Raw genomic sequence first — 44631 nt, forward strand, 5'->3', positions numbered from 1 at the left:
TTAGCAACAGGAGGTGTTGCTGAATATATATCCATGTTCATGGATTAAGTCCCCACTTGTTTTTAGGTGGGAACTAAATTAAGGCTTATAGGATCGCTTGGTAAGGCTGTGTTAGCCGGATGCTTACCGTCCTATTAAAATGGGTGAAAGCAAACAAAGCCCTATTTTTTTCGATTATGCCGAGCTTATGCAATGGCATGAAGCACAAAAAATGAAAGTAATGGAACAGGAGGTTTTAGGATGAAACCAACTATTTCAAGCCTTAAATTCGCTCAAGATTTTGGGATTTGTCATTCTGACTTAATGAAAAAAATCAGAAACTTTAATTGTTCGGAGGATTTCACTAAACGAAATTTTTTGCTCAGTACTTATAAAGACTCGACAGGTCGAACGCTTGATTATTTTGAGATTACTCAACAAGGATTTACTTTCCTGATCTCTCATACAGAATGGCGAATTAATGATCAATGTATTGAAATATACACTCGTGTGTTTGAAGAAATGGCACAGAAAATTTCCTATGAAGAACAATCGCTCTATACGTTGCTAAATAAAGCGACTTTGGAATATATGTTGGTAGATCAAGGGGCAAGTAATGCCGGAAGAAATCTGCAATATTTAGGAAAAGTTGCCAAGCCATTACTAAGGAAAAGCATCTTAAAAATTATGGACCAGCTTCAATTGAAGTTGCCATTCAATGATGAAGGTGAATAAGGGGGACAAAATAACAGTACATCGTGAAGCCCCGAGCCTAGAACAGCCTAAAGAAATTTTAGAAAATTGTATAAGACTTAATCCACAAGACGGCGCATTTATGCGCCTCTCTGTCATTGAATCAAATGAAAGCCCTAAACAGCATATTCATATTGATGAAACAGCTGTTGAGATAGGTGATTTTAAATACGAAAACATAAATAGCCACTAATATTTAGACAATATTTGCTGAATATAAATATTTGTTTAAACCTAAATATTGATCCTTTGCACATGCTATTGAACAAACTTTGCTAAGTCACGAATACAACCTGATAGGGTATAAATCCTTCTAATACAGCTTTGAAAATTAATTGAATAAAAGCTTTAGTTTTGCCATAAGCCATACATTCCTCACTAAAATTCAAAGAAACCTAAATTTTTAGTAATTTAAGGCTTTTATATTGTTCATTTATTGTTGGAGATAGATGTTTATAAGGCTGAGCTTTATGGGAATCACGAGAACTGATTAATTTCAGGCAATAAAAACAAATGTATGTCGTCAATCAATATTGACATTTTATGATGTTCTTAATCATGATAGGGCGATATCAATTTATATAAAATTTATTGATTCGTACTGAGTTGAAATCCTATGACCATATCCCGCCACGAAAAGATCTTTTTGCTCAAACAGAAGATTTTAGAAGTGACCGAACAGCTACTGCTCGAAAATAATCAGGATATTGTAGTTGGGGAATTAGCAGAAGAATTAGACATTGCGAAGGGCACCATTTATAAATATTTTAAATGTAAAAACCAGCTCTATCTCGAATTGCTCATTTTGAATGAAACGCGACTCTTGGAGATCGCTCAAAAATTTAAAACGGATGTGCAAGAGGGAATTAGACAGTTCATGCTCTATCATCTGATGAATTCAAATCGAACTGTATTACTGCATAGTATTGAAGAGCGAATTACCAGTCAGGAAAGAGGAATAAAAAATAAGTTTGAGCAACTGTACGAAGTTCGAGAAAAAAGAATAGTCGAGGTTAAAGATATTACGGTCGAATATCTAATTTCTCGCAATTGTGCGATTAGCCTGCGTGATTATCTTTCTTATGTTTGGACCATCACACATGGTGCCTGCCTGTTGTTAAGTTCAACTTATTATCAAAAATCTATTGGCGAACGTCAGAATTTAATAAATTTTTATATAAAACAAGCTATTAATTTATAGCTTGTACTTTCAGTATTAACTCTCTGGCCAATCTAATTCCAATATACGTCTGAGCTGTTTAACGTTGTCCTCACCCAAATGTTTTGCGAGTTCTTGCTCGGCTTGATGAATTTCTGCCAATGCAACATCCGACATTTCTTTACCGTTCGTCGAAAACTTAACCATTTTGATGCGTTTGTCATTTGGACTATCAATAACTTCTAAGAACTTAGAATTAAGACCTTCAGCGACTAACTGATGCACCGCTTGGCGGGAAATTTTTAAGCGACGAGCCAATTCAGACATTGGCACAGGTGTTTCGCCAAGATAACTATAAAGCCTCGCCATCGATGGTGTTACGTAGCCATAACCATTTTTTTCTGCATTTTTCATTAAATGGTCTTCGATCCATTCAAGGCGAGATCGAAGCAAAGTTCTTAGAGATTTCACGGCTTATACATGGCTAAAAATGAGCTCTCAATATAAGCAATATGATTTTTTTTTTCCATTTTTATCTACGACTTTTTTCTAATTCTTAAAACGTCAAGTATGCTTGACAATATAGCCATATCAAATTAGTTTGTTTTTGCTAGGAACGCAAAACAAGAAGGGTACGTTGTATGGAACAACAACAAAATACACAGCGTAATGCTGTGATGACGATTTTAATCTGCTTTCTGATCGCCTTGATTGAGGGGATTGATTTGCAGTCTGCAGGTGTTGCTGCTGCAGGTGTTAGCGCACATTTTGGTTTAGATAAATCAAGTCTGGGCTTATTTTTTAGTGCTGCAATTTTAGGCTTATTGCCTGGTGGTTTAATTGGTGGTCGATTAGGGGACCGCATTGGCCGTAAAAAAGTGCTGATCATTGCTGTTGCATTATTTGGTTTATTTTCAATTCTCACCGCTTGGGTAACGTCATACTCAGGGCTGTTATTTGCACGCTTTATGACAGGCTTAGGGTTGGGCGCTGCATTGCCAAATTTAGTGGCATTGGCTTCTGAATCAGTGAGTGATAAAGCACGTGGACGTGCAATTTCATTGATGTATTGCGGTATGCCAATTGGTGGTATTGCAGTATCACTACTTGCGAGTACGCAATTGGCTGCAGACTGGAAAGTCATTTTTTATGTGGGTGGTGTTTTACCTTTGATGGTCATTCCGCTCATGATGGCATTCTTGCCTGAATCACGTGCATTTCTTGCAACGCAGCAAAGTGCTGATACCGCTCAGAAAAGCAAATTCAGCGATTTGTTTAACCAGTATTTCCGCATGCCAACAATCCTACTTTGGGTGGGTTATTTCTTCACCATGATGGTGGTGTACATGCTACTCAACTGGTTGCCGTCATTACTTATGGAGCTCGGGTTCCAGAAAAAAGATGCAACCATGGTGCAAATGTTCTTCTCGGTGGGCGCTTTTGTCGGAACGATCGTACTGGGCTTGCTGGTTGACCATTGGAAAATGAAAAACGTCATTTTGCTGATGTATAGCGGCATCATTTTAGGTTTGATCGCGCTGAACAGTTTTAGCACCGTAAATGCGATGTATTTTGCTGGTGCATTGGTGGGTTGTTTCACGATTGGTGGACAGATGGTGCTGTATGCATTAGGCAGTCAGGTTTATCCAACTCAAATGCGTGGTACAGGTGTAGGGACAGCAATGACTGTTGGTCGTTTTGGCGCGATGGCAGGTCCTGCAGTTGCGGGTCAATTCCTTGCAATGGGGAATGGCGCAACGGGTCTGATTGCGACCTGTATTCCGGGCATTATTATCGCAGCTGTTCTGATTCTGATCTTACTGGGCACAATGCAAAAACGTGCTCAAGTACAAGCATAAAACAATTTTGTAGTGCAAATTTTAACTGATTTGCACTGCATTTATTCAACTGAAAAAATGGAAGATGAGCATGGGTTCTGTAAATCACATTCTGATTGAAACACACGGCAATGTGGCTGTAGTGAATTTTCAAACTGAAAAATTAAATGTACTTTCACATACATTACGCTCAGATCTCTATCAGGCAATTGAGCAATTGTTAGCAGATGATCACGTTAAATCTATCGTCCTAGCAGGTTCAGCGAAAGTATTTAGCGCAGGTGCAGATATTGCAGAGTTCTCAGCAGGAACTCATCTTAACTTTCCATCATTACATGATTTAATTCATCAGATTTCAGATGCCCAAAAGCCGATTGTGGCTGCAGTTTCTGGTACTGCGTTGGGCGGTGGTTTAGAGTTAGCTTTGGCTTGTCAGCACCGTGTGGTACATGCAAAAGCACAACTGGCTTTGCCTGAAGTGCACTTGGGTTTATTACCAGGTGCGGCAGGTACACAACTGTTACCACGTTATATTGGTGCAGCATTGGCTTTAGACGCTATTTTAACAGCGAAACCTTTAAAACTCGCGACACTAACTGACTCAGCACTCATTGATGTATTGACGGAAACTGATGCTAAACAAGCAGCAGTTGAATTTGCTCAGACATTAACAAATTCGACACATATCAAGCATCAAAACTTAGAACTCACAGAAGAACTACAGGCCTTATTGCAAGCAAAACGTGATGCTTTAGGGAATAAGCCACAACATGTGGTGCAGCACGCTATTCTCTCAGCGGTTGAAGCTGCATTAACTTTAGACTTTTTCGCAGGTTTTGACAAAGAACAGGCTTTGTTCCAAGAACTGACATCCTCGGATGTTTCTAAAAGCTTGCGTCATGCATTTTTTGCAGAGCGTGAAGCAAAACATATTCCAGATTTAGATGTGGCTGTACAAGCCAAAGCCATTGAACGTGTAGCTGTGATTGGTGCAGGGACTATGGGCAGTGGTATTGCCATTTGCTTCTTGCAAGCAGGTTTTCCTGTGACCCTCATTGAAAATCAGCAAGCGGGATTAGACCGAGGTTTAGCATTGATTGCTAAACACTTTGCAGGACAAGTGGCTAAAGGTCGTTTGACTGAAGAAAAAGCCACAGCGATTCAAGCGAATCTTGCAACCAGCCTAGAATATTCTGCACTTGCAACGGTGGATTTAGCCGTGGAAGCGGTGTTTGAAGATTGGGATGTAAAAACTTCTGTGCTCAAGCACATGGATACCCATTTACCAGCACATGCGGTTTTGGCAAGTAATACCTCTACTTTGGATTTGAATCAACTTGCGGCGCAAACCTCTCGTCCTGAATCTGTGGTGGGCTTACATTTCTTTAGTCCTGCGCAAATTATGCCACTTCTCGAAATTGTCCGCACAGACAGCACAGACCAAGCCACTTTAAAAACCGCTTTAGAAATTGGCAAACGTCTGAAAAAAACTGCAGTGGTTGCAGGAGTGTGTGACGGCTTTATTGGCAACCGTATGTTAAATGCCTATTTGCGCATTGCAGGACTACTCATTGATGCAGGTGCATCGCCGTATCAAATTGACCGCGCTTTGGAAAATTGGGGTATGGCAATGGGGCCATTCCGCATGTGTGACATGGCAGGTAATGACATTGATTACATGATTCGTAAGCATCAGTTGAAGCTTAATCCAACGAAGAAATTCTCAGGCTTTGCCGACCAGTTATTTGAGCTGAAACGTTTTGGTCAAAAAACACAAAAAGGTTGGTATGACTATAGCCAAGGCAACCGCCGTGGGGATGTCGATGCTGAAGTCATTGCATTGATTGATGCCTACCGTGCAGAAAAAGGCATTCAAGCACAACAGTTTAGCGATGAAGAAATTGTCGCGCGTTGCATCTACGCCTTAGCCAATGAAGGCTTCCGTTTACTCGAAGAAGGAATTGCACTCCGCCAGTCAGATATTGATGTGGTGTATTTGGCAGGGTATGGCTTCCCGCGCTGGCGTGGTGGTCCAATGTTCTACGCGACAGAACAGGGTCTCGACACAATGAGTTTGAACATGCAGCAATTTGCTCAAGACCCAACAACAGATGCGTCTTTTTGGCAAGTACCCGCATTGTTAGCACAATCAGTAGCTTAATTCGCGACGTTATAAAAATATAAATTTGGTGACCCAGTTGGGCACATGACTGGGCACTCAGAGGGTTAAATCATGAGTACATTACATTTTGAACATTGGCCACGCCATCTTTCTAAAAACTTGTCGTATCCACAGACAGGTTTATATGAACATTTGGCAACCAATGCACAGCGCTATCCAGATAAAGTGGCAGTGAATTATTACGGTAGCCAAGTGAACTATGCAGAACTGAATGCACGCGTGGAACGTTTTGCGGATTATCTGCAAGCCCAAGCCAATGTTCAGGCGGGTGACCGTGTTGTGATCAGCATGCAAAACAGCGTGTCATTTATTATTGCCTATTATGCAATTTTGCGTTGTGACGCGGTGGTGGTGCCTGTCAATCCAATGAACAAAGCTTTGGAACTGGAATGGTATGTATCCGATACAGAGTCAAAAGTTGCTGTGGTCGGTTCTGAACTTGTGGCCGAGTTTGAAACTTTATTGGGTAAAACCTGTTTAGGAAAAATTATTGCAGCACGTTATGGTGATGATATTTTCACGCCGACCAGCTTTGTAATACCTGAAACAGTGATTCAAGCACCTGCAGTTGCTGAAACTGAATATGTAACCGACATGCGAACTGCTTTACAGCATTCAGCAATTGAAACGCAAGCTGTTCGAGCAGGTGAGGATTTAGCCGTTATTTTATATACATCGGGTACAACAGCACATCCAAAGGGGTGCATGCTGAGTCATCGTGCTTTGGTTGCGCAAATTTTGACGCAAATCAATTGGAGCCCGTGGAACAACACAGCAAAAGTATTGTCTGTCACGCCATTCTTCCATGTTACAGGCATGGTGAATGCCATGTGCTTGCCGATTTGGCTCGGTGCAACATCCTTCCTGATGACTCGTTGGGATCGCCTTTGTGCTGCACAAGTGGTCGATTTACATGGCCTAACACATTGGTGCTGTATTCCAACCATGGTGGTGGATCTGCTGGCAATGCCAGATGTGAATAAATTCAATTTTAAATCCTTTACCCACGTTTATGGTGGCGGTACAGGTATGCCACATGCGATTGCCCAAGACTTTGAAACACTTACAGGTATTGAGTTTATTGAAGGCTGGGGCATGACTGAAATGGCAGCTGGTGTGCATCTCAATCCTTATGGCCGTGGTAAGCGCCAATGTTTAGGTGTGCCACTGTTTGATGTAGACACCCGTGTGATTGACCCAGAAACAGGTACAGAACTAGGCATTCGCCAAAACGGTGAAATTATTTCGACTAGCCCATGTTTATTCAGCGGTTATTGGAAAAATCCCGAAGCGACCGAAGCTTCTTTTATTGAACATGATGGCAAACGCTTCTTTAAAACAGGTGATGTTGGTTATTTCGATGAAGAAGGCTACTTCTTTATGGCTGACCGCTTAAAACGCATGATCAATGTGTCGGGCTACAAAGTTTGGCCATCTGAAGTCGAAAGCATTTTGTATCAAAACACTAAAGTTTTAGAAAACTGCATTATCCCATGCAATAAAAATGACCGTGGCGAAAGTGTAAAAGCCATTGTGGTGTTAAAAGCCAATCAAATGATGACTGAAGACGAATTAAGACAGTGGTGCCGAGACAATATGTCGGCCTACAAAGTGCCGAAAGTGGTGGAGTTCGCATCAGAACTGCCAAAAACGGCAAGCGGAAAAATTAACTGGCGTTTACTGCAAGACAAGGAAATGAGCGCATGAATAGCTACAAAGCCCCTCTCAATGATCTAAGCTTTATCTTTAATCATTTATTAGATCAAGAGCAATTGGCTCAGCTTCCGGGTTTAGAGGACTTAGGCGTAGATCTATATGAATCTATTTTGGATGAAGCAGGTAAATTTGCCACCAATGTACTGGATCCGATCAATGCCAGCGGTGACCGTGAAGGTTTAAAAATAGCTGATGGCGTGGTGACAACACCAAAAGGCTTTAAAGAAGCGTATGCGCAGTACACGCAAGCAGGCTGGAACAATATTTCCTTAGAGCCTGAATTTGGCGGACAAGGCTTACCTTATATTTTGTCGACTGCAGTCAATGAAATCATGATGTCTGCGAACAAATCATTTGTGATGTGTTCTGGTTTAACCATTGGCGCGATTGAAGCAATTAGCCATGCAGGTTCTGATGAGTTAAAGCAAAAGTACTTGCCTAAGCTGGTTTCTGGCGAATGGGGCGGCACCATGAACCTGACTGAGCCAGGTGCAGGTTCAGATGTGGGTGCTTTAAAAACGAAGGCAATTGATCAAGGTGATGGGACATACCGTATTAGCGGTCAAAAAATCTTTATCACGTTTGGTGAGCATGACTTTACTGACAACATCATTCATTTAGTGTTGGCACGTTTGCCAGATGCACCTGAAGGCGTGCGCGGTATTTCATTGTTCCTTGTACCGAAGTTTTTAGTCAATGATGACGGTTCATTGGGCGAGCGTAACGATGTACGCTGCGTGTCGATTGAACATAAGTTGGGTATTCATGCCAGCCCAACCTGTGTGATGGCTTATGGCGATAACGAAGGCGCTTTGGGTTACCTCGTGGGCGAGAAAAACAAAGGCTTAATGGCGATGTTCGTGATGATGAACATGGCGCGTTTAACTGTAGGCATGGAAGGTGTTGCTTTAACAGAGCGTTCTTACCAAGCTGCTTTAGATTATGCCCGTGAACGTGTGCAAGGTGCAGATGTCGAAACAGGCAAACAAGTTGCCATTATTGAACATGCAGACGTGCGCCGTCAGTTGCTTAGCATGAAATCCAATGTTGAAGCGATGCGTGCATTGTCATTGTTTATTGCTCAAGCTCAAGATATCAGCTTCCGCCATAGCGATGCAGACGTGCGTAAGCATAATCAAGGCTTGGTTGATTTACTGATTCCTGTATTTAAAGCATGGGCAACAGAAACAGCATTAAAAACGACGACTACAGGTATTCAAGTACATGGCGGTATCGGCTTTATTGAAGAAACTGGCGTGGCGCAATATTTACGTGATGCTGTGATCAGTGTGATTTATGAAGGCACAACTGCGATTCAAGCAGCAGACTTAGTCGGTCGTAAAGTGGTGAAAGACCAAGGCGAAAACTTAAGTGTGCTGATTGGCCTGATGAAAGAGACATTGGCACAAGTTCAAGCCAATGCTGAGCTTGCAGATGTGGCCAAAGCGTTTGCAGATGCTATCGAAATTCTGTCTGAAAATAGCCAGCAAATAGCCGCTCAGTTCTTGCAATCGACTAAGCAAGCACTGTCTGTTTCTGTACCGTATCTAATGCTCGTGGGTAATGTCGTGGGTGCATGGCAATTGGCACAAAGTGCAGCCAAAGCTTCTGAATTGCTCGCAGCAGGCGACAGCAATGTGAACTTCTTAAAAGGCAAAATTCAAACCGCGCGTTTCTATCACAGCATGGTATTACCAGAAATTCATGGTTTGGCGTACAGCGTAAAACATGCGGGGACTGCTGTGACCGCATTTGATAATGCTTACTTTGGTGAATAAGTCATGAGTTTTGATGTACAAGCTTTTTTAGATCAAATGCAAGCGCCACCGATCCACATCTTTTTGGGTGGAAAGGTGGAGCAGGTTGAGCATGAAAATGGCTGGAAAGCCCGTATCAGCTACCAACCACGTGCTGAATTTGCCAACCCGATGGGGCATGTGCAAGGCGGCATGCTGTGTTCCATGCTGGACGATGCCATGGGGCTGTTTGCGATTATTGCGCAAGAAGGCCAGCCATCGGCAACAGTCACCATGAATGTTTCATTCTTACGTCCATGCAATATTGCACCTGTTGAGGTGGAAGTGTACTTCGTGCGCCAAGGCCGCCGTATTTCAAATATTGAAAGTGTGGCTTATCAAAACGGTAAAGAAGTGGGTAAAGCCAGCGCTGCATTTACCCTCGTGTAATGGAGTTTTGGAGTATTCATTTTAGATGGGTACTCCATTTTTTGCGCATCAGGATGATGTTTTATAGGGGTTCTATGGAGAGTTTAATGAAAAATTATAGCGCACGTTAATGCATTGCCGTGAGGCAGTTCTAACTTTATATCACTCATTTTTATCACTGTTTCTATTGATTATTCATCAATGGAATAGAGGTTTTTTGTCTTAGGGAAATGACAATGAAAACATTCGTACTATCTACTTTATGTATAGCAACAACATTACCAAGCTTGTGTTTTGCGGACTTTGTAAAAGACCGGTCTGTCACGTTGACGGCACGTAATTTTTATTTGGATCGTAATTTTACTGAGCCTAATGCAGCCGCACCTGCAGCCAAACAATGGGTACAAGGTTTTATTTTAAATGCCAAATCAGGTTTTACCGAAGGCACGGTGGGTTTTGGTGTTGATCTCTATGCAGGGGTGGGCATTAACTTGTGGGGCGATAAAGACTATGCACCAGGTGTAGTGGGGCTTTCACCGCTCAAAGACAATGGCGATCCTGTAGATACATGGGCAGAAGCGAGCTTAACAGCCAAGGCAAAAATTTCTGAAACTGAAGTAAAAGTGGGCACATTACAGCCACTGAATCCAGTCATTGTTGGTTCGCCAGCCCGCTTATTACCTCAGCAGTACCGAGGTGTCGCGGTTGAATCAAAAGATGTAGACAACATTAAAGTGGAAGCGGGTTATGTGAACCGCGTGAATCATCGAAACTCGACTGATTGGGAAAAGATTCGCTTATCAGGCGCTAATATGAAATACAAGTCCGTCGAAACAGATGGCTTATATTATGTGGGTGGTTATTATTATTTAAGACCTGAAACAACCTTTGCTTTATACACTGCAAATTTAGTGGATGTGTATGATCAATATACATTTTGGGTACGCAATACACATCATTTTAATGAACGGGTAAATCTGTTTACCGACTTCCGTTATTTCCGTACGGTGGAATCAGGTGCGGAGCTGGCAGGCGAGGTCGATAGTCATCATGGCAATATCGTATTGGCACTCGGCGTGGATAACCATAAATTTACCACGGGCTATATTCATAACTCGGGCGATACAGGTTTTCCATATTTAAGTGGTGGTGAGGCCAATACCTATATTGATGCGTGGGCAACGGACTTTTTAAACCCGAATGAAAAAGCATGGTCTGTGCGTTATGACTATGATTTTAAAAATCAGGTTCCTGGTTTAAAACTTATGACGCGCTATACCAAAGGCACAGACATTAAGCTTGAAAACCTAAAACCGGGCGAAACATTGGAAGAGCGAAAGTTTGGTATCGAGTTGAGCTATCAATTGCAAAGTACCAAATTAAAAGGCTTATTTATTCGTTTACGTCATGAAGATTATAAAAATGACTTTGGCCCTAAAGCGACATTCCAGCCAGCGAAAGAGCAACGTGTAAATATTGATTATACGTGGAAGTTTTAATTAATTTGAATTATCGAGAAGAATTGACGGGTACTTTAGAGTCTCCTCAATTCTTCGCTTTTGATCGAGCGATTATAATTAGTAATAATTTTTCTGCTGTTATAACTCCTTATGTTTTTTATTTAATTAAGTTTAAATAAATTAAATACTTATTATATTTTCTTAGCATATTAAGTAGCACTTAAGCACTGATTAAGTCGCGTTAAAACCTTAAAAATAAATTGATGTTGTTGCTTCAAACTCGCTTGCCATAAAGCTATATAAATAAAACTAAAATAAAATATTAAATAATAATGTAAATGAGAATTGTTATTATTATGATATAGTCACCTCTTGCAATTATTAAAATTTAAATTGTTGAATGAGGGGTTTGACTGTGGAACGTAAGATATTAATTTTAGCTTTGCTTGCTTGTCCGTGTTTTGTTGTGGCTGCAGAAGCTGAAAGCTTCTCCATGCCAACTATTGTGGTGAAAGCAGATTCACAAGAAACAGATGTCACGGGCAAATTAAAAAGAAAAGCGACACTTAATATTTTGGGTGAAAAAGATATTTTAGATACGCCCTTTACGATTCGTAACTACAGCCAACAAGCCATAGAAGACGCACATGCACATACCATTATGGATGTGCTGAAAATTGATCCAAGTATTCGTACCACAACCAACAGTGGACATTTAAACGAAAACTTTAATATTCGAGGTTTTAATGTCAATTGGGATGACCTGAATTTAAACGGCGCTTATGGTATGGCACCATCTGGTCGAGTATCTACCGATATTTTAGGTTCAGTCACTGTTTTAAAAGGCCCTAATGCCTTAGTCGCTGGTATGGCGCCGGGTGGTAGTGTGGGCGGTGTCGTTATTGCCAATACCAAGCGTGCAGATAAAGAATTGACTCGTGTTACAGCAAATTTTGAAGAAGAAGGATTTTATAAATCAGGCTTTGATGTTGCACGCCGATTTGGACAAGATCAAGAATTTGGTGCACGTTTAAGTGCGAACTATGGTCAAGGTGAACATATTGTTAATGGCCTTGAAGATGAAACTATTTCAGCTGTTATGGGCCTAGATTGGACTACAGATCGAGCAAAAATCAATTTAGATGCATATACCACGAATGATGATCGAAAGGGTGGTTCACCAGCAATGGTGCAATTTACAACGACTTCAACAGTACTCGATGCACCTGATGGACGTACAAATTACTTTCCAAATATCTGGGGTAAACAATCGGCCAATTATGTCGGCTTATCTGGGGAATATAAGTTACTGGATAATCTAAAAGTGATTGCAGGTGTGGGTACGGCAGAACAAAAATACCAAGGGCATTTATTTGGCACACGTCTACAAAAACTCAATAATAAGGGTGATGCTGAAGCCTATTATTTCCATGTGAAAATGAACCAACGTAATACTGCAGCCAACTTAGGCTTGGAAGGTGCATTTAACACAGGGTCTGTGAAACATGTTGTGGGTTTAAGAGCAGATTATTTGCATAGAGATACCAATATGCATAGTACAGCAGGTCAAAATACCTTCTTGACCAATTTATATAACCCTAGCAAAGACGGTGTAATGCCAGCTGAGCCAGCAATTTCTCAAACAGCCGATAATGATTACATTAGCTATTCATTGACCGATCAAATTTCGATGTTGGATGACAAACTACAATTTATTTTGGGCGCACGTTATCAAGACATCGATATTAAAAATCCAACAAAACCAGCAAATAATTATAGTTCAGACAAAGTTTCTCCAAGCTTAGGGGTTGTGGTTAAACCTTGGGGTGAAGATATTTCTTTATATGCAAGTTATGTTGAAGGTCTTTCTCAAGGCAATACTGTTAACAGCACTATTGATGCCAATAATGGTAAAACTTTTGCACCTTTCGAGACAAAACAATATGAAGTGGGTGCAAAATATCAGCATGGTTCATGGCTACACACTTTAGCCGCTTATCAAATTGAGAAGCCAAGTACACTAACATCTCCATATTCTGATCCAAGTAATTCAACCATCACTCAGATTACAACGGATGGTGCTGAAACTACTTCTAAAGGCGTGGAATATGGCTTCTCAGGTAATGTGACGGATGATGTGATTATTTGGGGTAACCTTGCATATATTGATGTGAAATACACCAAAAATACCACGGCAAATATTGTAGGCAAAACAGTTGAAGGTCAGCCTGAGTTTACAGCAGGTCTGGGTGTGGAATACAAACTCCCTGTGGATGGTTTAAGTATCAATGCACGTGGCAACTATGTAGATAATCAATATCTAAATAATACCAATACCCTAGAGTTACCAGACTATGCCTTGCTTGATGTAGGTGCAAAATATAAAACCAATATTGGTGGTGTAGACACGACTTTCCGTGCCAATGTCGATAATGTGACGAATGAAAAATATTGGGCGGGTGTATTTAACAGCGGATACACAACTATTGGTTCAGGCCGTACCTATAAGCTTGGTGTAAGTTTCGACTTCTAATTTAAGCCTTTAGGGTTTATTAAAATTGGCATGAGACAGTCCCCTCAAGTGGCTGTCTCATGTCTATATCAACCCTTACTGTTTTGACATCACTCGTTCTCTCCATAGGGTTTAGATCCATGAAAATCCTTGCTGTCATTCTCTGTATGATGGGGTGCTTGTTATTGTATTTCAGCCATCGCCATCAAAACCTACTTCAGCAGACGCTGGGCAAACGTTATGTATATGTAGGTTTCTGCTTCATCATCATTTCGCTCATCTTTCTGTTGATGTCTGTGCCTAAGCTGGTTGCCGTGTATATGTGGCTCATGACGCTACTGGTGGCTTGGTCATTAATTCCTTTTGTGGCTTTATTTAAGAAAAATACTTCAAATGAAATTTCTCATTCAACAAAAAATCCAAGCTGATTGGTGGTCGAAAAGCTTTGCAGGCTGGGTTTTAGGTTTAAGCCTATCGATTGCAGGGGCATCTTTTATTACGATTTGGGGACTTCAGCATTTAGACAAAGCCTTAGCGCCACAACTGGGCATGTGGTCTGTACCTTGGCTGTATTTGCCTTTGGTATTTATTGCTTATTTCATTCCCAAAGGTTGGCAAGCTGTTCTAATTTTTAGCGTATTGAATTGTATAGCCTATGGCATTTTATTGGCGCTTCGAGGATAAATCATTGTGAAAGTTCGTACCGATATTATTCGCCATGCCAAAGAATTACATACATGGGTGGGGATTACATCTGGCGTTTTATTATTCATCTGCTTTTTTGCGGGTGGGCTGAGCATGTTTCAACATGAAATCAGTCGATGGGCGACACCACCAGCGCAAAGCTTAAATACTATTGAAACGCATCAATACAATGAATTGGTTGAAAAAGTACAAGCACAGCATCCTGAAACTCTGAAAAGTTTTCAGTTGAATCTCGACTCTAAAGAGTTTCACTATGCGCCAATGCAATGGAAAGCCACAACTGAAGTCAAAAATGATGAGCATAGTATTGATCTGCATCAAAATGCGATGTTGGCAACTTTAGAACAAGATGGAACTTTGCATGTTGAGCGGGAAAACTTATCCAAGTTGGGTTGGCTCATAGAACAACTACATGAAACAGCAGGTATTCCAGGTACTTTGGGCGATCATACCGTTGGTATGTATGTCATGGGCTTTGTTTCGGTTTTGTACTTTTTAGCTTTAATGACAGGTTTAATTGTACTGCTACCTACTTTGGTGAAAGATTATTTTGCCATTCGGGCAGGGAAAAATAAAAAGCGCTTTTGGCTTGATGCCCATAATGTTATTGGTATTACCAGTTTACCTTTTCATATTTTAATCTGCGCGACAGTTATTGCTTTTGCTTATCACGATGTTATTTATGGCGCGATTGGTGGCTTAGTCTCAAAAGATAAGCCTTTATATGCACGTCCACCCGCAATGAAAGTGGTTGAACCTGTCGAGCCCTTAAATGTAGAAAAAATCTTTGCCAATATTCAGCGCCAAGCACCTGAATATCAAATTAGCTCCATCAGCTTTAACAATTTGGATAAACCAGAGAAAGCTTCGGCACGTGTCAATTTATACAGTTCAGAGCAAATGCTGCGTGGCGATCGCTTTGATGTGATGATGTTTAATCCTTATCAAACGCAGCCGTATAGAACCAATAATTTAAATACGCATGCCACCGCGATGGATCAAGTGATACGCTCTATGTTTAGTTTGCATTTTGGTAATTATGGTGGCGACTTGACCCGTTGGCTGTATTTTATCTTTGGGATCGGCGGGGCATTTTTATTTTATTCTGGTAATATTTTATGGATTGAGTCGCGGATTAAACGTCAAAAAAATCCACAACTTGCTCCAGTACAACAACGTAAAGATGTGCGCTTTATTGCAAATTTAAGCATTGGTGCATGTTTGGGCTGTGTGTTTGCGGTTGTGGTTAGTATGGCGATTGGACGCTGGGGCAGTTTGGCGAATTTAGGCTTAGAAAGTATGAACCATCTTCTGGTCTATAGTTATTACCTGATCTTTATTTTCAGCCTGGTCTATAGTTTTATGGTGGGCGCGGCCAAAGCATTACCTGAGTTGTTATTGGCTATTGCTATAGTTTTAAGCTTAGTTGCACCTGTAAGTTTTATAATTAGTTTGATCGCTTCAACCCCTATGACTTTATGGTGGATTGATTTAATCACTATCGTGTTTGCATTGGCATTTTTACGCTTCTATCAACAAGCCAAGATACGACAATACAACGCGGAGGCAGGTGCGATTTGGTCTAAAACGTCGCTGTAATTAGATCAAGCGTTTGCGGATGAGCCGTGAGCGCCCACACAATTGTGAGCATTAAAGAATCGTTACACACCTGTATTTTTATCATCATCCCTTTCTAAATTGTTTGAATGTATATGCTCATACATGCAGTTGAATCAAACCGATTTGAAAGGGAGGGCGGGGTATTTGGCAGTTGATTTTAAGCGCCTGATTTAAACTTTTTTATGCTTTGGCACTAAGGCTTATGGCTCAAGTATAGCCACCTGAAATTGCTCAAATATCTGTTTAAATACAGCATGGTAATGTGCATCCACAAATTGACCATCGAAAAATACGCGATCCGTACAATGAATTAATGCTAAAAAATAAGACAGTTCAGCAGGTTGCTGATGACGCTTACACCAGCTTAAATACTGTGAGGCATCTTCAAATAAAATCCACCATTCTTGAGCTAAGTAGGGAACAGTCTGATCAAACATCAAATTTAACAAATATTGATAGTTTTGTGCTCGTGTTGAATAGTGAAAAGCAGGGTAGTCCGTGCTTGGCTTCAAAGCTTGAATACAACCATAAATTTGATCTGCTTCGAGTAATTGAGCTTTCACAATATTGTATTGTGCGAGTCGGGCAAGGTCTTTGGCTTGAATCGTGCCTAAGCGCGATAAGTTCATATTATCTGCCAGATCGGCTAGTTTCACTTTACATGCCAAAGCATTTTGCTTGGTTCTTTGTGCTGCTATAAAACGGTTCTCATGTGGCTGTTTGGTAAGCGCAAGTAGTGCCTGCAAAATTTCTGGTTCAAAGCCCAATTCAATCAGGTCATTGGTACGGACTGAAGTATCTTCTAATAAGTCATGCATGATGGCGACGGTTTTAGCCTCAGTGCCTTCAACTTGATGCATCACTCGCATTGGATGCTCAATATAAGGTTGGCCCGCTTTATCTACTTGAGTCGCATGGTGTTGTTTTGCCAGTGTAATGGCCAGTTCTAAACTAGAAATATCATCACTCCTGCGTGTGATTCACAAAATAAGTTGTTGCTTGATATGGCTGTTATTCTGTGGTTTTTTAAAAAAAATTAAGCAGATGAAACTTTATGGTTTGAATAAGAGAAAAGCAGAATTTTGTGCTTTCTATTACTAGCAACAGCTTGCTTTATATGCATATTTTAACAGATGGGTTTTATTTTTAAAGCGTGAAGCGACATAGCTTGACGTTTTTATTATTCCCTTGGCCATGGATCAAAGCATATCCATGAAAATGATCTGCTACAGATCATTTGGTGTAATGATGTCAGATAGCGTTTTAGATTTTAAAGAAAATAATAATGATAGAAATAAGAATGTGTCGATGTGAAAGTTTAGACCAATACAAAAAATATAGGCCTGCCAAAATATGGTAATAAGTCATCTGCTTTAATCTTATTTCGCAGTATATAAGAAATATAGATGTATTTTGAGTGACTGATTAATTCTCTAAATCACGCAAAATAACTTGATGTATAACTGGAATGGATTACTAGACCGTAGGGAGAGCTGATAAATCTGTTTAACTCAATCACAAGTTAAATCCTTTTTAGAATGTGGATAAAACGCTGAATGCTGTACCTGAGTGTGTGGAGCTTTGGGGGAAGCTCATGAAAGATACAGCAATACAGTTTTAATTTAAATTTCGCGCCAAATCGTGTTTTGGTCTTTCATTGAAATGGTGAAGTTAAAGTTCGAATCATCAGATACCAATAGGCCTTCAGGTGTATGCATGATCACTTTAAGTACTGTACCTGATTCAAAAATCATTGGGTTACAGTTTTCTTTTTTAAGTGTCACAGGTTTAAGCAATTCAATGACAAGGTTTTCCATATATACCTCCCCGAGTGGTGTTGTATTTTTAATAAGCATAACATAATTTTTATTATTTAACCATTTTTGTAAATATTGAGCGATAGTTCAATAAAATAAAAACAGCTTAATAATTTGGTCATACTTTAATACATAATTGTGATCATTCTTGAGTTATATTTTAAACAATGATTTTATAAAAATATTTTTAGAATTTAATATTTATTGCTATTTTATAGGGGGTTATAAAAATAATCGTTGTAGGCGTATAAATATAATCAAAGAGGCTGGTTTTTAGGTTGCCCATAGCGAAACGAGCTGAGCAAAAACAGATTGTTAGACTATGAAAAGTAAAAAAGGCTTGAATTGAACTGTAGGAAAATAGTTTACTTTGTACTGCTTGCAATGGATGTCTGTTTTTACTTGTAAGGATTGGCTAGATTTATTGGGATATGTAGTCACAAGCAAATACGATGGAACTGAAAATAGACTTAATTTTTACAAACGAATCATCAAAATACTGAAATTATCATAATAAAAATTTGATTTAAGCTTTATGATCAGCCCCTATGCTAAGAGCAATAATAAAAGGAACTTTATTCGCTTATGTTCAAGTCTTTTTTTCCAAATCCAAAATGGTTTTTTGGATCGCTTATTCTGTGGTTTGTCATCAATTTAGCCCTTTGGTATAGCGGTGGCGAAAGCTGGGGAAGTTATCTTGGTTTTGCAGAAGGTTATGCCACCGCAGAGCTTCCAATTGGAATTAGTCGTTTTTGGACAGCCTCATTTTTATGGTTTTATTTATGGTTTTTTATCTCCACTGCGCTATTTGCGCTGTTTTGGAAATGGAAATCAAATAATCCATGGCAGGCTTGGTCTGTTTGGGGATCGGCTTTTATCTTGTTTAACATCTGGTTTGGTGTGCAAATGAGTGTTGTGGTCAATGCATGGTATAACCCATTTTATGACCTGATTCAAAAAATGCTCAGTAGTGGTGGCGGTGATGTTAACCAGCTCTATAGTGGCGTATTGACTTTTTTGTATGTGGCGATGGTGTATGTGACCACAGCTGTATTTAATCTGTTCTTTGTGAGCCATTATGTATTTCGCTGGCGTACTGCAATGAATGATTATTACACAGCACATTGGGAACAGTTACGCCATATTGAAGGGGCATCACAGCGTATTCAAGAAGACACCATGCGTTTTGCCAAAACTGTTGAAAGTTTAGGGGTAAGCTTGGTTGAAGCACTCATGACCCTGTTGGCTTTTTTACCCGTATTGCTGAGTTTATCTTCACATGTGAAAGCATTACCTATTGTAGGTGAAATACCCTACGCCTTGGTGTGGGCTGCGATTTCGTGGGCGGTTTTGGGTACAGTCATTTTAATGTTAGTAGGTTATAAACTGCCTGGCCTTGAGTTTAATAATCAGAAAGTAGAAGCGGCTTACCGTAAAGAATTGGTCTATGGAGAAGACTATGAAAACCGTGCCGATCCACAAACGCTGAAAGAGCTTTTTAGTAAAGTACGCTTTAACTATTTCAGATTATATTTCCATTATGCTTATTTTAATTTAGTGCGTATTTGGTATATGCAGTTAGATAATCTCTATGGTTTATTCGTGTTGTTTCCAAGTATTGCTGCGGGTGCGATTACTTTGGGTTTAATGATGCAGATTAGTAATGTATTTGGCAAAGTACGCGAATCGTTTCAATATTTAATTTCATCGTGGCCCACGATTATTGAATTATTGTCTATTTATAAGCGTTTAAAAGCATTTGAATCGACACTCGATAAATAAGCTTAATTGATTGCATGATAAATTTAGCCTGCTTTACGCGGGATTTTTTTTGAAACGATCTGTTCTAGCTTAAGGTTGGTCGTAAAACGTATACGCAGTAAATGTAGGTCGGCATGTAGAGGATTGAATGTTAATTGAAAAGTTTGAACAGAAGCGTTAGCCAAGTCTATTTTTGTGCTAAAAAGCGTAGGTTATGTCGCTTTTTGGGAATAAAAACAGTACGCCGTTCATATAAAAATAACTTTTAAAACAAATACTTATGATTGAATTTTTAGGCTACTTCGTTTAAATTTAGCGTTCCATCATAAGTGAGTAGATGGCTGTGAAAGCTAAAGCTTTGGTAGTGATTGGTAGTGCAAGTATGCTACTGCATGGTTGCGCCACGATGAATTCTTTGGGAGCAGACCCAATGACGCGTTATACATCTGCAGAGCAGTTTATTACGCAAAATCGTTTAAGCGATCAAGACTACGTATATGCATGGGGACGTGCCAATAAGCAGGCCGAGCCACAATCACTCATACCCCGTGCACAGCTGGCAAAGTATTGCCATGCCAATGGTGGGCATTTTACGCTATTGCACAAAAGTAATTTGGCCAATATCAAAAATACTAAAACTAAAACCAGCTTGAACAATGAGCCTAATGTAAAACAGGCAATTGGTGCGTATCAATGCCAGCAGAGTAATAGCTGGATTGTGTCGATTGAACCTACGGCGGATGTACGTTCAACGCAATATCCCGATGCACGCGCTATTCGCTTAAATGTACAGCTCATGAGTGCCAGCGAAGCCAGACAATTTTATAAAAATACCGGGCTCAGCATAGCCAATACTAAAAAAACACCAGTAGCAACACCCAAAGCCATCGCTACAAAAGCGAGCTTGGTAAAAGAAACGAAGGAAGTTAAAGAGCCAGCAGAGAAAAAAGAAACCTCTGTAGTAGAACCTATCAGAGCGAGTGTTATTGACAGTTCACAGCAACAGCAGATGAAGCTATATGTGGCTGCACGCCGTGATATTAACAGCGGTAAAAATTTAAATAACGCATGTAACAATGCACAGTTGGCTTATAACTACGGCAAACAACAAGGCACCGACGGTACTCGTATTTATACTGAATCTGGCATGCTGGTGGCGCGTTGCTTAACCAGTATTTCAAGCTATAACTCGCGCTTTCCAAATGCTAAAGGACAAGCCAAACGTGTACTACAAAACCTTGCTACAAATTATAATCATCCAGGGGCAAAGCACATGCTGAGTCAAATGTAAGTGACTTGCTTTAAATATTTACAAGAGTAATAACAGCCTAGTTCTGCCAATGTGGTACAACTAGGCTGTTTTCGTTTTGGAGTAAGCACATGGCATTGGTGGTAAATCAAAAAATTAATAAACGCTCTGGTTTAATTTGCTCGGCTATTATGGCCTTTACTATGCTGACGGGCATGCAAGTGGCGAATGCAGGGCAAACTGTAGACCAGTTGAGTCAGTGCTTAGTGAAGTCCACCACAGCTGCAGATAAAACTGCGGTATTGCAATGGACTTTTGTGGCGTTATCGGCGCATCCAGAATTAAAAAAATTTAGTAATGTGAATGAAGAACAGCGTACACAGTTAGATAAAAACTTAGCGCAAACTTTGCAACGAATTTTGACTGAGCAATGCTCTGCGCAAACACAAGCGGTGATTAAAGCTGAAGGCCTTCAGGCGGTAGGTGAAAGTTTTCAAGAGTTAGGCAGTATTACGGGTGAAGAAATTTTAAAAACCCCTGAAGTGAAAGATCAGCTAAAAGGTGTTGTGCGTTATATCGATTTAAATAAATTGGTGACGACATTTTTAACGCCTGAATTGTTTAATAAGTTGGGCGTGATCCGTTAAGTTTACTGCTAAAGCTTAATCTGATTGATTATCTAGTGAGCCACAGTATTTTGAAGTGAGTTTGAAATGCTGTGGTGCCTAAGTTTATATAAAGGCTTTAAGGCTATAAATATTTCAAAATAAAATGAAAAGAATAGAGAGCGCTATGTTCAAGAAAATCATGTTTTCGTTGCTATGTGTTTTTGGTTTTATGCAAATGGGGCAGGCAGGTGAGCGTAATCTAAGTAAGCAATTTAATGGCTGTATGGACAAAGCTGGCGGTGTGACTGCAAGCATGGTGGAGTGCATAGCAGCAGAAACAAAACGGCAAGATGTGCGCTTGAATAAGGCTTATAAAAATTTGATGAATACCTTAAGCGCAACACGTAAAAAAGAGCTACAAGATACACAGCGTTTATGGATGAAGTATCGGGATGCGAACTGTAAGTTTTATTATGATCCTGATGGCGGTTCGATCGTGCGTGTAACGAGTGCTGGCTGTTTTATGGATATGACAGCGCAAAGGGCAGATGAGTTGGAGAATTTTTTAAAGTATTAATGATTAGCTCTCCTGATCCTCACTTGCGCATCGTTTTAAAAGCAATGCTTTAAAACTTGCTCAGGAGAGGGAACTTCCAATATTAATTTTATAAAAGTATTTAATTAGTAATGATTGTAATGATTGTAATGATTGTAATGATTGTAATGGTTTCTCCCTCATCCCTTTGGGATGAGAAGTACTGCTTCGCAAGTGGGGTGAGGGAAATTTAAAGTGACTTTGAAAGTTGGAGACGACCTAAGTCTTCAGGTTTGGTAATAGAAATCACTTTTGCCCCATACAGATAAGTACGTGGGATTTGTTTTAGATTGGGAATACGAAATAGGGCAAATAGCAGTACTGCACTTAAGCTATACATAAACAGGACGGCTAAGTCTGCGCCGATATTTGCGCTGACTTTTTTCAATAATCCAATAATGGTTGACCAAAGCAAGATGGCGCTAAAGCCGATCAGGTAGTGAGGTTTTTGGTCATGGATTGGGAGATACTGAAAGGTTAGGTTAAGTATACGCTTTTTGAATTCACAGTCTGATGCTTTCTTACGGAGGTGGTATTCAAATGTAAATTATTGTTCTTAAGTAGATATTGCTGTTTTTTTTGAAAAAAAGTAATCTGTAGTGGAATATTTTATTGATGAAAAATATGTTAAAAAAAATAGGAATTGAGAATTTTAAAGCTTTTGCTCATTTACAAGAGTTGAATTTAGCACCAATTACTTTAATTTATGGTGCGAACTCATCTGGAAAAAGTTCAATTATTCATTCACTAATGGTCTTAAAGCAGTCAATACTATTTTCAACTTTAAAAGGTGGTGTTTATTCAGATAAGCGAGTTTTGGATGTAGGTAACTATTCAACGATGGTATATTCACATGAAAGTAATAGAGATATTTCCTTTCATTTGAAATTTGCAGATAGAAACTCTAATAAGTATGAATATGTAGATAAGCTGTCTGCGAATTTTATATATAGTTTATACGATAAAAATATTAATAAAAAATCTAGTGATCAACAAGGCTTCTCATATTTAAAGAAGATTGATTTTGAAGATTATAATAGAAGAAAAAACTTTGGTTATTCATTGATTAATAAATTCATCTTAGATAATACTAGGAATACTAGAAGTTATGACCTGCATGTGTCGCCTAATCATAGAATATCTTTAGATGATGAAGAGTTGACTGATGAAATTATAGATATAATTATGGCAGCTTTTTCATTTAATTCAGAAGATGAAATTGCTATACCAAAGGGAATAACATTTGAAAATCATGCGGATGTTTTTAAAAAATTAAAAGAAAAAAATGCTGAAGATAAATGGTTTGATGTTATGCATTTTTTGGGTGAAAAATTAAGTAGTCATTCGAATTTTGTAAAGAAAGAACTAAAAAAAATAAGCTATCTTGGTCCTTTGAGAAGTAATCCTAAAAGATATTATTCTATTGATACTGAATTTGAGGTTACTGTTGGAAAAGAAGGCGAAAATATTGCTTATTTCTTGAAAAGAGATAAAGAGGTTTTAACAAGAAAAATTAATGATTGGTTTGACTTATTTGATATTCCTTATAAGTTTACTCCAAAGCCAATTGGAGAGCGTAATACTGAACCGTTAATTCAAATCCAGTTAGAAGATAAAAGAAATGATGTGAGTGTTTCACCATTAGATGTAGGTTTTGGTATTGGGCAAATATTACCAATTCTAGTAGAAGGTATAGTGAGGGAAGATTCTGTAATCTGTGTAGAACAACCAGAAATTCATTTACATCCAAAATTACAAGCTGAATTAGCAGAGTTTTTTGTTGAAACTAGTACATCAAATCAGTGGATTATTGAAACGCATAGTGAAGCACTTCTTTTGAGAATTCAAAAATTGATGCGTAACAAAAAGAAAATTAATGGAAAAACATTAAAGCCTGAAGATATTTCAATTCTCTATGTTTTACCGAGTAAAAATAAAGAAGATGGCGCTCAAGTAGTTCAAATACGTTTAGATGAGGATGGTGATTTTATAGATTTTTGGCCTGAGGGTTTTTTTGAAGAACGTATAAAAGAAAGAAGATGAGATAATTTAACATGTTGACAGAGTTTGCCTTAGATGAATCTTTTCTAGAATCAGATGATTTACGAAGTAAAAGTACTAGTCGTAATTTACTTAAAAAATGGAAAGAGCATGGTGTGTTGGTTTTCGGTGATCATCAAGATGAAGTTATTTTGTTGGAAAGTCTAAAAAAGAAAATTCCAGCTCAAGTCTATCAAGAATGGATAGATGCATTTGCAGATTATAAAACTATAAAATCGTCGAATAGATGGAAAATATTTTGTGATTATGATGATTACACAAATATTATGGCCTTAAAAGATCATTTCAAAACAGGTATTACTGAGCCTGTATCCCTAGAGTTAATACATCAATTACCAAATTATATTTGTTATTGCCCATCTTCTAAATTTGAAGTTGTTGAAGTTGATGATTTAGATCATTCTGAAAATTTTCAACAATCTATTTTGGCATCAAATTCAGATATAGATCATCAGGATGACAATGAAAAAATATGGAAAGATAAGTTTGAAGTTTTATCTAAATTTACAAAAAATATTGTGATTATTGATCAGTATTTTTTAAGGAATATTATTGAAGATAAGAGAAAAGGTAGAAAAACTAGCATTGATTATCTTTTTGAAAAATTAAGTTTAAATGGTAAAAAATACAATATAACTATAATTTCATTAGGGTCTACCAGTGGGTCTAATAGTTATGTTGATATTATTGATGAGTTTACGACAATTAATGTAGGGTCTTTGAAAAATAACTATAATAAGCTTCATCTAATTTCTTGTAATGCTAATTATTTTCGAATATTAGCACATGATAGGTTTATCCAATTTGATGATTATGTATGCACTTTAGGAAAGGGTTTAGATGTACTGCGTTCGATGGAAACTCCTCAATGTACATTTTCCATGATTAAAGAAGAAAATTCATCAATTAGAAAGAGAGTTATATTAGCTAATAGTTACAAACATTGGGAAAAGGAATTTTTACCTTAAAAAAACCCGCTCTAAAGCGGGTTTTCTTTTAAAGAAAGGTCAGATTAACCAATCAATTTCTTCATTAATTCATTTACTTGAGCAGGGTTAGCTTTACCTTTTGCAGCTTTCATCACTTGACCAACAAGACCGTTAAAGGCTTTCTCTTTACCAGATTTATACTCTTCAACCATCTTCTCGTTAGCTGCAAGTACGTCTTTAATAATCGCTTCAATCGCGCCTATATCAGTTTCCTGTTTCAAGCCTTTTTCCGCAATCACTTCATCCGCAGTTTTGCCTTCTTCCCACATAAAGCCAAACACTTGCTTCGCAATCTTACCGTTAATTGTGTTGTCCACAATACGTGCAATCATGCCACCAAGTTTTTCTGCTGTAACAGGAGCATCTGCTAGTTCTAAGCTTGCTTTGTTTAAAGCACCAGAGAATTCACCCATCACCCAGTTTGCAGCCACTTTACCTTGCGCAGCGCCGCCTGCAGCTTTTACTACGTCTTCGTAAAACTCTGACATTTCACGAGTAAGCGTAAGCACGTGAGCATCGTACTCAGTCACGCCAAAGTCAGCCACGAAACGCGCACGACGTGCAGCAGGCAACTCAGGTAACGCAGCACGAGCTGCTTCAATTTGTGCATCTGCAATGATCACAGGCAACAAGTCAGGGTCAGGGAAGTAGCGGTAATCGTTCGCTTCTTCTTTCGAACGCATTGAACGTGTTTCCATCTTCACAGGGTCGAATAAACGCGTTTCTTGGTCAATTGTGCCATCCCATTCTAGGATTTCCATTTGACGTTCAATTTCAACGTTAATCGCTTGTTCAATGAAGCGGAAAGAGTTTAAGTTTTTCAACTCACAACGCGTACCAAACGGTTGACCCGGACGGCGTAAAGACACGTTACAGTCAGCACGGAACGAACCTTCAGCCATGTTGCCGTCAGAAATGCCTAACCAACGCACTAAAGTGTGAATTGCTTTAATGTAGGCAACCGCTTCTTCAACCGAACGCATATCTGGTTCAGATACGATTTCAAGTAAAGGTGTGCCTGCACGGTTTAAGTCGATGCCTGACATGCCTTCAAATTGGTCATGGATCGATTTACCTGCATCTTCCTCAAGGTGCGCACGGGTAACGCCAATGCGTTTTACTGTGCCGTCTTCAAGCTGGATGTCGATATGACCCAAGCCCACAATCGGGTTGTCCATTTGGCTGATTTGGTAGCCTTTAGGAGAATCTGGGTAGAAATAGTTTTTACGAGCAAATACAGAAGCTTGGTCGATGTAAGCATCAATACCCAAACCAAAGCGAATTGCAAGATCAACCACTTCTTTGTTCAATACTGGCAATACGCCCGGCATTGCAAGGTCAACAAGGCTCGCTTGTGTATTTGGGTCTTGACCAAATACAGTGGATGAACCTGAGAAAATTTTAGTATTGGTTGCAAGCTGAGTGTGAATCTCAATACCAATAACGACTTCCCAACCATCAATCAGGTTAGATTTTGGTTTAGCAGCGTTCTTAGCCATTATGCATTCTCCTCAGCAATCGCAGCACGTTTAGTATGCCAATCCGTTGCTTGTTGGTACTGATGCACCACAGACAACAATTGAGATTCTGACCAGTAGTTACCAATCAGCTGTAAGCCAACAGGCAAGTTGTCTTTGTCAAAACCAACAGGCGCGTTGATCGCAGGAAGACCTGCCAAGTTCACTGCGATGGTGTAGATGTCGCCCAAGTACATTTCTACAGGAGAAAGGTTTGCACCAATCTTATACGCAGTTGTTGGGGCAGCAGGGGCAGCAATCACATCTACAGATTCAAATGCTTTTAAGAAATCTTGTTGGATTAAACGACGTACTTTTTGTGCTTTCACATAATAAGCATCGTAGTATCCAGCTGATAACGCATAGGTGCCAATCAAGATACGTTGTTGAACTTCTTTACCAAAACCTTCAGAGCGTGAACGCTTGTAAAGATCCATCAAATCAACTGGATTTTCTGCACGGTAGCCATAACGTACACCGTCAAAGCGTTGTAAGTTAGACGATGCTTCAGCAGGCGCAATCAGGTAGTAGGTAGGTACATAAGCATCCGTCATGGTGAGGTCAATCTCAACCAAGATTGCGCCCATTTCTTCAAGCTTTTTCAGAGATTCTTCAACACGTGCTTTTACGTCAGCATCTAAGCCAGCAACATTAAAGTATTGCTTCGGAATACCAATGCGTAAGCCTTTTACCGATGTGCCGTTAAGGTTAGCCACATAGTTGTCTACGTTTTTTTCAACCGAAGTTGAATCTTTCGCGTCATGACCTGCCATCACGTTCATGAGGTATGCACAGTCTTCTGCCGAACGCGCCATTGGGCCGCCTTGGTCTAAAGATGATGCGTATGCAATCATACCGAAGCGTGATACACGACCATACGTTGGTTTAAGACCAGTCAAACCACAGAAAGATGCAGGCTGACGGATTGAACCGCCTGTGTCTGTACCTGTTGCAAAGGGTGCGAGATCAGCAGCTACAGCCGCTGCAGAACCACCAGATGAACCACCTGGTACATGGCTTAAGTTCCATGGGTTAGCAGTTGCGCCGTAGTATGAATTTTCAGAGGTTGAACCCATTGCAAATTCATCCATGTTCACTTTACCTAAAGTGACAAGGCCCGCAGCTTTACCTTTCGCTACAACGGTTGCGTCGTAAGGAGAGATAAAATTATCCAGCATTTTAGAACCAGCTGTGGTTTTAATGCCTTGGGTACAAAAGATGTCTTTGTGCGCAATTGGAACACCAGTCAAAACAGATGCAGTGCCCGCTTTGATGGCAGCATCAGTAGCATCGGCTTGTGCAAGTGCTTGTTCCGCAGTGACGGTCACGTATGATTTGACTTGAGCATCGATTTTTTCAATGCGTTTTAAATAATGTTCGGTCAATTCGCGTGAAGAAAATTTAGCGCCCGCCAAACCTTCAGACAATTCACGAATTGATAAGCGATGTAAATCTGTCATGAGAAATATTTCTTTACGTTTAATTTGAAACAATAGTGCGTTTGATCGGAAATTACTCAATTACGCGAGGTACAAGGTACAAGCCTTCTTGCACGCTTGGCGCAACTGCTTGATATTCATCGCGATGATTGCTTTCTGATACCACGTCTTGACGTAATGGTTGTGGATGATCAAATGGGCTCTTTAATGGTTCAACACCATCTGTATTGATACCTTTTAAGGTGTCCATCATGCCTAAAATTTTATTTAAACTTTGAGCATATTCAGCAGATTGCGTGTCATCTAGCGACAATCGAGCCAGATGGGCAATCGATGAAACTGTTTGTGCATTGAGATCTGCAGAATGCTGTGCATCCGTTGTAGACATAACATTACCTAATCAGTATTAAAAAAATTCAAAATATCGAGGCTTATAATAAGCGATTGACTTGTTCAAATCATCACATTTAGTTAAAGTTGCCACCTTGCGTCCATATAAAAGTTTAACTGAGAACGTCCCCGTGATTCTAAAACGACTAATTGGCTTGTTTTCGCCTGATCTAGCCATTGATTTAGGTACTGCAAATACACTTATTTATGCGCCAGGACGAGGCATTATATTAAATGAACCCACGGTTGTGGCTATTCGTCACAGTGGTTCACAAAAAATCGTTGCCGCAGTAGGTCTTGACGCGAAACAAATGCTAGGTCGTACACCAGCCAACATTTCTGCTATCCGTCCAATGAAAGACGGTGTGATTGCAGACTTTGAAGTGACTGAAACCATGCTGAACCAATTTATTGGCAAAGTGCATGAAAAACGTCTCTTCCCACCAGCGCCACGTGTTGTGGTATGTGTGCCATGCAAATCAACTTTGGTTGAACGTCGTGCTATTCGTGAAGCCGTGTATAACGCTGGCGCACGTGACGTACGTTTAATTGAAGAGCCAATGGCGGCTGCAATTGGTGCGGGCATGCCTGTAGAGCAAGCATGCGGTTCTATGGTGGTTGATGTGGGTGGTGGTACAACTGAAATTGCGATTATTTCGCTACAAGGTTGTGTATATGCAGACTCACTCCGTATCGGTGGTGATGTATTTGATGAGCAAATCATTAACTACGTGCGTAAAGCGCATGGTTGTGTGATTGGTGAAACCACTGCTGAAAATATTAAAAAAGAAGTGGGTATGGCATTGCCTGATGAAGGCCAAAAACCACTTGAGATTGAAGTTCGTGGCCGTAACTTGGCAGAGGGTGTACCTCGTGCGATTACAGTAACATCGGATGAAGTTACTCAAGCGATTTCTGATCCATTACAAAGCATTGTTTCAGCAGTAAAATCTGCTTTGGAACAAACGCCACCAGAGCTGTCTTCAGACATCGCTGAGCGCGGTATTGTGCTTACAGGTGGTGGTGCATTACTACGTAACCTAGACAAACTTCTTGCGAAAGAAACGGGCTTGCCTGTGGTGGTTGCTGAAGATCCTCTAACTTGTGTCACTCGTGGTGGTGGAAAAGTTCTAGATTTCTTTGATAATCCAAATCACGACATGTTATTTGTAGGCTAAGAAAAGGACTGGGCGGGTGCAAACTCAACTGTTTTCTAGACAACCGCCATCTTTTCGCTCATTTATCATTGCGGTAATTACGTGCTTGGTTGTGCTATTCTTTGATTGGCGCATGCCACACGTAATTCAACCGGCCAGAGACGTCTTGTACGCGGCATATAACCCCATTTATGCCATGGCAAGCTATCCAGTGTTATCGCGAGAATGGCTCAACCAGCAAACCAAATCAGAAGCACAACTGCGCCGTGAAAACACTGCTATGCAGGCAGAGCTATTGCAGGCACAAGTGCGCTTACAAAAGCTTTCTGAGCTTTCTGCAGAAAATACACGCTTGCGTGGTTTACTCGATACACCTCTTATTATTGATGGGCGTATGGAGATTGCAGAAGTGATTGGTACAGATGCTGACCCTCTACGTCATATTATTGTGATTAACCGCGGTTCAACCAGTCAACTGCGCGTTGGCCAAACCGTGCTTGATGATAAAGGCGTGATGGGGCAAATTATCAATGTCTATCCGCATAGTAGTCGTGTGATGTTGCTCTCTGATAAAGAACATTCTTTATCGGTACGGCTTGAACATACGGGTATGCGTGCAATTGTTACGGGTACAGGCGATTTAGGCCATTTAAAAATGGAATATGTACCAACCAGTGCCAACATCAAAGTAGGTGAAAAAGTGTATAGCTCAGGCTTAGGCGCACATTTTCCAGCGGGCTATTTGGTGGGGACAGTGGCAAAAGTGAGCCGTCATAATTCAGGCGAGTTTGCTAAAATTGATGTAATACCTGCAGCTCAATTGGCAGGCGGACATCACGTTGTGGTTTTATTTTCAGATTCTTTAGCGATGGAGCAACCGAATGCTGATCGCTAAACAAAGTCCAAAAGTACAACGCGATCCTTTAATGGCCATTATTTTTTCGGTCATTTTAGGGTCGATCCTGATGGTATACCCTTTATCTTATGAGATCACGGGGTGGCGACCATTATTCATGTTGTTAATCATGCTCTTTTGGGTATTGTGTCAACCTACATGGTGTGGCATTTGGTTCGCTTTTGGCACAGGTTTATTTGCAGATTTACTTTTAGATTCCCCATTGGGGATGAATGCATTAAGTTTTGTACTTATTGCCTTTCTTTCACGGTTTTTAACCCGTGAACGCCGTATACTGACGTTTAGCAATTTATGGATTATTAGTGCTTTGGCTGTTTTAGCGCACTTAACCATTGTTTGGCTGACGCAGGTCATGAGTGGTGTTCACTTTTCATTTGCGCGCCATTGGCAACCCTTGCTTACCAGCATTTTGTTTTGGCCTGTCATTTATTATTTTCTACATAAATGGCGCATCTAGTTCTTGCCTCAAGCTCGCCACGGCGCCGTGAATTGCTCACACAGCTCGGGCTTGCGTTTGATATTTTTAGCCCAGACATCGACGAGTCGGTTCGAGCACATGAACATGTTGCAGACTACGTCGAGCGTCTGTCGCTTCAAAAAGCTGAAGCTGTCCAAGCGCATTTTCCTGATTCCGTGATTATTGCTGCCGATACCAGTTTAGGGGTAGATGGTGTAATTTTAGGCAAGCCTATATCTAAGCAACACGCATTTGAAATGTGGCAACAAATTTCTGGTCGCACCCATGATGTGTATTCTGGCGTTTGTGTACGTACAAAAGATAAAATTTACAGTATAGTAGTGCGTACACAGGTTGAATTTCAAACACTTACTGTGCAAGATATGGAAGACTATTGGGCGACGGGTGAACCTGTTGGCAAGGCGGGAGCCTATGCGATACAGGGAATAGCTGCGCGCTATATTCCCCGCATTGAAGGAAGCTATTCCAATGTGGTTGGCTTACCTTTGCACGAGACAGTAGAGTTATTAAAGACAGTTAAGGTACTAAATTAACTGCAATACAGAATTTTTATAATGTTTTGAGTCTTATTATGTCTGACGAATTGTTGATTAACGTCACACCGATGGAATGTCGTGTGGCTTTAATTGAAAATGGCACCGTCAATGAGCTATTTGTTGAGCGCACTGTTAAACGTGGATTGGTGGGCAATATTTATAAGGCAAAAGTGGTGCGTGTGCTTCCGGGTATGCAAGCTGCTTTTGTTGATATTGGTCTCTCACGTACAGCTTTTTTGCATATCAATGATATGGTTTGGCCACGTAATCAACCCACACCCAATGTCTTTGAATTACTCCAACCTGGGCAGATCCTGACGGTTCAAGTCATGAAAGATATGCTCGGTACCAAAGGCGCACGATTAAGCACAGACCTATCTATTCCTTCTCGCTACTTGGTCATGATGCCTTTTGGTAGTCATACAGGTGTATCACAGCGCATTGAGTCTGAAGAGGAGCGTGATCGCTTACGTGGCATTATCGAGCGTATTCAAGCCGAGCATAAGCTTCCTGGTTCAGTTATTGTGAGAACGGCAGCGGATGGTATTGAAGAAGCAGCCATTGCACAAGACATGGCTTATTTGGCCAAGCTGTGGGAATACATACAACGTAAGCAAAAAAGTATTGCAGTTCCATCGCTAATTTTTGAAGAGCTACCTTTACCACAGCGTGTTATACGTGATTTGGCCAACGAAAACACCGCTAAAATTCATGTCGATTCACGAGAAATTCACGGCAAACTCAAAGATTTTGTAGACGTTTTTGTACCGAATATGCGCGATAGCCTCATTCACTATCCAGGTGAGCGTCCAATTTTCGACTTGTATAATGTTGAAGAAGATATTCAAAAAGCCTTACAGACGCGTGTGGCTTTAAAGTCGGGCGGTTATCTGATGATTGACCAGACCGAAGCAATGACCACCATTGATGTAAATACAGGCTCTTATGTCGGTGGTCGTTCACTGGAAGATACTGTTTTTAAAACCAATATGGAAGCAACACAAGTGATCGCCCGTCAATTAAGACTGCGTAACTTAGGTGGCATTATTATTATTGATTTTATTGACATGCAAGAAGCACAGCATCGTGAACAGGTGATGAGCCAGTTTGAAAAAATGCTCGAACGTGATCATGCCAAAACCAAAATTACCCAAGTCTCTGAACTGGGTTTGGTGGAAATGACACGTAAGCGCACACGTGAGTCATTAGAGCACTTGTTGTGTGAGTCCTGCCCAACTTGTCAGGGACGCGGTTATGTGAAAACTGCAGAGACAGTATGTTATGAAATATTTCGAGAAATCTTACGATATGCGCGTGCTTTTGAATCGCAAGGTGGCTTTACCGTGGTTGCACACCCGTCAGTGATTGACCGATTGTTAACAGCCGAAGCACCTGCAGTGGCCGATTTAGAGCACTTTATTAGTCGTGTAATCAAGTTTCAGGTGGAAAATCTGTATACGCAAGAGCAATACGATATCATTCTGAGTTGAAATTGTAACAGAATATCGTTAAACACTTGTTACATCTGAAATTTTACTTTTAATCTCAGATTTACAATACTAGACACATCGAATAGCCAAAGCCATTTCTCAATTGAGAGAGGGGAAATGGTTTAGCAAAGTGAGGTGTGTGATGGGTGTAAGTAAAGCAGTGATTGAAACAGGCTTAAAACATGTACTAGATGCAAAAAATATGCATACGGCTTACATCGTAGATGAGCGTGGTAATGAAGTACAAATTACAGCATCTATGATTCGTTCAGCTTGTCATGAATTATTAAAACAGTGTAGACACATTAAAAAATAAGGGGCATATAGAGCCCCTTATTTTTTTGTCATTTTGAAGTCTCAACCCTCAAGCTGAGGGGGAGTGAGATGATTTAAATTTGATTGCTAAGTTCTTTTAATGCGATCAGATTGGAGAATCTAACTGACCGCTTGCAACTTTGGGTGATTGGCATTCACAATTGCTTCAAAGGTTTGAATCTCATCTTCTAAATGGGTAAGTAAGTTCTGCATTTTAGGTAATGCATTACGACAAGCAGTTAAACCCACTTCCAATTTATCCATATAACTGGTCATTGTAATGTTCAGCGCTTGGCCATCCAAAATAATAGAAGCAGGATACAAGGCTTCTAAACGTGCACCATTCCAATACAAAGGCTCTTGAGGGCCTGGCACATTTGAAATAACAAGGTTAAACGCTTGACGTTTTGGCATAAGGCCAGACGCAATATTTAAGCCAGCAGCACCATAAATAAACGCACTATAATTCAAAATTTGATTCGCATTCATGCGTTTAAAGCGTTGTTTGGCATTCAGCACACTGCGACGCACTATTTTTAAACGTTCTAGTGGATCATCTTTATGCGTACCCAAATTCGCTAAAATCATGGTGATACGGTTTGATGTTTCTGAGTCATCATCACGAATAGAAGCAGGGACCATAGCGATCAATGGTTTTTTCGGAAGTGCATTTTGATGAATTAAATATTCACGCAGTGCGCCTGAACAAATCGCCAGTACGGTATCGTTAATCGTCACACCCAATGCATTGGAAATATGACGCAAACGCGAAAACTCAAATGATTGTGCTGCAAAACGACGTGAAGAGCTGACACGCTGATTTAAAATAGAGCTCGGCGCTTGGAAGCTAGACACGTAGTCAGGATTGCGTCCCATGTCTTTCATGATGGTTTGAGACAGCTCGTAGGCAACACGTGGTGTGGCTTGTAGCTGGCTTTTTAGACCATCTAAAATACTTTTTGCCCGGCTGACTTTGGGCTGTTTTAAGCGTTTTGCACGCGGGCCTTCAACACACCAAGGCGGTACAATACTTTTGGTTGTTGGATCATGCGCAAGAGATTTTTGTACCAGACGCATACCTGCAATACCATCTACCATGGCGTGGTGGATTTTGAAATACATGGCAAAGCGGTTGCCTTCTATTCCTTCAATAATATGGCAGGTCCATAAAGGTTTAGCACGGTCGATGAGTGCGCTATGTTCTTGTGAGATATAAGTAAGTAATTCACGAATTCGACCAGGCTGTGGTAAGGCAATATGGCGAAAATGATGATCTAAATCAAATTCTTCATCTTCATCCCAAAAGAACCCATTCAATTTGTTATTAAAAGGTGGAATGGGAATCGACTTTGAGTTTCGAATATCTGAGACTAAATCTTGAATAAAAGATGCGGCTGCGTTGTCTGGAATTTGAAATAAAAATAGACCGCCCACGTGCATGGGTTGTTGCCGTTTTTCCAAAGATAGAAAAATAAAGTCAATTGGGTGTAATGGACGCATAGGGGTGATTGCCTCATTGCAATATCTATGGGAACTCTTGTCTGAGTTACCTTGTTAGAATTATATGATTTCTTATGCAGTATAACGGGTTTAGCTTAAAAAAAAATGAAATTCTGTGCATTTATAAGGTGAAAAAAACCACTGCATGAGCAGTGGTTTTGATGGGCTTATTTTTTCATATTGCCTGCATGCAAACCGCATTCTTTATGCGTGGCATCTTCCCACCACCAACGACCTTCACGTTCGTGTTGGTTTGGAAGAACGGGGCGAGTGCAAGGCTCACAACCAATGGAGGTGAAGCCACGTTCATGCAATGGATTGTATGGAATTTCCATGAGACGGATATAATTCCAAACATCTGCGCTAGACCAGTTAGCTAATGGGTTATATTTGATGAGTTGCTTGCCAGGACCTGAAAAACCAGGGTCGGCTTGAACCACAGGAATTTCATTACGCGTACCTGGACTTTGGTCTTTACGTTGACCTGTAATCCAACCATCCAAAGTTGCTAGTTTTTTACGTAGTGGCTGTACTTTACGAATACCACAGCATTCTTTGTGGTCATCTTGATAAAAACTGAAAAAGCCTTTTTCGGACACAAGTTTTTGTACAGCTTCAGACTCTGGGAAGCAAATTTCAATATCAATTTTATAGTGTTTGCGCACGGTATCTAAAAATTGATAGGTCTCTGGGTGTAAGCGACCAGTATCTAGGCTAAAGACACGAAAAGGAATACCTAAATTAGATGCAAGATCAATAAGAACAACATCTTCTGCACCAGAAAAAGAAATCGCAATTTCGCCTTGTTGGCTCAGTGCAAGTTTCATAATTTCAGACGGAGATTTGTCTGCATATTCAGATGCAAGTGCATCTACAAGATTAATACTTGGGATTGTAGTCATGTGTGTCCTGGCAATAGGCTTGGAAACGGCAAACCTATATTAATTTATTTCACATCTATTTTAATAGAAATGCTAAAGATGACTTATTAATAAAAATTAGATTGATATGAAAAAAATAGAATTAATAAAGCTGAGCGTTCATATATAAACATCGGCTATGATAGATACAACTTTTAATAACTTTTTACAACACTGACATTTGGGAGAACCCATGGAAATCGTATGTCTAGATCTTGAGGGCGTGTTAGTTCCAGAAATTTGGATTAACTTTGCAAAAAAAACAGGGATTAAGGAGCTTGAGGCGACCACACGTGATATCCCAGACTACGATGTGCTAATGACACAACGTTTAAACATTCTTAAACAACATGGTTTAGGTTTAAACGACATTCAAGCGGTTATTGCAGATATGGGGCCATTTGAAGGTGCGAAAGAGTTTGTAGAATGGGTGCGTACGCATTTTCAACTCATTATTCTTTCTGACACATTCTATGAATTTGCTCATCCATTAATGAAACAATTGGGATGGCCAACGATTTTCTGTCATAAATTAGAAACTGACGAAAATGGCATGATCACTGCGTATAAACTGCGTCAGCCTGATCAAAAACGTAAAGCAGTACAAGCATTACATGGTTTGAACTTCCGTGTGATTGCGGCTGGTGACTCTTATAATGATACGACGATGCTAGGCGAAGCAGACAAAGGTTTCTTGTTTGATGCACCTGCAAACGTTATTGCAGAATTCCCGCAATTCCCACCAATTCATGGTTATGCAGCATTAAAACAAGCGATTCGTGAAGCATCGGTACGTGATATTCCTGAATAATCAAATGTGATTGTGAATTTAGCAATCAATAAGAGAAGGGCGCCAATGGCGCCCTTTCTTGTTTAATCCTAATTTGTAATGTCAATTAGAAGCGGTAACCAATTTTTAGACCGTATGCGATAGCATTGTTATCTGAAAAGCTACCTACATTTGGTGTAGTACCTGTTTTAGCTGTTGCATCACCTAGCCACATATATCGAATGCCAGCGTGAATGAAATAGTTTTCTTCAGGGCTATATTGACCACCTAAACCTACACCCCAATGCCCTTCGGTTGGTCCAAGTGTGGTTACAGGATTGCCAGCGCCTGTGTCATAGCTTACAAGTGCTGAACCTGCCCATTTTTCATTAAACTTACGACCTACACCAACATTCGCAGACCATTGATCTTTCGAGTAATCAAGAAGGTTTGCACCGCCAGAAGCTGTTTGTAAGTGTTTTGGAGTAATAGCAAATTGGCTCCATTCAACCCATCGAATATTAGCAAAGGCAATTGTATTAGCTGCAATACCAGTTTGAAGGTCAAGATTGACAGACTGAGGGGTTGTTGCATTGATTGGATTTGTAACCGTATTTAGACCTGTAAGCAATGATTTTTCTTTTGATGTAGCTTCATGCTCTATTTCTGAACGATAGGTTAATGCTGCTTTTAGTGCAATATCTGGAATTGAGTATGCGAAGCCTGCAACCCATCCCCATGCCTCTTGTGTGTCTATGTCAAGATTATAATTTAAGCCACCATACACTTTACCACGTAAGCGTACATTTGCTTCCACTGTTTGCCATGCTGGACCAGCATAGATATTCCAGTTTTCATTTGGTTGATAACCAATAAGAGCTGTAATATTTTCTGTTTTAACAGTTACAGCAGTACCTTCGTTATTTTGCTCAAAAATTTGATTTTCAATGCTGTATTGTGCATCTGCACCAAAAGGTTGGTCATATAATAAACCGAGCGAAATTTTATCTGTTAGTTGTACTTTTACTGCTGCACTAGGGAAGTAGTAGTCTTCCGCCATATCTGAGACATTACTTTTAAGAAAATTATCTTGCCCTTTAACGGTTGGGTCGATAACTGTAATCCCAGCTTCAGCATAATTTCCATTTTGCAAAAAGGCAGAAATAGATTGACCAGAGCGATCTAAACCAGCAGCAAAGATTGATGATGTTGGTAAAGCCGTGAGTAAAATAGCAAGGCTAAGGCGATTTAGTTTCATACATTTCCCTGTTTGTAACTTTTCATAGAAGTTCAATGAGGGAAAAGTAACACATAAAAAAAATGAGTAAATACTCAGATTTGCTCTAAAAATGAACTTATGCATGCATAGAAAAGGGTTGTCTAGAGTAAAAATACTATTTATGTGAACTTATCTAAATGATTTTGAATAAAAAAATAGAGTAATTATTTTAATTTTTAGCGTATGGAGGGTAGTGAACTGTTTGCTTATAGTTTGCTCAATTAGATGTTAAACGACTGCAGCGTACTGCAGTCGTTTAAATATAGAGGGTAAATTAGAAGCGGTAACCCATTTTTAGGCCGTATGCCCAAGCATTGTTGTCTTCAAATTTCGCAACTTGCGCTTTTTCAGCATTACCAGGGATTGAGTAAGCACCTGAACGAGCAGTTGCATCGCCTAACCAGAAGTATTTTATACCACCCGCAATGAAGTAATTAGGTGCAGGGCTGAATTGAAGGCCTAGACCAATATTCCAATAACCTTCTGTTGGGCCAAGTGTAGACACAGGATTGCCTGCACCCGTGTCATAACCTACAGATACGTTACCCGCCCACTGTTCATTGACTTTACGGCCTACGCCTACAGTTGCACTATATTGGTCGTCTGAGTAGTCAATTAAGTTGAAGCCTTTAGTATAAAGATTATTTGTAGCTTGAGCAGAAGCTAGTTTAGACGCTGTGTCAAATTTATAAGGGCGAATTGAAAAGTCTTTCCAATTTACCCAGCGCAAATTAGCAAATGCGACTGTATTAGCCATGATACCAGTTTGGAAATCTAAGTTTACAGATTGCGGTGTTGTAATGTCAGTGTTGCCATTTGGTGCTACATTTAAACCAGCAAATGCAGAAGTTGCGGCAAAGGTTTCATCACTTGCTACTTTGTGATCAATTTCAGAGCGGTACGTAACAGACGCTTTTAATGCGATATCTGGAATTTGGTAAGCAGCACCAGCTAACCAGCCTACAGCACCATCTTCTTTCATGGTGGCATTATAGGCACCAAATGTAGTAGCTCCACCGTATGCAAGACCACGAAGCTGAAGATTACCTTTTACAGTTTGGTAAACGGGGCCTGCATAGAAGTTAAAGTTTTCAGTTGGCTGATAGCCAAAAATCATTGAAATACTTTGAGTTTTAACATCTACGGTAGTAGATTCGCCATTGCCACCATGGAATAGACCTTCACCTGTTGCTGATAAAGGTGCATCGGTTGTAGCGTAAGTTACTGCTGCACCGAAGGGTTGGTCGTAAAGTAAACCAAAAGAAACATTATCAGTTAACTGTAGTTTAAGTGCGGCATGCGGGAAATAATAATCATCAGCCATGTCCGCAAGGCCTGAACCGTTGGCGTTTGCTTTACCTGAAACAGTTGGGTCAAATACAGAAATACCTGCTTCGAAATAGTTGCCAGGTTGTAAAAAAGCTGAGATTGATTGGCCAGAACGGTCTAATGCTGCTGCAAATGCGCCCGCAGTTGGTAGTGTTGCAAGTAGTACTGCTGTAGATAGCGTTTTCAATTTCATTCTTCATCTTTCCTTGAGGTGAAAATTCGTTCGGTTACTGCATTTTTATAAGTGACGATTGTTATATTTTATGGAGAATTTCCTGCTTTTATGTTGCCTGGCTGTTTACTCCATGTCACAAAAATAGCACAAATTAAATAAGAGTAAATGCTCTAGAAATAAAAAAACGAATAATTTGTAATCTATTAGAGCTAATATTCTAAAAATTTAAAATATGGTTAAATTAAGCTATTGTTCTGTAAAGGATAAAGGTATTATTTGGAAATTTATTTTTTATTCAATTGATTGAAATATTAAGTGTTTTTATTGTGTTGCGTGTCACATAAATTCAGGCTGAGGTTTTTTAAGCGTGTATTTGATGATGTTGAAGCGCAAGTGTGCAATCATGATGCCTGCTGGTTTAATTGAAAATTGAATCCATTAAGCTTTTGCTTATAACTGAATGACATTTGGTTTGAAATGATGTGCTGTAGACTGAAATCAATACAATGGAGTGCTATTTAAGCTTAAATGCAAATTAATTTTTGGCTGTATTTATGCTTCTTAAAAATATCGCATTGATGTCATTTGAGGGAAATAATTTTAAATATTTAAAGAAAAGAGAGAATGGTGCGCTCTGCGGGACTTGAACCCACGCCGGTCGCTTAGGAGGCAACTGCTCTATCCAGTTAAGCTAAGAGCGCAAGTGCGGCTTAATTTACTCTAATTTGAGATAAAAAAAAAGTTATTGCCGAAACAATAACTTTTTATTTTAAAGCAATGCTGTAATTTATGCTTTTGATTTATTAAGTGATTTAAATAAACCAAACATAACCAGAATCCAAACTGGAATCATGTATACAGACTCTTTAAATCCTTGAGTCCACATAATGTAAAGAATGGTCGCAATGAACAACAAAACCACAAAGTTACTTACTGGTGCCCAAAGTGCAGGGAATTTTGTTTTCTCACCAATTTTTTTCATGTGTTGCATGAATTTGAAGTGAGTCAATGAAATCATTGCCCAGTTTAATACTAATGCACCTACCACGATGTAAATTAAGTGACCTAAAGCATCTTCTGGGACGAAGTAGTTTAAAAGTACGCATCCAAAAATGAGCAGTGCAGAGAACAACACGGCTGGAATTGGCACACCTTGACGGTTTACTTTTAAGAATACTTTGGGTGCATTTCCTTGTTGCGCTAAACCAAATAACATTCGGCTATTGGCATACATACCACTGTTATATACAGAAAGTGCCGCAGTTAAAATAATGAAATTAAGTAAATGCGCTGCCCAGTTAATGCCCAATTGACTGAAAATCATTACAAATGGACTTTTATCTAGACCACCTAAATCTAATTGATTCCATGGCACTAAAGACAAGAGAATTGTTAGAGAGCCGACATAGAAAATCAGAATTCGGAAAACCACTTGGTTGATGGCTTTAGGAATGGTTTTTTCTGGATTTTCTGCTTCTGCAGCGGCCATACCAATTAGTTCAATACCACCAAAGGCAAACATTAAGAATGCCAGCATGTAAAAGAGACCATCAAAACCATTCGGGAAGAATCCGCCATGACTCCATAAATTAGAGAATGACGCAGTAGAACCCGCATCTGCTGTCAAGAGCAGATACAAACCGAATAGAATCATCGAAACGACAGCAGTCACTTTGACAATTGATAGCCAAAATTCAGATTCACCATAAAACTTCACATTGCCGAGATTGACTAGAGTAATCACGATAAAAAAGAATAAAACTGAAGACCATGCAGGGATGTGAGGCCACCAATAATTAATATATTTAGCGACAGCAGTAAGTTCAGTCATGGCAACTAGGACATATAAAATCCAATAGTTCCAACCTGCTAAAAAGCCTGGAAATTTACCCCAGTATTTGTTTGCAAAATGACTGAAAGATCCCGCAACAGGTTCATGAACAATCATTTCCCCGAGTTGGCGCATAATTAAAAATGCGATCAGGCCGCCAATGGCATAACCTAAAATAATAGAGGGTCCTGCAGATTGAATGACCTGGGCTGAACCCAAGAATAGGCCTGTACCGATCGCTCCGCCCATCGCGATGAGCTGGATATGACGGTTTTTTAAGCCGCGCTGCAGTTGTGAAGATTCGTTATTCAAAGTACTCACCCGACAATGGAGTAAGTGAAAGATTGTAATAGATTGAGAAGAAATAGCCTAGTAGCTCAAAATCTATAAAAAATATTTATCAATCGAATTAAAATTATTTAATTTGATTTTTCATATTAAAAATATATGAATCAATATATTAATTTTATTTGTTTAGAAGTGGTTATTAGAAATGTATAAGATTTGAAAATACAAATGCTGTTTTTTTATACTTAAGTCATGGGTTAGATAAAAGATTGACAAAAAAAGGTATGATTCTGAGTGCTCAAATAACGCTATTTGACTCAACAAATGATAAATATGAAGGACTGAATAAAAATGAGTTATGCACCCCAAATCCGTATTCCTGCAACTTATATGCGTGGTGGTACCAGTAAAGGTGTATTTTTTAAGCAAGATGACTTGCCAGAAGTTGCACAACAAGCAGGATACGTTCGAGACCAAATTTTATTACGTGTGATTGGGAGTCCAGATCCATACGCTAAGCAAATTGATGGCATGGGGGGGGCAACTTCTAGTACCAGTAAAACGGTAATTTTATCTAAAAGTACACAACCAGATCATGATGTCGACTACTTATTTGGTCAGGTGGCTATTGATAAAGCCTTTGTTGATTGGAGTGGTAACTGTGGCAATTTAACAGCAGCAGTTGGAGCATTTGCCATTTCTAACGGTTTAGTTGACAGCACACGTATTCCAAACGATGGGATCTGTACGGTGCGTATTTGGCAGGCCAATATTCAAAAAACGATTATTGCACATGTCCCGATGCGTGATGGTCAAGTGCAAGAGTCTGGGGACTTTGAACTTGATGGTGTAACTTTTCCAGCAGCTGAAGTGCAAATTGAATTTTTAGACCCTGCAGATGATGGCGAAGACGGTGGTGCTATGTTCCCAACGGGCAATGTCGTTGACGAGTTTGAAGTTCCAGACATTGGCACTTTTGAAGCGACGTTTATTAATGCGGGCATTCCTACGATTTTTATGAAAGCTGAAGCACTGGGTTATGTTGGGACTGAATTACAAGACGATATAAACAGCGATGCAAATGCACTGGCTAAATTTGAGAAAATCCGTGCGTATGGTGCCAAATTTATGGGCTTGATTCAGGACGTATCAGAAGCAGCACAGCGTCAGCATACCCCAAAAATCGCTTTTGTTTCTGAGCCTAAAGCTTATGTATCTTCAAGCGGTAAGCAGCTTGAAACTGGCGATACAGATTTATTGGTTCGTGCACTATCAATGGGTAAATTACACCATGCCATGATGGGAACAGCAGCTGTTGCCATTGGTACGGCAGCTGCTGTACCAGGAACTTTAGTGAATTTGGCAGCAGGCGGTGGTGAACGTGAGGCTGTACGCTTTGGACATCCTTCAGGCACACTCCGTGTGGGTGCTCAGGCCGAATTGGTCGAAGGGCAGTGGGTGGTGAAAAAAGCAGTAATGAGCCGTAGTGCTCGTGTATTAATGGAAGGTTGGGTACGTATTCCTGCGGAAACCATCGCTTAAGTTGAATCATTAATATTTTTAATCTCTAAAAGCCCTTGTATGCTTCAAGTACAGGGGCTTTTTTAATGTAAACAAGCGTGGCAATAGTTTTTATTGTTCAGTTAGGCTTGGAATGAATTTGAAAAGCATAAGCTTATATAAAAATAAAGCGAGCTTTAGCGGTTAGCATATTGAGGTTTAATGATTTGAATCACACGCTTTGATGCGATCATGGACGGTTAAATGCTAATTTAGCTGCAAGAAACATCAAGTTGCATAGAGAATAGCCCCAGAAAGCAGTATGATGCTGGCAACCAGATGCGATGCTTTGGCGCGACGACGTGCTGAACAGCATTTTAAAATAAAAGCTTAATCAGGTAATCGAGGTGAATGTGTCAACCTTAACTGGCATTTCTGTGCATCCACTTAGTGAAGCACAGCAGCGAATTCAGCAGGATTTGTTAACAGCCTTAGATGCTTTTGCAATTCCAGAGCCTTTAAAAAGTGCAGTCCATCATGCGGTGATGTTGGGTGGCAAGCGTGTACGTCCAGCACTATGTTATGCAACAGCAGCGATTCAGCCGAATGCCAATGCTGCAGCAGTACGTCGTGCTGCGGTTGCCATAGAATTTATCCATTGCTATTCCTTGGCACATGATGATTTGCCTTGTATGGACAATGACCTATTACGTCGTGGCCAACCGACATGTCACGTGGCTTATGGTGAAGATACTGCATTGCTCGCTGGTGATATTTTACAATCAATGGCCTTTGAGATTTTGGGAAGTCGTTTGTTTGATCAAGGTCCTGCGGTTGAAGCCAGTATTGTGTTAAAGCAAATGCAAATACTTGCAACAGCTTCATCTAAAATGGTGAATGGGCAGGTGCTTGATTTACAGGCTGAAGGCAAACATGTTGATCAGCAAGCCTTGGAAAATATTCATACCAATAAAACAGGTGCACTTATTTCTGCTGCAGTTTTGATGGCGGCAGTGACGATTTTTGAAGGCACAGATATTGCCATTCCAAAGTTACGCGAGTTTGCCCAAGCCATTGGTTTAGCCTTTCAAGTGCAGGACGATATTTTAGATATTACTTCAGACACAGCAATGTTAGGTAAAACCGCTGGTAAAGATCAGCAAGTGGATAAATCGACTTATCCTGCATTGATGGGGCTTGAAGCGGCACAGGCTTACGCATTGGAGTTGCATCATCAAGCAATGAATGCCTTGGCGCATTTTGATGAATCGCAAGTTACTGAACTGACCAACATTACGCAGTTTTTATTGACACGTAAAGCATAGGTTAGCTGTATTAAAGGCAAGACTGACAGTTGAACAGTAATAAAAAAGAGGACTGAATGTCCTCTTTTTTATTGCACTACTTTAAGACTGTATTTATACGCTGTCTTTATAAAGCTGATCGGCTTGTTCAAAACGATCTGTGACATCTTTAGATGGAGCTTTGCCCATTAAGCTCACCACAAGAGGGTGTAAATAATTCTGTGTAAATACAGTTTTAAAAATACTTGGTTACACGCTCTTCAAACATGATACTAAAGCGGTTCATAGCAGATTTCCAATTTTGGATAGGCATTGTCCATTTTTTGCTT

39 protein-coding genes, 1 tRNA gene and 2 pseudogenes are annotated in these 44631 nt (G+C 39.9%); 28 read left to right on the top strand and 14 right to left on the bottom strand.

The window, feature by feature from the left end; translation table 11 throughout:
• Window positions 1-240 precede the first annotated feature (240 nt).
• Together HYG93_RS16415 and HYG93_RS16420 are read left to right on the top strand one after the other, a co-directional pair.
• Window positions 241-714, top strand: coding sequence for a Rha family transcriptional regulator (locus HYG93_RS16415; RefSeq protein WP_106985519.1), 474 nt, complete (start codon window positions 241-243; stop codon window positions 712-714).
• Window positions 698-925: a hypothetical protein gene (locus HYG93_RS16420; protein WP_106985520.1), complete on the top strand. Its 228-nt coding sequence runs from the start codon at window positions 698-700 to the stop codon at window positions 923-925. Before HYG93_RS16415 ends, HYG93_RS16420 begins: the two co-directional genes overlap by 17 nt.
• 82 nt (window positions 926-1007) lie before the next feature.
• Here the strand turns inward: HYG93_RS16420 and HYG93_RS19535 are convergent.
• Window positions 1008-1109: pseudogene (locus HYG93_RS19535) on the bottom strand (Fic family protein); the annotation flags it as partial.
• Between the two features lie 239 nt (window positions 1110-1348).
• On the opposite strand from HYG93_RS19535, the gene HYG93_RS16425 reads away from it, so the two are divergent.
• Window positions 1349-1933 (top strand): TetR/AcrR family transcriptional regulator, encoded by a 585-nt coding sequence (locus HYG93_RS16425; RefSeq protein ID WP_106986719.1) that lies wholly within the window; start codon window positions 1349-1351, stop codon window positions 1931-1933.
• A gap of 15 nt (window positions 1934-1948) precedes the next feature.
• On the opposite strand, the gene HYG93_RS16430 is transcribed toward HYG93_RS16425, so the two are convergent.
• Complete coding sequence (locus HYG93_RS16430) at window positions 1949-2305, bottom strand: MarR family winged helix-turn-helix transcriptional regulator (RefSeq protein ID WP_218646850.1); 357 nt, start codon at window positions 2303-2305, stop codon at window positions 1949-1951.
• Window positions 2306-2532: 227 nt separating this feature from the next.
• Here HYG93_RS16430 and mhpT point away from each other — a divergent pair, with 227 nt between their 5' ends.
• From mhpT to HYG93_RS16480, 10 genes are all read left to right on the top strand, one after another.
• Window positions 2533-3750, top strand: coding sequence for a 3-(3-hydroxy-phenyl)propionate transporter MhpT (mhpT, locus tag HYG93_RS16435; RefSeq protein ID WP_106986717.1), 1218 nt, complete (start codon window positions 2533-2535; stop codon window positions 3748-3750).
• Between the two features lie 70 nt (window positions 3751-3820).
• Window positions 3821-5890: a 3-hydroxyacyl-CoA dehydrogenase NAD-binding domain-containing protein gene (locus tag HYG93_RS16440; protein WP_162368826.1), complete on the top strand. Its 2070-nt coding sequence runs from the start codon at window positions 3821-3823 to the stop codon at window positions 5888-5890.
• A 72-nt stretch (window positions 5891-5962) separates the two neighbouring features.
• Window positions 5963-7618 carry a long-chain-fatty-acid--CoA ligase gene (locus tag HYG93_RS16445; RefSeq protein ID WP_178962690.1) on the top strand — a complete coding sequence of 552 codons (1656 nt, stop codon included), beginning with the start codon at window positions 5963-5965 and terminating at the stop codon, window positions 7616-7618.
• On the top strand, window positions 7615-9405 hold the full coding sequence (locus HYG93_RS16450; RefSeq protein WP_106986714.1) for an acyl-CoA dehydrogenase: 1791 nt from the start codon (window positions 7615-7617) through the stop codon (window positions 9403-9405). The genes HYG93_RS16445 and HYG93_RS16450 overlap by 4 nt, the downstream gene beginning before the upstream one ends.
• A 3-nt stretch (window positions 9406-9408) precedes the next feature.
• A complete protein-coding gene (locus HYG93_RS16455) occupies window positions 9409-9813 on the top strand; it encodes a PaaI family thioesterase (RefSeq protein WP_106986713.1) in 405 nt (134 codons plus the stop codon).
• 215 nt (window positions 9814-10028) lie between these two features.
• A complete protein-coding gene (locus HYG93_RS16460) occupies window positions 10029-11291 on the top strand; it encodes an OprD family outer membrane porin (RefSeq protein WP_162368827.1) in 1263 nt (420 codons plus the stop codon).
• Window positions 11292-11652: 361 nt separating this feature from the next.
• On the top strand, window positions 11653-13785 hold the full coding sequence (locus tag HYG93_RS16465; RefSeq protein ID WP_178962691.1) for a TonB-dependent siderophore receptor: 2133 nt from the start codon (window positions 11653-11655) through the stop codon (window positions 13783-13785).
• Window positions 13786-13904: 119 nt separating this feature from the next.
• Window positions 13905-14192 carry a hypothetical protein gene (locus HYG93_RS16470; RefSeq protein WP_117006442.1) on the top strand — a complete coding sequence of 96 codons (288 nt, stop codon included), beginning with the start codon at window positions 13905-13907 and terminating at the stop codon, window positions 14190-14192.
• Entirely contained in the window at window positions 14158-14448 is a 291-nt protein-coding gene (locus tag HYG93_RS16475; RefSeq protein WP_117006443.1) for a hypothetical protein, read from the top strand. The genes HYG93_RS16470 and HYG93_RS16475 overlap by 35 nt, the downstream gene beginning before the upstream one ends.
• 6 nt (window positions 14449-14454) lie before the next feature.
• A complete protein-coding gene (locus HYG93_RS16480; protein ID WP_178962692.1) occupies window positions 14455-16068 on the top strand; it encodes a PepSY-associated TM helix domain-containing protein in 1614 nt (537 codons plus the stop codon).
• 563 nt (window positions 16069-16631) lie between these two features.
• On the opposite strand, the pseudogene HYG93_RS16485 reads toward HYG93_RS16480, so the two are convergent.
• Window positions 16632-17048 (bottom strand): annotated as a pseudogene (locus HYG93_RS16485) (guanosine-3',5'-bis(diphosphate) 3'-pyrophosphohydrolase); the annotation flags it as partial.
• 663 nt (window positions 17049-17711) lie between these two features.
• Window positions 17712-17906, bottom strand: a complete 195-nt coding sequence (locus HYG93_RS16490; RefSeq protein WP_106984439.1) for a hypothetical protein — start codon at window positions 17904-17906, stop codon at window positions 17712-17714.
• A gap of 585 nt (window positions 17907-18491) precedes the next feature.
• Between HYG93_RS16490 and sbmA the strand changes: the two genes are divergently transcribed.
• From sbmA to HYG93_RS16510, 4 genes are all read left to right on the top strand, one after another.
• The gene (gene sbmA / locus HYG93_RS16495) at window positions 18492-19688 is read left to right on the top strand and encodes a peptide antibiotic transporter SbmA (protein WP_106984440.1); all 1197 of its coding nucleotides are present in this window, start codon (window positions 18492-18494) and stop codon (window positions 19686-19688) included.
• A 316-nt stretch (window positions 19689-20004) separates the two neighbouring features.
• Window positions 20005-20958: a hypothetical protein gene (locus tag HYG93_RS16500; protein WP_106984441.1), complete on the top strand. Its 954-nt coding sequence runs from the start codon at window positions 20005-20007 to the stop codon at window positions 20956-20958.
• An 89-nt stretch (window positions 20959-21047) separates the two neighbouring features.
• Entirely contained in the window at window positions 21048-21563 is a 516-nt protein-coding gene (locus tag HYG93_RS16505; RefSeq protein WP_106984442.1) for a hypothetical protein, read from the top strand.
• A gap of 145 nt (window positions 21564-21708) precedes the next feature.
• The gene (locus tag HYG93_RS16510; protein WP_178962693.1) at window positions 21709-22101 is read left to right on the top strand and encodes a lysozyme inhibitor LprI family protein; all 393 of its coding nucleotides are present in this window, start codon (window positions 21709-21711) and stop codon (window positions 22099-22101) included.
• Window positions 22102-22309: 208 nt separating this feature from the next.
• On the opposite strand, the gene HYG93_RS16515 is transcribed toward HYG93_RS16510, so the two are convergent.
• Entirely contained in the window at window positions 22310-22534 is a 225-nt protein-coding gene (locus HYG93_RS16515; RefSeq protein WP_256733492.1) for a hypothetical protein, read from the bottom strand.
• Window positions 22535-22734: 200 nt separating this feature from the next.
• On the opposite strand from HYG93_RS16515, the gene HYG93_RS16520 reads away from it, so the two are divergent.
• Both HYG93_RS16520 and HYG93_RS16525 read left to right on the top strand, forming a co-directional pair.
• The gene (locus HYG93_RS16520; RefSeq protein ID WP_178962694.1) at window positions 22735-24162 is read left to right on the top strand and encodes a DUF3696 domain-containing protein; all 1428 of its coding nucleotides are present in this window, start codon (window positions 22735-22737) and stop codon (window positions 24160-24162) included.
• Window positions 24163-24173: 11 nt separating this feature from the next.
• A complete protein-coding gene (locus HYG93_RS16525; protein ID WP_178962695.1) occupies window positions 24174-25148 on the top strand; it encodes a hypothetical protein in 975 nt (324 codons plus the stop codon).
• Window positions 25149-25192: 44 nt separating this feature from the next.
• Here the strand turns inward: HYG93_RS16525 and gatB are convergent, their stop codons facing one another.
• The 3 genes from gatB to gatC are packed head-to-tail and all read right to left on the bottom strand — an operon-like array spanning window position 25193 to window position 28513.
• Window positions 25193-26668, bottom strand: coding sequence for an Asp-tRNA(Asn)/Glu-tRNA(Gln) amidotransferase subunit GatB (gene gatB, locus HYG93_RS16530; protein WP_178962696.1), 1476 nt, complete (start codon window positions 26666-26668; stop codon window positions 25193-25195).
• On the bottom strand, window positions 26668-28146 hold the full coding sequence (gene gatA, locus HYG93_RS16535) for an Asp-tRNA(Asn)/Glu-tRNA(Gln) amidotransferase subunit GatA (RefSeq protein WP_178962697.1): 1479 nt from the start codon (window positions 28144-28146) through the stop codon (window positions 26668-26670). The genes gatB and gatA overlap by 1 nt, the downstream gene beginning before the upstream one ends.
• A gap of 52 nt (window positions 28147-28198) precedes the next feature.
• Window positions 28199-28513, bottom strand: coding sequence for an Asp-tRNA(Asn)/Glu-tRNA(Gln) amidotransferase subunit GatC (gatC, locus tag HYG93_RS16540; protein WP_106984448.1), 315 nt, complete (start codon window positions 28511-28513; stop codon window positions 28199-28201).
• 133 nt (window positions 28514-28646) lie between these two features.
• On the opposite strand from gatC, the gene HYG93_RS16545 reads away from it, so the two are divergent.
• From HYG93_RS16545 to HYG93_RS16570, 6 genes are all read left to right on the top strand, one after another.
• Complete coding sequence (locus HYG93_RS16545) at window positions 28647-29693, top strand: rod shape-determining protein (RefSeq protein ID WP_106984553.1); 1047 nt, start codon at window positions 28647-28649, stop codon at window positions 29691-29693.
• 16 nt (window positions 29694-29709) lie between these two features.
• The gene (mreC, locus tag HYG93_RS16550; RefSeq protein ID WP_106984449.1) at window positions 29710-30567 is read left to right on the top strand and encodes a rod shape-determining protein MreC; all 858 of its coding nucleotides are present in this window, start codon (window positions 29710-29712) and stop codon (window positions 30565-30567) included.
• Window positions 30554-31045 carry a rod shape-determining protein MreD gene (gene mreD, locus HYG93_RS16555; protein ID WP_121532721.1) on the top strand — a complete coding sequence of 164 codons (492 nt, stop codon included), beginning with the start codon at window positions 30554-30556 and terminating at the stop codon, window positions 31043-31045. The genes mreC and mreD overlap by 14 nt, the downstream gene beginning before the upstream one ends.
• On the top strand, window positions 31033-31599 hold the full coding sequence (locus HYG93_RS16560) for a Maf-like protein (RefSeq protein ID WP_121532723.1): 567 nt from the start codon (window positions 31033-31035) through the stop codon (window positions 31597-31599). The genes mreD and HYG93_RS16560 overlap by 13 nt, the downstream gene beginning before the upstream one ends.
• A gap of 38 nt (window positions 31600-31637) precedes the next feature.
• On the top strand, window positions 31638-33092 hold the full coding sequence (gene rng, locus HYG93_RS16565) for a ribonuclease G (RefSeq protein WP_178962698.1): 1455 nt from the start codon (window positions 31638-31640) through the stop codon (window positions 33090-33092).
• A gap of 142 nt (window positions 33093-33234) precedes the next feature.
• Entirely contained in the window at window positions 33235-33408 is a 174-nt protein-coding gene (locus HYG93_RS16570) for a PA1571 family protein (RefSeq protein WP_165382474.1), read from the top strand.
• Window positions 33409-33527: 119 nt separating this feature from the next.
• Here HYG93_RS16570 and HYG93_RS16575 read toward each other — a convergent pair whose 3' ends face one another.
• Window positions 33528-34907 carry a wax ester/triacylglycerol synthase family O-acyltransferase gene (locus tag HYG93_RS16575; RefSeq protein ID WP_120367885.1) on the bottom strand — a complete coding sequence of 460 codons (1380 nt, stop codon included), beginning with the start codon at window positions 34905-34907 and terminating at the stop codon, window positions 33528-33530.
• A 167-nt stretch (window positions 34908-35074) separates the two neighbouring features.
• Window positions 35075-35809, bottom strand: a complete 735-nt coding sequence (locus HYG93_RS16580; protein ID WP_106984454.1) for a phosphoadenylyl-sulfate reductase — start codon at window positions 35807-35809, stop codon at window positions 35075-35077.
• 211 nt (window positions 35810-36020) lie between these two features.
• Between HYG93_RS16580 and thrH the strand changes: the two genes are divergently transcribed.
• Window positions 36021-36638: a bifunctional phosphoserine phosphatase/homoserine phosphotransferase ThrH gene (gene thrH, locus HYG93_RS16585; protein ID WP_106984455.1), complete on the top strand. Its 618-nt coding sequence runs from the start codon at window positions 36021-36023 to the stop codon at window positions 36636-36638.
• An 85-nt stretch (window positions 36639-36723) separates the two neighbouring features.
• Here the strand turns inward: thrH and HYG93_RS16590 are convergent, their stop codons facing one another.
• The 4 genes from HYG93_RS16590 to HYG93_RS16605 all read right to left on the bottom strand — a co-directional run bounded on the left by HYG93_RS16590 (window position 36724) and on the right by HYG93_RS16605 (window position 41522).
• The gene (locus tag HYG93_RS16590; protein ID WP_117006458.1) at window positions 36724-37854 is read right to left on the bottom strand and encodes an OmpP1/FadL family transporter; all 1131 of its coding nucleotides are present in this window, start codon (window positions 37852-37854) and stop codon (window positions 36724-36726) included.
• A gap of 295 nt (window positions 37855-38149) precedes the next feature.
• Entirely contained in the window at window positions 38150-39397 is a 1248-nt protein-coding gene (locus tag HYG93_RS16595) for an OmpP1/FadL family transporter (protein ID WP_178962699.1), read from the bottom strand.
• 607 nt (window positions 39398-40004) lie between these two features.
• Window positions 40005-40080 (bottom strand) — tRNA-Arg (locus tag HYG93_RS16600).
• Window positions 40081-40166: 86 nt separating this feature from the next.
• Entirely contained in the window at window positions 40167-41522 is a 1356-nt protein-coding gene (locus tag HYG93_RS16605) for an amino acid permease (protein WP_106984458.1), read from the bottom strand.
• Window positions 41523-41849: 327 nt separating this feature from the next.
• Here HYG93_RS16605 and prpF point away from each other — a divergent pair, with 327 nt between their 5' ends.
• Window positions 41850-43040 carry a 2-methylaconitate cis-trans isomerase PrpF gene (gene prpF, locus HYG93_RS16610; protein ID WP_120366108.1) on the top strand — a complete coding sequence of 397 codons (1191 nt, stop codon included), beginning with the start codon at window positions 41850-41852 and terminating at the stop codon, window positions 43038-43040.
• 371 nt (window positions 43041-43411) lie between these two features.
• Complete coding sequence (locus HYG93_RS16615) at window positions 43412-44323, top strand: farnesyl diphosphate synthase (protein WP_178962700.1); 912 nt, start codon at window positions 43412-43414, stop codon at window positions 44321-44323.
• Window positions 44324-44631: the final 308 nt, after the last annotated feature.

Source organism: Acinetobacter sp. SwsAc6, from assembly GCF_013391565.1.
Classification (GTDB): Bacteria; Pseudomonadota; Gammaproteobacteria; order Pseudomonadales; family Moraxellaceae; genus Acinetobacter; species Acinetobacter cumulans.

Coding starts and splice junctions, on each gene's coding strand:
- HYG93_RS16445 (WP_178962690.1), top strand. CDS start 5,963: ATGAGTACATTACATTTTGAACATTGGCCACGCCATCTTTCTAAAAAC.
- HYG93_RS16570 (WP_165382474.1), top strand. CDS start 33,235: ATGGGTGTAAGTAAAGCAGTGATTGAAACAGGCTTAAAACATGTACTA.
- HYG93_RS16475 (WP_117006443.1), top strand. CDS start 14,158: ATGAAATTTCTCATTCAACAAAAAATCCAAGCTGATTGGTGGTCGAAA.
- HYG93_RS16430 (WP_218646850.1), bottom strand. CDS start 2,305: ATGAAAAATGCAGAAAAAAATGGTTATGGCTACGTAACACCATCGATG.
- HYG93_RS16420 (WP_106985520.1), top strand. CDS start 698: ATGATGAAGGTGAATAAGGGGGACAAAATAACAGTACATCGTGAAGCC.
- gatB (WP_178962696.1), bottom strand. CDS start 26,668: ATGGCTAAGAACGCTGCTAAACCAAAATCTAACCTGATTGATGGTTGG.
- HYG93_RS16455 (WP_106986713.1), top strand. CDS start 9,409: ATGAGTTTTGATGTACAAGCTTTTTTAGATCAAATGCAAGCGCCACCG.
- gatC (WP_106984448.1), bottom strand. CDS start 28,513: ATGTCTACAACGGATGCACAGCATTCTGCAGATCTCAATGCACAAACA.
- HYG93_RS16510 (WP_178962693.1), top strand. CDS start 21,709: ATGTTCAAGAAAATCATGTTTTCGTTGCTATGTGTTTTTGGTTTTATG.
- HYG93_RS16505 (WP_106984442.1), top strand. CDS start 21,048: ATGGCATTGGTGGTAAATCAAAAAATTAATAAACGCTCTGGTTTAATT.
- HYG93_RS16525 (WP_178962695.1), top strand. CDS start 24,174: ATGTTGACAGAGTTTGCCTTAGATGAATCTTTTCTAGAATCAGATGAT.
- HYG93_RS16590 (WP_117006458.1), bottom strand. CDS start 37,854: ATGAAACTAAATCGCCTTAGCCTTGCTATTTTACTCACGGCTTTACCA.
- HYG93_RS16580 (WP_106984454.1), bottom strand. CDS start 35,809: ATGACTACAATCCCAAGTATTAATCTTGTAGATGCACTTGCATCTGAA.
- HYG93_RS16520 (WP_178962694.1), top strand. CDS start 22,735: ATGAAAAATATGTTAAAAAAAATAGGAATTGAGAATTTTAAAGCTTTT.
- HYG93_RS16415 (WP_106985519.1), top strand. CDS start 241: ATGAAACCAACTATTTCAAGCCTTAAATTCGCTCAAGATTTTGGGATT.
- HYG93_RS16470 (WP_117006442.1), top strand. CDS start 13,905: ATGAAAATCCTTGCTGTCATTCTCTGTATGATGGGGTGCTTGTTATTG.
- HYG93_RS16440 (WP_162368826.1), top strand. CDS start 3,821: ATGGGTTCTGTAAATCACATTCTGATTGAAACACACGGCAATGTGGCT.
- mreD (WP_121532721.1), top strand. CDS start 30,554: ATGCTGATCGCTAAACAAAGTCCAAAAGTACAACGCGATCCTTTAATG.
- HYG93_RS16460 (WP_162368827.1), top strand. CDS start 10,029: ATGAAAACATTCGTACTATCTACTTTATGTATAGCAACAACATTACCA.
- HYG93_RS16490 (WP_106984439.1), bottom strand. CDS start 17,906: ATGGAAAACCTTGTCATTGAATTGCTTAAACCTGTGACACTTAAAAAA.
- HYG93_RS16500 (WP_106984441.1), top strand. CDS start 20,005: ATGGCTGTGAAAGCTAAAGCTTTGGTAGTGATTGGTAGTGCAAGTATG.
- HYG93_RS16595 (WP_178962699.1), bottom strand. CDS start 39,397: ATGAAATTGAAAACGCTATCTACAGCAGTACTACTTGCAACACTACCA.
- mhpT (WP_106986717.1), top strand. CDS start 2,533: ATGGAACAACAACAAAATACACAGCGTAATGCTGTGATGACGATTTTA.
- prpF (WP_120366108.1), top strand. CDS start 41,850: ATGAGTTATGCACCCCAAATCCGTATTCCTGCAACTTATATGCGTGGT.
- thrH (WP_106984455.1), top strand. CDS start 36,021: ATGGAAATCGTATGTCTAGATCTTGAGGGCGTGTTAGTTCCAGAAATT.
- rng (WP_178962698.1), top strand. CDS start 31,638: ATGTCTGACGAATTGTTGATTAACGTCACACCGATGGAATGTCGTGTG.
- HYG93_RS16465 (WP_178962691.1), top strand. CDS start 11,653: ATGAGGGGTTTGACTGTGGAACGTAAGATATTAATTTTAGCTTTGCTT.
- sbmA (WP_106984440.1), top strand. CDS start 18,492: ATGTTCAAGTCTTTTTTTCCAAATCCAAAATGGTTTTTTGGATCGCTT.
- HYG93_RS16425 (WP_106986719.1), top strand. CDS start 1,349: ATGACCATATCCCGCCACGAAAAGATCTTTTTGCTCAAACAGAAGATT.
- HYG93_RS16560 (WP_121532723.1), top strand. CDS start 31,033: ATGGCGCATCTAGTTCTTGCCTCAAGCTCGCCACGGCGCCGTGAATTG.
- gatA (WP_178962697.1), bottom strand. CDS start 28,146: ATGACAGATTTACATCGCTTATCAATTCGTGAATTGTCTGAAGGTTTG.
- HYG93_RS16575 (WP_120367885.1), bottom strand. CDS start 34,907: ATGCGTCCATTACACCCAATTGACTTTATTTTTCTATCTTTGGAAAAA.
- HYG93_RS16450 (WP_106986714.1), top strand. CDS start 7,615: ATGAATAGCTACAAAGCCCCTCTCAATGATCTAAGCTTTATCTTTAAT.